At 66.5% G+C, this 55834-nt stretch carries 58 protein-coding genes (1 of these 58 cut by a window edge); 29 read left to right on the top strand and 29 right to left on the bottom strand.

Annotated elements, in window-relative coordinates:
* Positions 1–905, bottom strand: the 5' portion of a protein-coding gene (locus QOC76_RS18130; protein ID WP_526358844.1) for an acetaldehyde dehydrogenase (acetylating). 16 nt of this gene lie to the left of the window's left edge; the window shows 905 of its 921 coding nt (coding positions 1–905); it begins with the start codon at positions 903–905; its stop codon lies beyond the left edge, outside the window.
* A gap of 9 nt (positions 906–914) precedes the next feature.
* Positions 915–1700: a 2-keto-4-pentenoate hydratase gene (locus QOC76_RS18125; protein ID WP_526358842.1), complete on the bottom strand. Its 786-nt coding sequence runs from the start codon at positions 1698–1700 to the stop codon at positions 915–917.
* An 86-nt stretch (positions 1701–1786) separates the two neighbouring features.
* Between QOC76_RS18125 and kstD the strand changes: the two genes are divergently transcribed.
* On the top strand, positions 1787–3496 hold the full coding sequence (kstD, locus tag QOC76_RS18120; RefSeq protein WP_526358840.1) for a 3-oxosteroid 1-dehydrogenase: 1710 nt from the start codon (positions 1787–1789) through the stop codon (positions 3494–3496).
* A gap of 1 nt (position 3497) precedes the next feature.
* Complete coding sequence (gene chsH3 / locus QOC76_RS18115) at positions 3498–4358, top strand: enoyl-CoA hydratase ChsH3 (protein ID WP_526358838.1); 861 nt, start codon at positions 3498–3500, stop codon at positions 4356–4358.
* Position 4359: 1 nt separating this feature from the next.
* On the opposite strand, the gene QOC76_RS18110 is transcribed toward chsH3, so the two are convergent.
* From QOC76_RS18110 to QOC76_RS18080, 7 genes are all read right to left on the bottom strand, one after another.
* The gene (locus QOC76_RS18110) at positions 4360–4689 is read right to left on the bottom strand and encodes a GMC oxidoreductase (RefSeq protein WP_526358836.1); all 330 of its coding nucleotides are present in this window, start codon (positions 4687–4689) and stop codon (positions 4360–4362) included.
* A 360-nt stretch (positions 4690–5049) separates the two neighbouring features.
* Entirely contained in the window at positions 5050–6216 is a 1167-nt protein-coding gene (gene ltp2, locus QOC76_RS18105; protein WP_526358834.1) for a 17-hydroxy-3-oxo-4-pregnene-20-carboxyl-CoA lyase, read from the bottom strand.
* The gene (locus QOC76_RS18100) at positions 6216–6617 is read right to left on the bottom strand and encodes a MaoC family dehydratase (RefSeq protein ID WP_526358832.1); all 402 of its coding nucleotides are present in this window, start codon (positions 6615–6617) and stop codon (positions 6216–6218) included. The genes ltp2 and QOC76_RS18100 overlap by 1 nt, the downstream gene beginning before the upstream one ends.
* Positions 6614–7576, bottom strand: a complete 963-nt coding sequence (locus QOC76_RS18095; protein WP_526358830.1) for an OB-fold domain-containing protein — start codon at positions 7574–7576, stop codon at positions 6614–6616. The genes QOC76_RS18100 and QOC76_RS18095 overlap by 4 nt, the downstream gene beginning before the upstream one ends.
* The gene (gene fadE29, locus QOC76_RS18090) at positions 7573–8736 is read right to left on the bottom strand and encodes an acyl-CoA dehydrogenase FadE29 (protein ID WP_526358828.1); all 1164 of its coding nucleotides are present in this window, start codon (positions 8734–8736) and stop codon (positions 7573–7575) included. The genes QOC76_RS18095 and fadE29 overlap by 4 nt, the downstream gene beginning before the upstream one ends.
* Complete coding sequence (locus QOC76_RS18085; protein ID WP_526358826.1) at positions 8721–9737, bottom strand: acyl-CoA dehydrogenase family protein; 1017 nt, start codon at positions 9735–9737, stop codon at positions 8721–8723. The genes fadE29 and QOC76_RS18085 overlap by 16 nt, the downstream gene beginning before the upstream one ends.
* A 28-nt stretch (positions 9738–9765) precedes the next feature.
* Positions 9766–11025: a cytochrome P450 gene (locus tag QOC76_RS18080; RefSeq protein ID WP_526358824.1), complete on the bottom strand. Its 1260-nt coding sequence runs from the start codon at positions 11023–11025 to the stop codon at positions 9766–9768.
* A gap of 121 nt (positions 11026–11146) precedes the next feature.
* Here QOC76_RS18080 and QOC76_RS18075 point away from each other — a divergent pair, with 121 nt between their 5' ends.
* The 4 genes from QOC76_RS18075 to QOC76_RS18060 are packed head-to-tail and all read left to right on the top strand — an operon-like array spanning position 11147 to position 13931.
* Positions 11147–12310: a steroid 3-ketoacyl-CoA thiolase gene (locus QOC76_RS18075; protein WP_526358822.1), complete on the top strand. Its 1164-nt coding sequence runs from the start codon at positions 11147–11149 to the stop codon at positions 12308–12310.
* Positions 12310–12699 carry a DUF8021 domain-containing protein gene (locus QOC76_RS18070; protein WP_526358820.1) on the top strand — a complete coding sequence of 130 codons (390 nt, stop codon included), beginning with the start codon at positions 12310–12312 and terminating at the stop codon, positions 12697–12699. The genes QOC76_RS18075 and QOC76_RS18070 overlap by 1 nt, the downstream gene beginning before the upstream one ends.
* Positions 12700–12709: 10 nt before the next feature.
* Complete coding sequence (locus tag QOC76_RS18065) at positions 12710–13438, top strand: mycothiol-dependent nitroreductase Rv2466c family protein (protein WP_526358818.1); 729 nt, start codon at positions 12710–12712, stop codon at positions 13436–13438.
* Between the two features lie 34 nt (positions 13439–13472).
* Positions 13473–13931, top strand: coding sequence for a nitroreductase family deazaflavin-dependent oxidoreductase (locus tag QOC76_RS18060; RefSeq protein ID WP_526358816.1), 459 nt, complete (start codon positions 13473–13475; stop codon positions 13929–13931).
* On the opposite strand, the gene QOC76_RS18055 is transcribed toward QOC76_RS18060, so the two are convergent.
* The 4 genes from QOC76_RS18055 to QOC76_RS18040 all read right to left on the bottom strand — a co-directional run bounded on the left by QOC76_RS18055 (position 13919) and on the right by QOC76_RS18040 (position 18778).
* Positions 13919–15856, bottom strand: coding sequence for a TRAP transporter permease (locus QOC76_RS18055; protein ID WP_526358814.1), 1938 nt, complete (start codon positions 15854–15856; stop codon positions 13919–13921). The two genes, QOC76_RS18060 and QOC76_RS18055, sit on opposite strands and share 13 nt — an antisense overlap.
* A gap of 131 nt (positions 15857–15987) precedes the next feature.
* Entirely contained in the window at positions 15988–16959 is a 972-nt protein-coding gene (locus tag QOC76_RS18050; RefSeq protein WP_526358896.1) for a TAXI family TRAP transporter solute-binding subunit, read from the bottom strand.
* Positions 16960–17063: 104 nt separating this feature from the next.
* Positions 17064–17969, bottom strand: a complete 906-nt coding sequence (locus QOC76_RS18045) for an SDR family oxidoreductase (protein WP_526358812.1) — start codon at positions 17967–17969, stop codon at positions 17064–17066.
* A gap of 17 nt (positions 17970–17986) precedes the next feature.
* The gene (locus QOC76_RS18040) at positions 17987–18778 is read right to left on the bottom strand and encodes an SDR family oxidoreductase (RefSeq protein WP_526358810.1); all 792 of its coding nucleotides are present in this window, start codon (positions 18776–18778) and stop codon (positions 17987–17989) included.
* Positions 18779–18848: 70 nt separating this feature from the next.
* Between QOC76_RS18040 and echA20 the strand changes: the two genes are divergently transcribed.
* The 6 genes from echA20 to QOC76_RS18010 are packed head-to-tail and all read left to right on the top strand — an operon-like array spanning position 18849 to position 23796.
* On the top strand, positions 18849–19631 hold the full coding sequence (gene echA20 / locus QOC76_RS18035) for a (7aS)-7a-methyl-1,5-dioxo-2,3,5,6,7,7a-hexahydro-1H-indene-carboxyl-CoA hydrolase (RefSeq protein ID WP_526358808.1): 783 nt from the start codon (positions 18849–18851) through the stop codon (positions 19629–19631).
* A gap of 55 nt (positions 19632–19686) precedes the next feature.
* A complete protein-coding gene (gene ipdA / locus QOC76_RS18030; RefSeq protein ID WP_526358806.1) occupies positions 19687–20565 on the top strand; it encodes a cholesterol ring-cleaving hydrolase subunit IpdA in 879 nt (292 codons plus the stop codon).
* On the top strand, positions 20562–21311 hold the full coding sequence (ipdB, locus tag QOC76_RS18025; protein WP_526358804.1) for a cholesterol ring-cleaving hydrolase subunit IpdB: 750 nt from the start codon (positions 20562–20564) through the stop codon (positions 21309–21311). The genes ipdA and ipdB overlap by 4 nt, the downstream gene beginning before the upstream one ends.
* Positions 21311–22375: a (3aS,4S,5R,7aS)-5-hydroxy-7a-methyl-1-oxo-octahydro-1H-indene-4-carboxyl-CoA dehydrogenase gene (gene ipdC, locus QOC76_RS18020; RefSeq protein WP_526358894.1), complete on the top strand. Its 1065-nt coding sequence runs from the start codon at positions 21311–21313 to the stop codon at positions 22373–22375. The genes ipdB and ipdC overlap by 1 nt, the downstream gene beginning before the upstream one ends.
* A 36-nt stretch (positions 22376–22411) precedes the next feature.
* The gene (locus tag QOC76_RS18015; protein ID WP_526358802.1) at positions 22412–23065 is read left to right on the top strand and encodes a SatD family protein; all 654 of its coding nucleotides are present in this window, start codon (positions 22412–22414) and stop codon (positions 23063–23065) included.
* Positions 23062–23796 (top strand): hypothetical protein, encoded by a 735-nt coding sequence (locus tag QOC76_RS18010; protein WP_526358800.1) that lies wholly within the window; start codon positions 23062–23064, stop codon positions 23794–23796. Before QOC76_RS18015 ends, QOC76_RS18010 begins: the two co-directional genes overlap by 4 nt.
* A gap of 12 nt (positions 23797–23808) precedes the next feature.
* Here the strand turns inward: QOC76_RS18010 and fadA6 are convergent, their stop codons facing one another.
* The 4 genes from fadA6 to ipdE1 are packed head-to-tail and all read right to left on the bottom strand — an operon-like array spanning position 23809 to position 27556.
* Entirely contained in the window at positions 23809–24957 is a 1149-nt protein-coding gene (gene fadA6 / locus QOC76_RS18005; protein ID WP_526358798.1) for a steroid 3-ketoacyl-CoA thiolase FadA6, read from the bottom strand.
* A gap of 1 nt (position 24958) precedes the next feature.
* Complete coding sequence (gene kstR2 / locus QOC76_RS18000; protein ID WP_526358796.1) at positions 24959–25564, bottom strand: TetR family transcriptional regulator KstR2; 606 nt, start codon at positions 25562–25564, stop codon at positions 24959–24961.
* Positions 25561–26349 (bottom strand): (5R,7aS)-5-hydroxy-7a-methyl-1-oxo-2,3,5,6,7,7a-hexahydro-1H-indene-carboxyl-CoA reductase, encoded by a 789-nt coding sequence (gene ipdF, locus QOC76_RS17995; protein ID WP_526358794.1) that lies wholly within the window; start codon positions 26347–26349, stop codon positions 25561–25563. The genes kstR2 and ipdF overlap by 4 nt, the downstream gene beginning before the upstream one ends.
* A gap of 25 nt (positions 26350–26374) precedes the next feature.
* Positions 26375–27556, bottom strand: coding sequence for an acyl-CoA dehydrogenase IpdE1 (gene ipdE1, locus QOC76_RS17990; protein WP_526358792.1), 1182 nt, complete (start codon positions 27554–27556; stop codon positions 26375–26377).
* A 47-nt stretch (positions 27557–27603) separates the two neighbouring features.
* On the opposite strand from ipdE1, the gene fadD3 reads away from it, so the two are divergent.
* Genes fadD3 through QOC76_RS17965 form a run of 5 tightly spaced genes read left to right on the top strand, consistent with a single transcriptional unit; the run spans position 27604 to position 33388 of the window.
* Positions 27604–29166 carry a 3-((3aS,4S,7aS)-7a-methyl-1,5-dioxo-octahydro-1H-inden-4-yl)propanoate--CoA ligase FadD3 gene (fadD3, locus tag QOC76_RS17985; protein WP_526358790.1) on the top strand — a complete coding sequence of 521 codons (1563 nt, stop codon included), beginning with the start codon at positions 27604–27606 and terminating at the stop codon, positions 29164–29166.
* Positions 29166–30332: an acyl-CoA dehydrogenase family protein gene (locus QOC76_RS17980; protein WP_526358788.1), complete on the top strand. Its 1167-nt coding sequence runs from the start codon at positions 29166–29168 to the stop codon at positions 30330–30332. Before fadD3 ends, QOC76_RS17980 begins: the two co-directional genes overlap by 1 nt.
* A complete protein-coding gene (locus tag QOC76_RS17975) occupies positions 30329–31285 on the top strand; it encodes an acyl-CoA dehydrogenase family protein (protein ID WP_526358786.1) in 957 nt (318 codons plus the stop codon). Before QOC76_RS17980 ends, QOC76_RS17975 begins: the two co-directional genes overlap by 4 nt.
* Positions 31282–32223, top strand: coding sequence for an acyl-CoA dehydrogenase IpdE2 (gene ipdE2 / locus QOC76_RS17970; RefSeq protein ID WP_526358784.1), 942 nt, complete (start codon positions 31282–31284; stop codon positions 32221–32223). Before QOC76_RS17975 ends, ipdE2 begins: the two co-directional genes overlap by 4 nt.
* A 10-nt stretch (positions 32224–32233) precedes the next feature.
* A complete protein-coding gene (locus tag QOC76_RS17965; RefSeq protein ID WP_526358782.1) occupies positions 32234–33388 on the top strand; it encodes a pyridoxal phosphate-dependent aminotransferase in 1155 nt (384 codons plus the stop codon).
* Between the two features lie 81 nt (positions 33389–33469).
* Here QOC76_RS17965 and QOC76_RS17960 read toward each other — a convergent pair whose 3' ends face one another.
* Both QOC76_RS17960 and QOC76_RS17955 read right to left on the bottom strand, forming a co-directional pair.
* Entirely contained in the window at positions 33470–34216 is a 747-nt protein-coding gene (locus QOC76_RS17960) for a 3-hydroxybutyrate dehydrogenase (protein WP_526358780.1), read from the bottom strand.
* A gap of 95 nt (positions 34217–34311) precedes the next feature.
* A complete protein-coding gene (locus tag QOC76_RS17955; protein WP_526358778.1) occupies positions 34312–34485 on the bottom strand; it encodes a hypothetical protein in 174 nt (57 codons plus the stop codon).
* Positions 34486–34720: 235 nt separating this feature from the next.
* Between QOC76_RS17955 and QOC76_RS17950 the strand changes: the two genes are divergently transcribed.
* Positions 34721–35509, top strand: a complete 789-nt coding sequence (locus QOC76_RS17950) for an alpha/beta hydrolase (RefSeq protein WP_526358776.1) — start codon at positions 34721–34723, stop codon at positions 35507–35509.
* On the opposite strand, the gene hsaB is transcribed toward QOC76_RS17950, so the two are convergent.
* Genes hsaB through hsaA form a run of 4 tightly spaced genes read right to left on the bottom strand, consistent with a single transcriptional unit; the run spans position 35506 to position 39081 of the window.
* A complete protein-coding gene (gene hsaB, locus QOC76_RS17945; RefSeq protein WP_526358774.1) occupies positions 35506–36057 on the bottom strand; it encodes a 3-hydroxy-9,10-secoandrosta-1,3,5(10)-triene-9,17-dione monooxygenase reductase subunit in 552 nt (183 codons plus the stop codon). The genes QOC76_RS17950 and hsaB overlap by 4 nt on opposite strands.
* Before the next feature lie 44 nt (positions 36058–36101).
* A complete protein-coding gene (gene hsaC / locus QOC76_RS17940) occupies positions 36102–37001 on the bottom strand; it encodes an iron-dependent extradiol dioxygenase HsaC (RefSeq protein WP_526358772.1) in 900 nt (299 codons plus the stop codon).
* Complete coding sequence (gene hsaD / locus QOC76_RS17935; protein ID WP_526358770.1) at positions 36998–37897, bottom strand: 4,5:9,10-diseco-3-hydroxy-5,9,17-trioxoandrosta-1(10),2-diene-4-oate hydrolase; 900 nt, start codon at positions 37895–37897, stop codon at positions 36998–37000. The genes hsaC and hsaD overlap by 4 nt, the downstream gene beginning before the upstream one ends.
* The gene (hsaA, locus tag QOC76_RS17930; RefSeq protein ID WP_526358768.1) at positions 37897–39081 is read right to left on the bottom strand and encodes a 3-hydroxy-9,10-secoandrosta-1,3,5(10)-triene-9,17-dione monooxygenase oxygenase subunit; all 1185 of its coding nucleotides are present in this window, start codon (positions 39079–39081) and stop codon (positions 37897–37899) included. Before hsaA ends, hsaD begins: the two co-directional genes overlap by 1 nt.
* A gap of 190 nt (positions 39082–39271) precedes the next feature.
* Between hsaA and QOC76_RS17925 the strand changes: the two genes are divergently transcribed.
* On the top strand, positions 39272–40348 hold the full coding sequence (locus tag QOC76_RS17925; RefSeq protein ID WP_526358766.1) for a 2Fe-2S iron-sulfur cluster-binding protein: 1077 nt from the start codon (positions 39272–39274) through the stop codon (positions 40346–40348).
* 39 nt (positions 40349–40387) lie between these two features.
* The gene (locus QOC76_RS17920; protein ID WP_526358764.1) at positions 40388–40966 is read left to right on the top strand and encodes a hypothetical protein; all 579 of its coding nucleotides are present in this window, start codon (positions 40388–40390) and stop codon (positions 40964–40966) included.
* Here QOC76_RS17920 and QOC76_RS17915 read toward each other — a convergent pair.
* Positions 40959–41519, bottom strand: coding sequence for a TetR/AcrR family transcriptional regulator (locus tag QOC76_RS17915; protein ID WP_526358762.1), 561 nt, complete (start codon positions 41517–41519; stop codon positions 40959–40961). The genes QOC76_RS17920 and QOC76_RS17915 overlap by 8 nt on opposite strands.
* Positions 41520–41655: 136 nt before the next feature.
* The gene (locus QOC76_RS17910; protein ID WP_526358760.1) at positions 41656–43779 is read right to left on the bottom strand and encodes an acyl-CoA dehydrogenase family protein; all 2124 of its coding nucleotides are present in this window, start codon (positions 43777–43779) and stop codon (positions 41656–41658) included.
* 275 nt (positions 43780–44054) lie between these two features.
* On the opposite strand from QOC76_RS17910, the gene kstR reads away from it, so the two are divergent.
* Together kstR and otsB are read left to right on the top strand one after the other, a co-directional pair.
* Entirely contained in the window at positions 44055–44660 is a 606-nt protein-coding gene (gene kstR / locus QOC76_RS17905; RefSeq protein WP_199193627.1) for a cholesterol catabolism transcriptional regulator KstR, read from the top strand.
* A 3-nt stretch (positions 44661–44663) separates the two neighbouring features.
* Entirely contained in the window at positions 44664–45407 is a 744-nt protein-coding gene (gene otsB / locus QOC76_RS17900) for a trehalose-phosphatase (protein WP_526358757.1), read from the top strand.
* A 1-nt stretch (position 45408) separates the two neighbouring features.
* Here otsB and QOC76_RS17895 read toward each other — a convergent pair whose 3' ends face one another.
* The gene (locus QOC76_RS17895) at positions 45409–46509 is read right to left on the bottom strand and encodes an Rv3575c family transcriptional regulator (RefSeq protein WP_526358755.1); all 1101 of its coding nucleotides are present in this window, start codon (positions 46507–46509) and stop codon (positions 45409–45411) included.
* An 87-nt stretch (positions 46510–46596) separates the two neighbouring features.
* On the opposite strand from QOC76_RS17895, the gene QOC76_RS17890 reads away from it, so the two are divergent.
* From QOC76_RS17890 to QOC76_RS17880, 3 genes are read left to right on the top strand one after another with little or no spacing between them, the layout of a single operon-like run.
* Positions 46597–47508, top strand: a complete 912-nt coding sequence (locus QOC76_RS17890; protein ID WP_526358753.1) for a metal ABC transporter solute-binding protein, Zn/Mn family — start codon at positions 46597–46599, stop codon at positions 47506–47508.
* Positions 47509–47515: 7 nt separating this feature from the next.
* The gene (locus tag QOC76_RS17885; RefSeq protein WP_526358751.1) at positions 47516–48334 is read left to right on the top strand and encodes a metal ABC transporter ATP-binding protein; all 819 of its coding nucleotides are present in this window, start codon (positions 47516–47518) and stop codon (positions 48332–48334) included.
* Positions 48327–49193 (top strand): metal ABC transporter permease, encoded by an 867-nt coding sequence (locus QOC76_RS17880; RefSeq protein ID WP_526358749.1) that lies wholly within the window; start codon positions 48327–48329, stop codon positions 49191–49193. The genes QOC76_RS17885 and QOC76_RS17880 overlap by 8 nt, the downstream gene beginning before the upstream one ends.
* Here QOC76_RS17880 and QOC76_RS17875 read toward each other — a convergent pair.
* Positions 49190–50017: a sulfurtransferase gene (locus QOC76_RS17875; RefSeq protein ID WP_526358747.1), complete on the bottom strand. Its 828-nt coding sequence runs from the start codon at positions 50015–50017 to the stop codon at positions 49190–49192. The genes QOC76_RS17880 and QOC76_RS17875 overlap by 4 nt on opposite strands.
* A gap of 29 nt (positions 50018–50046) precedes the next feature.
* Here QOC76_RS17875 and QOC76_RS17870 point away from each other — a divergent pair, with 29 nt between their 5' ends.
* Genes QOC76_RS17870 through QOC76_RS17855 form a run of 4 tightly spaced genes read left to right on the top strand, consistent with a single transcriptional unit; the run spans position 50047 to position 53821 of the window.
* Positions 50047–50805 carry a LamB/YcsF family protein gene (locus QOC76_RS17870; protein WP_526358745.1) on the top strand — a complete coding sequence of 253 codons (759 nt, stop codon included), beginning with the start codon at positions 50047–50049 and terminating at the stop codon, positions 50803–50805.
* The gene (locus tag QOC76_RS17865) at positions 50805–51725 is read left to right on the top strand and encodes an MBL fold metallo-hydrolase (RefSeq protein ID WP_526358743.1); all 921 of its coding nucleotides are present in this window, start codon (positions 50805–50807) and stop codon (positions 51723–51725) included. The genes QOC76_RS17870 and QOC76_RS17865 overlap by 1 nt, the downstream gene beginning before the upstream one ends.
* Positions 51716–52957: an SLC13 family permease gene (locus tag QOC76_RS17860; RefSeq protein WP_526358741.1), complete on the top strand. Its 1242-nt coding sequence runs from the start codon at positions 51716–51718 to the stop codon at positions 52955–52957. Before QOC76_RS17865 ends, QOC76_RS17860 begins: the two co-directional genes overlap by 10 nt.
* 57 nt (positions 52958–53014) lie before the next feature.
* A complete protein-coding gene (locus QOC76_RS17855) occupies positions 53015–53821 on the top strand; it encodes an SGNH/GDSL hydrolase family protein (protein ID WP_526358739.1) in 807 nt (268 codons plus the stop codon).
* Here QOC76_RS17855 and rlmB read toward each other — a convergent pair.
* A complete protein-coding gene (gene rlmB, locus QOC76_RS17850) occupies positions 53818–54765 on the bottom strand; it encodes a 23S rRNA (guanosine(2251)-2'-O)-methyltransferase RlmB (RefSeq protein WP_526358737.1) in 948 nt (315 codons plus the stop codon). The genes QOC76_RS17855 and rlmB overlap by 4 nt on opposite strands.
* On the bottom strand, positions 54766–55834 hold a 1069-nt coding region (locus QOC76_RS17845; protein ID WP_526358735.1), incomplete at its 5' end, for a cysteine--tRNA ligase.

Below are 55834 nucleotides of genomic sequence, written 5' to 3'. Positions count from 1 at the left end.
CCAGCGGTCGCGGAAAGGCTCTCCTTGGCGATTTCCTCGCCGACCTTGGTCGCTGCCGCGGTCATGATGTCTAGGTTTCCAGCGTAGGGCGGCAGATAGTCGCCCGCACCCTCTACTTCGACGAACGTCGTCACCACCGCCTGGCCGCCGGAGTTGATCGACGGGTCGTCGAACTGTGGCTCGTTGAGCAACCGGTAGCCGGGCACATAGGTCTGCACCTCGGCGACGACGTCTTTGATCGACTGGGCGATCGCGTCGCGGTCGGCATCCTCGGGGATCGCGCAGAAGATGGTGTCGCGCATGATCATCGGCGGATCCGCCGGGTTGAGGATGATGATCGCCTTGCCGCGCTTGGCGCCGCCGATCGTCGAGACACCGTTGCTGGTGGTCTTGGTGAACTCGTCGATGTTCGCGCGGGTGCCGGGGCCCGCCGACACCGACGACACGCTGGCGACGATCTCGGCGTAGGGCACCTCCACGACCCGGGATACCGCGTAGACGATCGGGATGGTCGCCTGGCCGCCGCAGGTGATCATGTTGACGTTCGGCGCGTCCAGATGCTCACGCAGGTTCGCCGGCGGGATGACCGCGGGGCCGACGGCAGCCGGCGTCAGGTCGATGGCCCGGATGCCCGCCTCGGCGTATTTCGGCGCGGCGTCGCGGTGCACGTAGGCGCTGGTGGCCTCGAACAACAGGTCGGGCTTCTCGTCGAGGCCCAGCAGCCAGTCCGCGCCCTCGGCGCTGGTTTCCAGGCCGAGCTTGCGGGCCCGTGCCAGACCCTCGCTGTCGGGATCGATGCCGACCATCCAGCGCGGCTCCAACCACTCCGAGCGCAACAGCTTGTACAGCAGGTCGGTGCTGATGTTGCCGGATCCGACGATGGCGACGGATGCCTTGCTAGGCATGTGTGCTCCTTACTCGAACGACAGGTGGACCGAACCCAGCCCGTCGAAGTCGGCGACGAAATCATCTCCCGGCGTGGCGTCGAAGGCCTTCGTGCACGAACCGGGCAGCACGATGTCTCCAGCCTTCAACCGAACCCCGAAACTGTCCACCTTTCGGGCCAGCCACGCCACCGCGGTCACCGGATTGCCGAGCACCGCGTCGCTGCGGCCCTTGGCGACGACCTCACCGTTGCGGGTCAGCGCCGCGTCGATGTTGCAGATATCGATGTCCTTCGGCGACACCCGCGCCTCGCCGAGCACCCAGCCCGCCGAGGAGGCGTTGTCGGCGATGGTGTCGCACAGCTTGATCTTCCAGTCCTTGATGCGGGTGTCGATCAGCTCGATGGCGGGGGCGAAGGCGGCGGTGGCGGCCAGCACGTCGTCCTCGGTGCAGCCCTCCCCCGGCAGATCGTCGGCCAGCACGAATCCGACCTCGACCTCGACCCGCGGGTACAGATATCTGCCTGCCGGAACGGGACGGTCCTCGAACACCTGCATCTCATCGAGCAGGTGGCCGTAGTCGGGCTCGTCGACGCCCATCATCTCCTGCATCGCCTTGCTCGACAGCCCCACTTTGTGACCGACCACCCGCGCGCCCTCGGCGACCCGCTGGCGGATGTTGATCAACTGGATCTCGTAGGCGTCGACCACGTCGATGTCGAGGTTGGTGGCGGTCAGCGGGGAGATGGCGACCCGGCTGCGTTCGGCCTCCGCCAGCTCGGCGGCCAGCTCGTCACGCACCTGGACAGTGAGCATTTTTGGCTACTTCCCCTCGTAGTCCGCTCGGGTCTTCCGACCGGGGCGGTTGTTCCCAGGCCGGGCAATTCTATAACGTGTTCTACATGACAGGACAGGAGTTCGACGTCGTCGTGGTCGGGAGCGGCGCCGCCGGCATGGTCGCTGCCCTTACCGCCGCTCATCAGGGCCTTTCAACAGTAGTCGTAGAGAAGGCCCCGCACTATGGCGGATCGACCGCGCGATCGGGAGGTGGCGTCTGGATCCCGAACAACGAGGTCCTGCGGCGCGACGGCGTCACCGACACGGCCGAGGCGGCCCGGACGTATCTGCACGGCATCATCGGCGACGTCGTCGAACCCGAGCGCATCGACACCTATCTCGACCGTGGTCCCGAGATGTTGTCCTTCGTGTTGAAGCACACCCCGCTGAAGATGTGCTGGGTGCCCGGCTATTCGGACTACTACCCGGAATCCCCCGGCGGCAGGCCTGGCGGCCGTTCGATCGAGCCCAAGCCGTTCAACGCCAAAGAGCTCGGCGCCGACGAGGCGGGGCTGGAGCCTCCGTACGGCAAGGTTCCGCTCAACGTCGTTGTGATGCAGCAGGACTACGTCCGACTCAACATGCTCAAGCGTCATCCGCGCGGTGTGCTGCGCAGCCTGAAGGTCGGTGCCCGCACCATGTGGGCCAAGGCCACCGGCAAGAACCTCGTCGGCATGGGCCGCGCGCTGATCGCGCCGCTGCGGATCGGACTGCAGAAGGCCGGGGTGCCGGTGCGGCTGAACACGGCCTTCACCGACCTGTACGTCGAGGACGGCGTGGTGCGCGGAATTTATGTCCGCGACACCAATGCACCTGAATCGGCTGATTCCGAGGTGATTCGGGCCCGCCGTGGCGTGATCCTTGGCTCGGGCGGGTTCGAGCACAACGAACAGATGCGGGTGAAGTACCAGCGCGCTCCCATCACCACCGAGTGGACCGTCGGGGCAAAGGCCAACACCGGTGACGGCATCATTGCGGGCGAGAAACTCGGTGCCGCACTGGACATCATGGAGGACGCCTGGTGGGGCCCGACGGTGCCGCTGGTCGGCGCCCCCTGGTTCGCGCTGTCGGAACGCAACTCGCCGGGCTCGATCATCGTGAACATGACAGGCAAGCGGTTCATGAACGAGTCGATGCCGTATGTCGAGGCGTGCCATCACATGTACGGCGGCGAGTACGGCCAGGGTCCGGGGCCAGGCGAGAACATTCCGGCCTGGCTGGTCTTCGACCAGCAGTACCGCGACCGCTACATCTTCGCGGGACTGCAACCGGGACAGCGCATTCCGAAGAAGTGGCTGGAGTCGGGCGTGATCGTGTCGGCGGACACGCTGGAGGAACTGGCGGCGAAGGCGGGGTTGCCCGCGGATGCTTTGGCGGCGACGGTGGAGCGATTCAACGGGTTTGCGCGTACCGGTGTCGACGAGGATTTCAAGCGCGGCGAGAGCGCCTACGACCGCTACTACGGCGACCCGACGAACAAACCGAATCCGAACCTCGGTGAGATCAGCCACGCGCCGTACTACGCGGCCAAGTTGGTGCCGGGTGACCTCGGAACCAAGGGCGGCATCCGCACCGACGTGCACGCGCGGGCATTGCGGGACGACGGTTCGGTGATCGAGGGTCTGTATGCCGCGGGCAATGTCAGCGCACCGGTGATGGGCCACACGTATCCAGGACCCGGCGGCACGATCGGCCCGGCGATGGCCTTCGGCTACTTGGCCGCCCTGCACTTGGCGGGAGCCGCTGCGGCGACATCCCGTACCGAGAAGGCCTGACATGCCGATCAATCTCGACGAGGCGCTCGGCGCGGAACTCGACCCTGTCGAATTCTCCTGGAGCAGTAGCGATATCCAGCTTTACCACCTCGGTCTCGGCGCGGGCCAGGATCCGATGGACAAGCGCGAACTGCGCTATCTCGTCGACGACACCCCGCAGGTGCTGCCGACGTTCGGCAACGTGGCGGCGAGTTTCCATGACACGGCGCCGCCCACGGTCAAGTTTCCCGGGATCGACATCGAGCTGAGCAGGGTGCTGCACGCCAGCGAGGCGGTGTCCGCGCCAGCGCCGATCCCACCGTCAGGATCCGGACGTGCGGTCACCAGGTTCACCGATATCTGGGACAAGGGCAAGGCCGCGGTGATCTGGTCGGAGACGACGGTCAGCACGCCGGACGGCACACCGCTGTGGACGCAGAAGCGGTCGATCTTCGCGCGCGGCGAGGGCGGGTTCGGCGGCGAGCGCGGACCGTCGACGTCATCGGAGCCGCCGGAACGGGCGCCCGACTTCGAACTGTCGATCGCGGTATCACCGCAGCAGGCGCTGCTCTACCGGATGTGCGGGGACCGCAACCCGCTGCACTCCGATCCCGAATTCGCCTCTGCGGCGGGCTTTCCCAGGCCCATCCTGCACGGCCTGTGCACGTACGGCATGACATGCAAGGCGATGGTCGACGCGCTGCTCGACGGCGACACCTCACGCGTCGGCAGCTACGGGGCCCGCTTCGCAGGCGTCGTGTTCCCCGGCGAGACCCTCAAGGCCAGCGTCTGGAAGGACGGCGACGGGTTCCGAGCCGTCGTCACCGCGCCTGAGCGCGACGACGCCGTTGCACTGGCAGGCGTGGAGTTGACGCCGGCGTGACTCAACCGACTCCAACCTCCCCTTTGAGGTGATCGGCTAGTCGTGAGGTGAGTGCCAGCAGGGTCAGCGTCGGACTCGCGTATCCAATTCCTGTGGAAAACACCGAGCTTCCGGCGACGTAGACGTTGGCGAGCCCGTGTACCCGGGAGTTCTCGTCAACAACGCCGAACTGCGGGTCGGCGTGCATCCGCGTTCCGCCCATCGGATGGTGCAGGCCGTAGAACTGGGGCCGGAAGGACCGCTCCCAGTCGTACCAGGGACGAAGTCGGCCTATTCCTGCTGAATTGATCTGGTGTATGAAGATCTCGATCGACCGTCGAATGTTCTTCACCTGGGCAGATAGCTGCCGAGTCGAGCACGTCACGTCCTGAAAAGTATTGATATCAGCGTCAAGATTGACGCGACGATGTAACTTCAGCAATATAAATAGCTGTCATAGTCAAGCTTCGCGCCGTGCCCTTCCGACGAGACACCCATCGAGACCCATCGAGCCGTTGCGAATCGCGACATCGGACATGGCAAAGTCAAATCCCATGCCATGGTTCGCCGGGAGGCTCTGGTAAGAACCCGGCGCAGCGCGCGCGGCGAGTCGCCGATCTCAATGCCCGCTAAACCGTGCGCGGCCGTCACATGCCGACGTCTGTCCAATAAACGAAACACCGAGCGTCGGCCATCCTGCATGGCGGACCGGTCAGCCGAGGATGAGCCCCGAAGTCGGAACGCCGGTGCCCGCCGTCACCAGGACATGCTCGACATCGTCGATTTGGTTCACCGACGAACCACGCAGCTGCCGAACGCCTTCGGCGATCCCATTCATGCCGTGGATGTACGCCTCGCCGAGCTGACCGCCGTGGGTGTTGATCGGCAGCCGGCCACCGACTTCGATCGCACCATCGGCGATGAAGTCCTTGGCCTCGCCCTTTCCGCAGAAGCCCAACTCCTCCAGCTGAATCAGCGTGAACGGAGTGAAGTGGTCGTAGAGGACCGCGGTCTGGATATCGGTGGGCTTCAGCCCCGACTGCTCCCACAGCTGCCTGCCGACCAGCCCCATCTCGGGTAGCCCCAACTCGGTCCGGTAGTAACTGACCATCGAGTACTGATCCGGACTGGACCCCTGCGACGCGGCCTCGATGACGGCAGGCCGGTGCTTGAGATCCTTCGCCCGCTCCGCCGACGTTATGACGAGGGCGACTCCACCGTCGGTCTCTTGACAGCAGTCCAAAAGCCTCAGCGGCTCGGCGATCCACCGCGAGTTCTGGTGGTCCTCAATGGTTATCGGCTTCTCGTAAAAATACGCCTTCGGGTTCTTGGCCGCGTGCTTGCGGTCCGCCACCGAGACGACACCGAAATCCTTGCTCGTCGCCCCGGACAGGTGCATGTACCGCCTGGCGATCATCGCCACCTGCGCCGCCGGTGTGGACAAACCGTGCGGGTAGGAGAACGAGTTGTCCACACCCGTCGAGTCGGCGTTCTCCACCAACCGCATCTGCACCTGGCCGAACCGCTGTCCCGACCGCTCGTTGAAAGCGCGGTACGCGACAACGCAATCCGCGACTCCCGTTGCGACGGCGATCGCCGCCTGCTGGACCGTCGCGCACGCCGCACCGCCGCCGTGGTGAATCTTGGAGAAAAACTTCAGCTCGCCGATCCCCGTCGCTCGCGCGATGGCGACCTCGGTGTTCGAGTCCATTGTGAACGTGACCATGCCGTCCACGTCGTCAGGCGTCAGGCCCGCATCGTCGAGCGCGTCGAGAACGGCTTCGGAGGCCAACCGCAGCTCGCTGCGGCCCGAGTTCTTCGAGAAGTCGGTGGCGCCGATCCCGGCGATGGCCGCCTTACCGGACAACGGTCCCGGCATCAGGCGGCTCCGATCGTCAACGTCGAGGTGGCGACGACGTGGTCGCCCAGACTATTGCTGCCAACGACTTTCACCGTGACGATCCCGTCTTCGACACCCGTCACCTCACCCCTGAACGTCACCGTGTCGTACGCATACCAGGGCACTCCGAGTCGCAGCTTGATCGACTTGATCATCGCGGTCGGACCCGCCCAGTCCGTGACAAAACGCTGCACCAGACCGGTATCGGTGAGGATGTTGACGAAGATGTCCCTGGAGCCCTTCGCCTGCGCCTTGTCGCGGTCGTGGTGGACGTCCTGATAGTCACGGGTGGCGATCGCCGTCGACACGATGAACGTCGGGTCACCGTAGAGCGACAGCTCCGGCAGCTTCGTGCCGACCTCTACCGTTGGTGCGCTCATGAGTCGGGCTCCCACGCGTACAGCGTCCACGCCGGGCCACTGTTCCCCTCGGGGAAGTCGATATACGTTGCACGGACCGGCATTCCGACCTCCACGGTCGCGGGATCCGCGTTGCGGAGCTCACCGAGCATCCGGACCCCCTCCTCGAGTTCCACGAGCGCAATCACGAACGGCAGGGTGCGGCCGGGCACCTTCGGCGCATGGTGCACCACGAAGCTGAACACGGTGCCCTTCCCGCTCGCCACGACATAGTCGGCAGGTGCAGCTTTGTCGGCCCACAGCGCGGGCACCGGCGGATGCTGCAGCGTCCCGTCACCCCGCTTCTGAATACGAAGCTCGTGGGCGTTGACGCCGTCCCAGAAGAACTTGGTATCCCGCGACGACGCGGGCCGCATCATGGACTCCGCATCGAGATCGGCCGGAACCGCGGACGGCGCGGCCTCATTCTGCTCACGCGGGATGAACTTCAAGATGCGCCAGTCCATTTCGGCGACGTCCTCGTCACCGACCTGCCACGTGATCCGCTGGCTGATGAAGTAGCCCTCGCCCAGCGCCGTCTGTTTCGGGCCGACGACGTCGGTGAGTTCGGCGACGACACTGACGTCCTCGCCCGGCCGCAGGTACCGGTGATACGTCTGGTCGCAGTTGGTGGCGACAACTCCGACATAGCCTGCGCCGTCGAACAACTCCATGATCGGACCGATGGGGTCGTCGCCGGGGCGTTCGCCACCGAGACCCATCATCGTCCACACCTGGATCATCGCCGGTGGCGCGACGACCCCCGGATGACCCGCCGCCTTGGCCGCCGCCTCGTCGATGTAGATCTGGTTCTCGTCGCCGATGGCATCCACCCAGTGCCGGATCATCGGCTGGTTCACCTGGTCGCGGCCCACCCGCGCTTTGCTCGGTCCAGCCGCCTTGATGTCCTCGACGGTCCTGTGGATGACGTCCGGATTCACCTGGGAACCCTCGGAACCTTCAGCCCCGAAGCTGCGATCATCTCGCGCATCACCTCGTTCACTCCGCCACCGAACGTGATCACCAGGTTCCGCTTGGTCTGGCTGTCCAGCCACTCGAGAAGCTCGGCGGTTTGCGGGTCGGCCGGGTTCCCGTGCGCTCCTACGATCTCTTCAGCCAGGCGTCCCGCGTATTGAATGCGCTCGGTGCCAAAGACTTTGGTCGCCGCGGCGTCGGCGACGTCGATGGTCTCACCTGATGCGGCCACCTGCCAGTTCAACAGCTCGTTGATGCGCCACATCGCCTTGAGCTCGCCGAGTGAGCGCTTGACGTCGTCGTGGTCGAGCGGGGTGTCTCCGTTGCTGCCCGGCTTGGACGCCCACGCGTGGATGCGGTCATACAGTGACGCGAACCGGCCTGCCGGTCCGAGCATCACGCGCTCGTTGTTCAGTTGGGTGGTGATCAGCCGCCAGCCTCCGTTCTCCTCGCCGACCAGCATCTCGGCGGGCACCCGCACGTCGTTGTAGTAGGTGGCGTTGGTGTGGTGTGCGCCGTCGGACAGGATCATCGGCGTCCACGAATACCCGGGGTCCTTGGTGTCGACGATGAGCATCGAGATGCCCTTGTGCTTCGCGGCCTCCGGATCGGTACGGCACGCCAGCCAGACGTAGTCCGCGTCGTGGCCGCCGGTCGTGAAGACCTTCTGGCCGTTGACGATGTACTCGTCGCCGTGGCGGATCGCCGTCGTGCGCAGCGATGCCAGGTCGGTGCCCGCTTCAGGCTCGGTGTAGCCGATCGCGAAGTGCACCTCGCCGGCCAGGATGCCGGGCAGGAACTTCTTCTTCTGCAGTTCTGTTCCGTATGCCTGCAACGTCGGGCCGACAGTCTGCAACGTGACGGCGGGCAGGGGCACGTCGGCGCGGTGCGCCTCGTTGACGAAGATCGACTGCTCGATAGGCCCTAAACCGAGGCCACCGAACTCCTTTGGCCAGCCGACACCCAGCTTGCCGTCTGACCCCATTCGCTTGATCACCGCGCGGTAGGCCTTACCGTGCCGGTCGGCCTCCATCTCCGCGGCTTCCTGCGGGGAGATGAGATTCGAAAAATATTCGCGCAGTTCGGCTTGTAGCTGCTTCTGCTCGGGTGTCAGTTCGATGTACATTGCGCTCCCACCAGATCGAGACGGTGCGACGAGCCGCCCAGCAGGCGGGTCAGATCTTTGATCGTCGAGTAATAGCGGTCCATCGGGTACGCGATGTCCATGCCCATGCCGCCGTGCATGTGGTGACACAGCTGCATCACGGGCGGCGCCTGCGACGCGAGCCAGTAACCCAGAATGTCGAGGTCTTCGTCGGCGTCGCGTCCCTCCGATAACCGCCATACCACCGAAGTCGCCGCCAATGTCAGTGTGCGCGAAGCGATGTACACCTCGGCCAGCTGCGCGGCCACCGTCTGGAACGTCGAGAGCGGCTTGCCGAACTGCTCGCGGTTGGCGACGTAGTCGGCAGTCAGGCGCAACGCCCCGGCCACCAGCCCTGCCGCGAACGAGCCGATCGTCGCGAGCGCCAACTGGTTGACCCGCTTCGCCTGCGCGCCGTCCAGCACGTCGTCGTCGACGACCGTGACATCCGAGAACGTCACCACATACTCATCGGAGTGATTGGACGTCGGCGTCTTGGAGGCCTGCACACCATCGGCCTTCGCCGACACCACCGCGACACCGGTGTCGGCTGTCACGATGATCCAGTCCGCTTGTCCCGCATACGGAACGCCGATCTTCGTGCCGTTGAGCTTGCCGCCGGACAGCGTTACGGCCGGCTTGTCGGGTAGCGCGGCGCCGGGTTCGTTGAGTGCCAGCGTGACGATCGAGCCCTTCGCCACCCCGGCCAGGTACCGGTCCTGCTGCGGTTCGGACGCGACGTCGAGGAGCACGGCGGTGGCCCCGAGAACGCCCAGCGCAGGTCCGGTGGTGGCGTGCCGACCGATTTCGGTGAGAGCCGTCGTCAGCTCGGGCAGTCCCACGCCGTCACCGCCGAGGCGCTCCGGCAGGGCCAGCGCAGTCACGCCACCCCCGACCAGAGCGTCCCACGAGTTGTCGCGGTCCAGTACCGAGGTGACGACGTCGGCAACTGCCTGCTGCCCTTCGTCGGGACTGAAGTCCACCGGAATCCTCCTCGATTCGCCTGCGCGGTCAGTGGCTAGCCGGACACGTTCCCGTGTAGTCAACCTGCCAGTGCTTGATGCCGTTCAGCCACCCCGACATGAGCCGCTCGGGCTCGCCGATGGGCTTGAGATCCGGCATGTGGTCGGCGACGGCGCTGAAGATCAGGTTGATGGTCATCTTCGCGAGGTTGGCGCCGATGCAGTAGTGCGCGCCGGTGCCGCCGAACCCGACATGCGGGTTGGGGCTGCGCAGGATGTCGAAGGAATGCGGGTCATCGAACACCTCGTCATCGAAATTGGCTGAGCGGTAGGACATCACCACGCGCTCGCCCTTCTTGATCTTTACGCCGCCCAGTTCGACGTCCTCGAGCGTGGTGCGCTGGAACGCCGACACCGGCGTCGCCCAGCGGACGATCTCGTCGGCGGCGGTCTCGGGACGTTCCTTTTTGTACAGCTCCCACTGGTCGGGATTCTGCGAAAACGCGATCATGCCGTGGGTGATGGAGTTACGCGTGGTCTCGTTGCCCGCCACCGCGAGCATAACGACGAAGAAGCCGAACTCGTCGTCCGACAGCTTTTCACCGTCGACATCAGCCTCGATCAGCGTCGTGACGATGTCGTCGGTCGGGTTCTTCGACCGCTCCTCGGCCATCTTCATGGCATACGTGATGAGCTCGAACGACGACATCGCGGGGTCCACGTCGGCATACTCCGGGTCCTCACCGGCGGTCATCTCGTTGGACCAGCGGAAGAGCTTGTCCCGGTCCTCCTGGGGGACGCCGAGCAGTCCGGCAATGGCCTGCAGCGGCAGCTCGCACGAGACCTGTTCGACGAAGTCGCCCGACCCCTCGGCAGCGGCGGTCTCGGCGATCTTCCGGGCGCGGGTCCGTAGCTCCTCCTCGAGCCGTCCGACGGCTCGCGGGGTGAAGCCGCGGGAGATGATCTTGCGCAGGCGGGTGTGCTGCGGCGGGTCCATGTTCAGCAGGACGGCCTTCTGCAGATCGATCGCGTCGCGGGTCATCCCTTGCGGCCAGGTCGGAATGGCGCCGTCCGGCGAGCTGCCGAAGAGGTCGTTGCGCTTAGACACCTCTTTGACGTCGGCATGCTTAGTCACGAGCCAATAGCCTTTGTCGCCGAACCCTCCGGTACCGCCGGGCACGTCGACCCAATGGATGGGCTCGGACTTGCGGAGCTCGGCGAGCTCCTCGACAGGAAGACGCTCGAGGTTCAGGGTGGCGTCCAGGAAGTCGAAGTCGGGCGAAATGGGGCAAGGACCGCCAGGGGGCATCAGAAAGCTCTCCTCAATTGGAACGTGTTCTAGTGCCAGTAAAACATGCCCTCTGCGCAGATCAAAGGCTCGGCTGCAACGCCGCTTGTCAGAGTAATGAAACGTGTTCTAGCCTGGCGGAATGGGTAACCCTGTAATCGTTGAAGCCACCCGCAGCCCGATCGGCAAGCGGAACGGATGGTTGTCAGGCCTGCATCCGACCGAGCTTCTCGGCGCCACCCAGAAGGCACTTGTGCAGAAGGCCGGCATCGACGCCGGTGATGTGGAACAGCTGATCGGCGGCTGCGTGACGCAGTTCGCCGCGCAGTCGAACAACATCACCCGGGTCGGATGGCTGGTCGCGGGATTGCCCGAGCACGTCGGCGCAACCACGGTGGACTGCCAGTGCGGCAGCGGGCAGCAGGCCAACCATCTGATCGCCGGGCTCATCGCGACCGGCGCCATCGACGTCGGCATCGCGTGCGGCATCGAGGCGATGAGCGCTATCGGGCTGGGCGCCAACGCAGGACCCGACCGGTCGGTGCTGCGGCCGGAATCGTGGGACATCGACCTGCCGGACCAGTTCACCGCCGCCGAGCGGATCGCCAAGCGCCGGGGCATCACCCGTGAAGACATCGACCAGTGGGGTTTCGAGTCGCAACGCAAGGCCAAGCAGGCCTGGGCAGAAGGCCGGTTCGACCGTGAGATCAGCCCCATCGAGGCGCCGGTGCTCGACGACCAGAAGCAGCCGACGTCCGAACGCGCCTTCGTGACCCGCGACCAGGGACTGCGCGACACCACGCTGGAGGGTCTGGCGTCGCTCAAGCCGGTGCTCGACGGCGGCATCCACACCGCGGGCACCTCGTCGCAGATCTCCGACGGCGCCGCCGCGGTGCTGTGGATGGACGAGGACAAGGCCAAGGCGCTTGGCCTGCGTCCGCGTGCGCGGATCATCAGCCAGGCACTCGTCGGCGCGGAGCCCTACTACCACCTCGACGGCCCAGTGCAGTCCACCACGAAGGTGCTGGAGAAGGCGGGGATGAAGATGGGTGACATTGACATCACCGAGATCAACGAGGCCTTCGCCTCCGTCGTGCTGTCGTGGGCCCGAGTGCACAACCCGGACATGGACAAGGTCAATGTGAACGGCGGCGCGATCGCGCTCGGTCATCCCGTTGGCAGCACCGGCAGCCGGTTGATCACCACCGCGCTGCACGAGTTGGAGCGCACGGACCAGAGCACCGCGCTCGTCACGATGTGCGCGGGCGGCGCGCTTTCGACGGGCACGATCCTCGAGCGGATCTAGTGACCGAGACCCGTGTCCACACCGAAGCCGAGCGGATCGCGGCCGCCCAGGCCTACATCGACGCGCTCGTCCATCACGATGCGAGCAACGTGCCGTTCGCTGCGGGCTGTACACGCATCGAGGTCGGCCTGAAGACGGGGTTCTCGGGCGAGCACCTGCGGCGCAGCCTCAACGGCGGCCCGCAGTACCGGATCATCGCGACCACCACGGTTCCCGAGTTCAGCGTTGACGGCGAGCAGGTGCGAGCGAAGTTCGATCTGGTGACCAAACCGTCGCTGGCGGGCCGGCGCGTGGGCGCCCACATCGACGAGACCTTCGTCATCCCCGCCGCCGACGGACTCATCCACCACATCCGAGCAAGCATTCGCCCGTTTCTGATCACGTCCTAGGATGACCGCCATGGCGGCGGCATCCGATCTGCACTTCTATTTCGACCCGGTCTGTCCCTTCGCGTGGATCACCAGCAAGTGGGTCCGGATCGTCGCCGGACAGCGCGACTACAAGGTCGACTGGCGGTTCATTTCGCTGCGAATCCTCAACGCGCACATCGATTATGACGCGCACTTTCCGCCGGAATACGAGGCCGGACATACGGCAGGCCTGCGGCTGCTGCGGGTGGCAGCCCGGACAAGGGCCGAGCACGGTCGGGAAGCCGTCGGCCGGCTCTACGAGGCGATCGGCACCCGCATCTTCGACACATCACGTGAGGTCGACCCACTGTCCGGCGCCGATCAAGGCGCGCGGCGCGTGCTGGAACCGCTCCTGGAGAATGCCGGGCTGCCAAGGGGGCTGGCCGACGCGCTGGACGACACCTCGTGGGACGACTTGATCCGGACAGAGACCGACGAGGCACTTGCCTTGACGGGCCGTGACGTGGGCACCCCGATCCTGCACTTCAATCCCCCTGAGGGGACGGCATTCTTCGGACCGGTGATCAGTCGATTGCCGAGCGCCGACGATGCGGGGCAGTTGTGGGACCACGTGATCGGCTTGGCCGAGTTCGGCGGCTTCGCCGAGCTCAAGCGCAGCCTGCGCGAACGGCCTCAGCTGGCCAGTTTCGGTGTCGACACGGAAGCAGTTGGCAAGCAGGAGGATTGGCACGGCGGAAGCCGGCGCCAGAAGAAATAGTTTGCCCATGTGCGGTTGTGGCAAGAAATAGGTCATGGCAGAGCGGCGGTCGATCAGAAACTCGCGTGCGTTGGTCCTGTTGATGAAGTACTTCGCGCGCGCACACATCTGGGTCTACCAGCGCACGAACGGGCTTCTCGGCGCCAAGTTGCTCCGGTTCCCCGCAGCGCTGATCACGACGAAAGGCCGAAAAACCGGCGAACCGCGAATCACCCCCACGCTGTACCTGCGCGACGGGGACCTGGTCTTGTTGCCTGCATCGTTCGGCGGTCGGGACACCGACCCGGGGTGGTATCACAATTTGAAGGCGAACCCCAGCGTGCACATTCAGATTCGCGATGAGCACCTCGATCTGACCGCCCGCGATGCGACAGACGAAGAACGAAGCCGCTACTGGCCGAGGTTGATAGAGATGTACCCGCCGTACCGCGGCTACCGCGAGGCGGCCGATCGGGTGATACCTCTTGTGGTCTGTGAGCGTCAGGTGGGCTGAGGCGTCGGCGCTTCCCGGCGCAGCGCCAAGTTCAGCCCTACCGCGACCCCCAAGAGGACCGCACCGGCGACGATCGTCGTCGGATGCAGATACAGCAGCAGTGCGGCGGCCGGTGCGCACAGCACCCGCTCCGGCCAACCCGCGCGCCGGATCAGCCAGCCGCCGGTGACGACCGCGAGTGCAGCGACACCGAGCGCGGATACCGTTGCGGTCCAGGCCATGTCACCGATCGACCGAAGGCCGAGCAGGCCCTCGCCGTTATCGGTCAGCACGAACGCGAACGGCACGAGGAACGCGGGCAGCGTGTATTTCCACGTCTGCATCATCGTGGCCATCACCTTGCCGCCGGTGATCGCCGAGGCGGCGACGGACGCCAGCGCCGTCGGTGGCGTGACCTCCGACAGCACCGCGAAGTAGAAGACGAACATCGCCACCGCCGGAGCGGCGACGCCGAGGTCCTGTAGCGCCGGGCCGACGATCACCCAGCTGATCACGAACGAGGCCGTCACCGGCACGGCCAGACCGAGTACCGCCACCGCCAGCGCGGCGAACAGCGCGGTGAAAACGAGTACAAGAGCAGGGGTTTCGGTGATGCCCCGGGCTGCATTGACCAGAATCGAGTTCAGCTGCAGGCCGAGCCCGGTCCGAGTGATCATCGCGGCGATGACGCCGGCGGCGGCGCACACGGTGGCTACGGCGAGCACACCCCTGACGCCGGTGCCCAGCGCGCGGTAGAGCCTGATCGGCGTCAGGCGGTGTTCCCGATCCAGGAACGACAGCGCGATCTGGATGAAGGTTGCGAAGACGACTGCGCGCACCGCCGAGATGTCCATCGCAAGGAAGACCACGATCAGCAGCAGCGAGATCAGGTGGTATCCGAATCTGCCAAGGAGTCGCCAACCCGACTGCTCGCTGATTTCGACTTCGCGCGTGCCGTACCGCCTGGCGTCGATCTCGACGGCAAGCAGGATGCCCAGGTAGTACAGGATCGTCGGCACGATCGCCCAAAGCAGCACGGTCAGATACGGAACGCCGAGGTACTCCGCGATGATGAACGCGGCTGCGCCGAGCGTCGGCGGGGACAGGATCGCCCCGATGCCCGCGGCCGCCAGCATTCCGCCCGCGTTCTCCTTCGGGTAGCCGGCCCGGCGAAGGATAGGCCACGTCACGGAGCCCAGGCTGACGGTGGTCGCTGTGCCCGACCCCGATACGGAGCCCAGCAGGAATCCCGCCAGGGTGACCGTCCGGCCCGGCGCCGCGCGGGACCGCCGGAACGCCGCAAGGGAGAGGTCGATGAAGAACTTGCTGGCGCCCGACGCGTCCAGCACCGCTCCATAAATGGTGAACAAAACGATGTAGGTGGCCGCCACGTCGAGTGGCACACCGTAGAGGCCGGTCGACTGGATGAACGAGGCGCTGATGATCTGGTCCCAATTCACACCCGCATGCGCGATCGCCGCGCCCTGCGGCAGATAGCCGCCGTAGTAGGCGTAGGCCAGCGCGAGCAGGCAGACGATCGGCAGCGCGACACCGGTGGTACGACGGCAGGCCTCCAGCACCAGAAGCAGCACGACGGTCCCCACCACCACGTCGATCATCGCCGGGGTGCCCTGCCGGCTGAGGAACTCGTCGAAACCGCCTCCCCCGCCGGCGATTTCGAAGGGGAGCACCGGATACAGGCAGGCCAGAAGTGCGAGCGCGGCAAGCAGCCAGTCCACGGGCGTCGGGTTTCCGCTCGGCACCATGTGCTCGTCATGGTCGGGGTCCGCCGTCCTGCGACGCAGCCGTAACCCGGAGCGGTAGCACAGCAAGGTCAGCGGCAGTACGGCCGCCAGGAAGTAGATCAGCGAGACCTGGTTGCCCTGCGCCAGCGGGAAGAAGACCTGATACACCGCGAAGACACCGATCAGAACGCACACGGCCATCACCGCATGGGCCACCCAGCCGGTCAGCTCGCGGGCGGGTTTCTCCTCTTCGTACGCGGCGGCCGCCGTCGTCGTGGTGGCGGTGCCGCCGGCCGCGTCTGGCCGGAGGTCATCGTTGTCGCCGGGTTCCGTCAGTTCTTCGCGCCGAGTTCGTCCAACGCCTTCTTGGCCCCCGGGTGCAACGGCACCGGGTCGGTCTGGCGGGCCGTGTCCAGATTGATGTCCTTGGCCGCCTTGTTCACCTTGACCAGATCGGCCTTGTGATCGAACAGCGCCTTCGTCAGCACACATGCCGTATTGCCGTCCATATCTTTGTTCACCAGAAGAAGATTCGGCACGACGACCGTCGGCACGTCACCCGGAGTCTGATATGTCGACGCCGGGATGACGCCACGCTCGTAGATCGTGTTGATCTCCTTCAGCTTGTCCAGTGTGTTCGTCACGTCGATCAACTTGACGTTGCCGCGCTCGCTGGTGAACAGGTCCGTGATGCCACTCGTCGGCAGACCGCCCGACCAGAACATCGCGTCGATTGAACCGTCCTTCATGCCTTCGACCGTCTTGCCCAGCTCGGTCCGCTGCGCCTGGATGTCCTTGGCGGGGTCCAGACCGGCCGCGGTGAGCATCCGGTTCGCGATCACCTCGGTGCCCGAATTCGGCGCTCCGGTGGAGACGCGCTTGCCGCGCATATCGGCGATCGAGTTGATGCCGGAGTCGGCCCGCGCGACCACCTGTGTGTAGTTGGGGTACAGCCGGGTCAGAGCCGCGATCGGCTGCGGCGAGTCGAAGGACTCCTTACCCTCGGCTGCGTCAGCCGCGGTGTCGGCGAGCGAGAAGGCGACCTGGTGCGTACCCGCCACCAGCTGCTGGATGTTCTGCAGAGAGGCGGAAGTCTCGGCGGCGGTTGCCTTCAACTTCCCGGCGGTCTGCGCGCTGATCGCTTCTGCGTAGGCACCGCCGAGGCTGTAGTAGACGCCGGTGGTGTTACCCGTCGCGATGCTCAGGCGGGCGTCGGCACCGACGGTGCAGGTCGTCGGCTCGGAAGCCGCTTGTCCCCCGTCACCGCCCCTTTGGCCACCACACCCGGCGAGCACCAACAGCATCGCGCCGGCCAGCACCGGCAATGTGATCCGCCTCACGTGTTGATCATTGCCCGTTGAGGGTGTTTTCACACCTGGTTCACAGGAGCGACTTTGCCAAACGCCCCTCAGGCGCCGAATACCGGCACGGGCGGGCGCGCCTTCGCCAGCAGATCCTTGACGACCGGACCCAACTCCGCCGGATCCCACCGGGCGCCCTTGTCGATCTCGGGTCCGTGCGCCCATCCCTCGGCGGCACGGATGACGCCGCCCTCGACCTCGAACATCCTCCCGGTGACATCGCGTGACTCGACACTGCCCAGCCACACCACGAGCGGCGAAATGTTTTCAGGCGCCATGGAATCGAACTCGCTCTGCTGCGTCGACATCATGTCCGCGAAGACGGTCTCGGTCATCCGGGTGCGCGCCGACGGCGCGATCGCGTTGACGGTGACGCCGTAACGGCCCATCTCGGCGGCGGCGACCAACGTCATGGCCGCGATGCCGGCCTTGGCCGCGCTGTAGTTCGCCTGGCCGACGCTGCCCTGCAGCCCTGCACCCGAACTGGTGTTGATGATGCGGGCGTCGGGCGCATGTCCCGCCTTGGACTGCGCACGCCAGTACGCCGCCGCGTGGCGCATCGTCGCGAAGTGGCCCTTGAGGTGAACCGCGATCACCGCGTCGAACTCTTCTTCGCTGGTGTTGGCGAACATTCGGTCGCGGACGATGCCTGCGTTGTTCACCAGAACGTCGAAGCCGCCGAAGGCGTCGACGGCGGTCGCGATGAGGCCTTCGGCCTGCTCCCAGTCGGCGACGTTCGCGCCGCTGGTGACGGCTTCACCACCCGCGGCGGTGATTTCGTCGACAACGCCTTGGGCGGCACTGCCGCCGCCTGCAGTCGAACCGTCGAGACCGACGCCGATGTCGTTGACCACGACGCGCGCCCCTTCGGCGGCGAAGGCCAGCGCGTGCGCGCGTCCGATACCACCACCGGCCCCCGTCACGATGACCACACGGCCGTCGAGCAGTCCCATATTCGTTGTCTCCTTGCTTATTTGAGATCGGCGGTTGTGGTTTCCAGGTAGTGCGGCGGCTCGCCACCACCATGCACTTCCAGCGATGCACCGCTGATGTAGGACGCAGCGGCGGAGGCCAAAAACGCCGCGGCCCAGCCGACATCGGCCGGCTTCGCGAGCCTGCCGAGCGGCACGTTTCTCGAAATGGCCGCGATGGAGTCCGCGTCACCGTAGAACAGTTCGGACTGCTCGGTCTCCACCATTCCGACGACGACCGAGTTCACCCGCACCTTCGGGGCCCATTCGACCGCAAGCGTGTTCGTGATGTTCTCCAGGCCCGCCTTGGCAGCACCGTAGGCCACGGTGCCGGGTGTGGGCCGCCTGCCGCTGACGCTCGCGATGTTCACGATCGAGCCGCCGCCGTCCTGAGTCTGCATCACCGCGTTTGCGTGCGTCGAAACCGACAGCGGGCCAAGCAGGTTGAGCTCCAGGATCTTGCTGCTGAACTTGGCCGACGCCTCCGCGGCGGGCACGTAGGGTGACCCGCCGGCATTGTTGACCACCACGTCGAGACGGCCGTGGTTCGCGACGACCGCGTCGATGAGCGACTTGACCGACTCGTCATCGCGGACGTCGCAGGAGTGGAATTCGTACGGTGATCCGTCCACCGGTCGCCTCGCGCACGTCACGACCGTCGCACCCTGGTCGGCGAAGACGGCGCTGATACCTGCACCCACCCCTCGCACACCGCCTGTCACCAGCACGACTCGACCGTTCAGTTGCAGGTTGATGCCTGCCAAACCAGCCCTGTCAGCCGCGTCGGTCACTGTGCTAGCGTACCAAGCAAGTGCTTGCTTAGGTAGCCGACCCCGTGCAGGGGAGACCCAGGAGCTGTCGATGACGATCACCACCAAGTCGGTCGAACCAGGCGTCGTCTCGGTCACCGTCGACTACCCGCCCGTCAACGCGATCCCATCCCGCGGATGGTTCGAGCTCGCCGACGCGATCACCGCCGCGGGCCGCGACCAATCCACCCACGTGGTGATCCTGCGCGCCGAGGGTCGGGGGTTCAACGCGGGCGTCGACATCAAGGAGATGCAGAAAACCGCCGCGGACGCGAGGAGCAAGAACGCCCCAGCTTTCACCGCGTTGATCGATGCGAACCGCGGATGCTTCGAAGCCTTCCGCGCGGTGTACGAATGCGCGGTGCCGGTGGTTGCGGCCGTCAACGGGTTCTGCGTGGGCGGCGGCATCGGTCTCGTCGGCAACGCCGACGTGATCGTCGCCTCCGACGACGCGACCTTCGGCCTGCCCGAGGTGGAGCGCGGCGCTCTCGGCGCGGCCACTCATCTGTCACGCCTGGTGCCGCAGCACATGATGCGCCGGCTGTTCTTCACGGCGGCCACCGTCGACGCCGCGACCCTGCACCACTTCGGCTCGGTGCACGAGGTGGTGCCACGCACCGACCTCGACGAGGCGGCGCTGCGGGTAGCGCGCGACATCGCCTCGAAGGACACTCGGGTCATCCGGGCGGCGAAGGAAGCGCTGAACCTCATCGACGTGCAGAAGGTCAACTCGAGTTACCGGATGGAACAGGGCTTCACGTTCGAGCTGAACCTGTCCGGAGTGTCCGACGAGCATCGCGACGCATTCGCAGGGACTGACAAGGGATCCAAGTGATTCGGCGGGTAGCGATGGGCCCACGCGCGCAGCGCAGGGGATGACTGGGGGATCGATGACAGACAAGAGAACAACACTCGACGAGGCGGTCGCTGCTGTCGAGAGCGGCATGACCGTCGGGATCGGTGGCTGGGGGTCACGGCGCAAACCGATGGCATTCGTCCGGGCTCTGCTGCGCACCGAGGTCACCGACCTGACCGTGGTGACCTACGGCGGGCCCGACCTCGGGCTGCTATGTTCGGCCGGCAAGGTCAAGCGGGTCTACTACGGTTTCGTATCTCTGGACTCAGCGCCGTTCTACGACCCGTGGTTCGCGAAAGCCCGAACCAGCGGCTCAATCGAATCACGAGAGATGGACGAGGGCATGCTGCGGTGCGGCTTGCAGGCTGCGGCGCAACGACTTCCGTTCCTGCCCATCCGCGCGGGCCTCGGCAGCGACGTTCGCGCGTTCTGGGGCGACGAGCTCAAGACCGTCAAGTCGCCGTATCCCACCGGCGGCGGCTACGAAGAGCTCGTCGCGATGCCCGCGCTCAACCTCGACGTGGCGTTCGTGCACCTCAACATCGGCGACGAACAGGGCAACGCCGCCTATACGGGCATCGACCCCTACTTCGACGACCTGTATCTGATGGCCGCGCAGAAGCGGTTGCTGTCGGTCGAGAGAGTGGTGCCGACAGAGGAACTGGTGAAATCGGTTCCAGCGCAGGCACTGCTGATCAACCGGATGATGGTGGACAGCGTGGTCGAGGCCCCGAACGGCGCGCACTTCACCACCGCTGAACCCGACTACAGGCGCGACGAGAAGTTTCAGCGCCACTACGCCGAAGCGGCCGCGTCCGACGAGACGTGGCAGGAGTTCGTCGACACCTACCTGTCCGGCAGCGAGGCCGATTACCAGGCGGCCGTGCGCAGATTTCAGGAGGCGTCGAAGTGATCTCCGTGTCCCGCGCAGAGGTGTGCGCCGTCGCATGCGCCGAACTCTTCCGCGACGCAGGCGAAATCATGGTCAGCCCGATGGCGACCATGGTGGCGATCGGTGCCAGGCTGGCCCGCCTTACGTTCTCCCCCGACATTCTGCTCACCGACGGCGAGGCCCGACTGCTGGCCGACACCCCGGCAATCGGTGCCTCGGGCGCGATCGAGGGCTGGATGCCGTTCGGGCGGGTCTTCGAGACGCTGGCCTGGGGCCGACGGCACGTCGTGATGGGCGCGAACCAGGTGGACCGGTACGGCAACCAGAATCTGTCCGCGTTCGGGCCACTGCAGCACCCCACCCGGCAAATGTTCGGCGTGCGGGGGGCACCGGGAAACACGATCAACCACGCAACCAGTTACTGGGTCGGCAACCACTCCAAGCGGGTGTTCTGTGACAGCGTGGACATCGTGTCCGGGATCGGTTGGAACAAGGTAGATCCCGACAACCCGGCATACCGGTTCGTCAACGTCTTCCGCGTGGTGTCGAACCTCGGCGTGTTCGACTTCAACGGTCCCGACCACACCATGCGTGCGGTATCGCTGCATCCCGGCATCGAGGCCCAACAGGTCCGCGAGAACACCTCCTTCGAGATTCACGGGCTGGATGAAGCCGGGCAGACTAGGCTCGCCACCGAGGACGAGCTGAAGCTCCTGCGAGAGGTTGTCGACCCGAAGTCTCTGCGGGACAAGGAAGTACGCGGATGATCAAACTGCGCACGCCCCTGACCGAACTGATCGGCATCGAGCATCCGGTGGTGCAGACCGGAATGGGCTGGGTGGCCGGTTCCCGGTTGGTGGCCGCGACGTCGAACGCCGGCGGCCTCGGCATCCTCGCGTCGGCGACGATGACACTGGAGGAACTGCAGACCGCGGTCACCAAGGTGAAGTCCGCGACCGACAAGCCGTTCGGGATCAATATCCGCGCCGACGCCGGAGATGCCGTCGACCGTGTCGGCCTGCTGATCCGGGAAGGCGTCAGGGTGGCTTCCTTCGCGCTGGCGCCCAAACCGGATCTGATCGCCAAGCTCAAAGATGCAGGCGTCGTGGTGATCCCGTCGGTCGGCGCAGCCAAGCACGCCAAGAAGGTCGCGGGTTGGGGTGCCGACGCGGTGATCGTTCAGGGCGGCGAAGGCGGCGGTCACACCGGGCCGGTGGCCACCACGCTGCTGCTGCCGTCAGTACTGGACGCAGTCGACATCCCTGTGGTGGCCGCAGGAGGATTCTTCGACGGGCGCGGCCTCGCCGCCGCGCTGTCTTACGGCGCGGCGGGTGTCGCGATGGGAACGCGTTTCTTGCTGACGTCGGACTCCACGGTGCCCGACGCCGTCAAGCAGCGTTATCTGCAGGCCGGCCTCGACGGCACGGTCGTTTCCACCCGCGTCGACGGCATGCCGCACCGGGTGCTGCGCACCGGGCTGGTGGAAAAGCTCGAAGGTGGTTCGCGGCTGCGCGGTTTCGGCGCGGCGATCCGCAATGCGCAGAAGTTCAAGAAGATGTCGAAGATGACGTGGCGGTCGATGATCAGCGACGGCCTCGAGATGCGCCACGGCAAGGAACTCACCTGGTCTCAGGTCGTGATGGCGGCCAACACACCGATGCTGCTGAAGGCCGGCCTGGTCGAGGGCAACACCGATGCGGGTGTACTGGCGTCCGGGCAGGTTGCCGGCATCCTGGACGACCTGCCGTCATGCGCCGAACTGGTCGAATCGATCGTCAGTGACGCAGTCAAACACCTGCGGGCAGCTGCCGCCCTCGTGAATGAAGGTTAATGCTTAACTTTCAGTAATTGAAGCTATAGTCTTCATATGTCTAGGATGAAGATCGCAGCTTCATCAGGTGTGAAGGCGACCCTCATCGGTGACGTCGTCGGCTCACGATCGCTCGCCGACCGCGCGGGCGTACACCGACTGCTCAACCGTGCGCTTCGCGATCTCACCGACGTGGCGATCGACCCGCCCGCCTTCACGGTCGGCGACGAGTTCCAGGGCGCGTTCAGCAGTGTCGGGCTGGCGATCGACGCGGCGCTGTCGCTGCGGCTGGCCGTCGCGCCTGCGATCGACGTGCGCTTCGGTATCGGCTGGGGTGCGGTCACCATGCTCGACGAGACAGCGGGAATCCAGGACGGCCCCGGCTGGTGGGCCGCCCGCGAGGCCATCGAGTGGACGGCATCGGTTCAACGCCAGCCCGGACTTGCGCTGGTACGGACGTCCTTCCGGGTCGCTGAGGGGATCAGGACCGATCTCGACGCGATCAACGCGGCACTGATTTGTCGGGACCACCTGCTTGGATCGTTAGACGACCGATCGACACGGATTGTGAAGGCACTGTTGACGAACCAGACCAAAAAGGACATCGCCGCGGCTGAAGGCATCAGCCCGTCGGCGGTGTCGCAGCGCTCCGGCCGCGACGGTCTCGATTTGATCGTCGTCGCTTCGGAGTACCTGCGGAGCGTGCCGTGAGCGCGCTGGCGGTAATGCTCATCGCAATGGGCATCGCCGATGCGGTCCGGCGCCTGGTCCGCCGCGTATGGGTGCCTGCGATGGTCGCGCCCACCGTGGTGGTGGTCTGCGCGGCACTGTCCGGGCTGTGGCATCACGGCGACATCCCGCTGTTGATCATCGCGGCCGCCGCCGGCGCGAGCTGGGTCCTGTTGGGTGCCCGCGCGGAACGCGGCGACCACGAGGGCGCACCGCTGGCGGTGTTCGGGCTCACGCTCGCCGCCCTGATCCTGTTGTCGGGATGGGCTTCCGACGTCGGTGGTCTCGTTGCGCGATGGTCGTCGTGGGTCGAGGTGCAAGGTATCGGCGATGTCAGCCCGAACCGGCTGCTGATGGTCGTCGGCGCAGTACTGCTGCAGTTCGTCACCGGCAACCAGTTGGTGCGGCTGGTGCTCGGCTCGGTCGGCGCCGTGAAACCCGAGGGTCAGCCGCAGCCTTCGGACCGGCTCAAGGGCGGTCGCCTGCTCGGGCCGATGGAAAGAATCCTGATCTTCGGGCTCGGCCTGGCCGGTCAGCTCGCAGCGGCCACCGCCGTCGTCGCCGCGAAGAGCATCATCCGGTTCCCGGAGATCAACGCTGCCAAGGCCCGCGAGAACGGGAACATCGGCATCGACGCCGTCACCGAGTACTTTCTCGTCGGCAGTTTCGCCAGCTGGATCATCGCGCTGGGCGGCCTTGCGCTGGCCCAGTGACGATCTGCTCGTCTAGAGCCGTTCGATGATCGTCACGTTGGCCGTGCCGCCGCCCTCGCACATCGTCTGAAGTCCGTAGCGCCCACCGGTGCGCTCCAAGGTGTTCAGCATCGTCGCGAACAGCTTGGCCCCAGTCGCACCGAGGGGGTGGCCAAGCGCGATCGCGCCGCCGCTGGGGTTGACCTTCGTATGGTCCGCCTTGGTTTCCTTGAGCCAGGCCATCACCACGGGCGCGAACGCCTCGTTGATCTCGACGGTGTCGATGTCATCGATGGACAGGCCCGTCTTGTCCAGCGCGTAGCGCGTTGCCGGGATCGGGCCCGTCAGCATGAAAACCGGGTCGGCGCCGCGAGCGCTGATGTGGTGAATGCGGGCCCGCGGTTTGAGGCCGTGATCCTTGACGGCCTGCTCCGACGCCAGCAGCACGGCGCTGGCGCCGTCGGAGATCTGGCTGGCCATCGCGGCGGTCAACCGACCACCGTCGACCAGGGTCTTGAGGCCGGCCATCTTCCCCAGCGAGGTGTCGCGCGGACCTTCGTCGGTGACGAACCCATCGACCGGGATGATCTCGTTTTCGAAGTATCCGGCGCGGATCGCTTCCTGCGCACGCTGATGGCTGGTGAGCGAGTACTCCTCCATCTCCTCACGCGAGATGTTCCACTTCTCGGCGATCAACTCGGCACCGCGGAACTGGGAAATCTCCTGATCGCCGTAGCGCTGCAGCCAGCTCTTCGACTCGTTGGTGGGCGAGGTGAAGCCGAACTGCTCGGCGACCATCATTGCCGACGAGATCGGGATCTGGCTCATGTTCTGCACACCGCCGGCGACGATAAGGTCCGCGGTGCCGGACATGATCGCTTGAGCGCCAAAGGAAATCGCCTGCTGGCTGGAACCACACTGCCGGTCGACGGTGACACCCGGCACTTCTTCCGGGTATCCGGCGGCAAGCCATGACAGCCGCGCGATGTTCCCTGCCTGGGGCCCGATGGCATCGACACATCCGGCGATCACGTCGTCCACCGCGCCGGGATCGGCGTCGACCCGATCGAACAGTCCGCGCCACGCTGCGGCCCCCAGATCCAACGGGTGCACACCCGCCAGTGATCCGTTTCGCTTGCCGACCGCGGTGCGTACGGCTTCGACTACATATGCCTCAGGCATTTCAAGCTCCTTCTTTGGTGATGCCGCCAAGGACTATGGCCAGGTAATGCCGGCCGACCTGCTCCGCCGTCAACGGTCCGCCTGGCTGATACCAGCGAACTGAAACCCACGTGGTGTCGCGGATGAACCGGTAGACCAGATCGACGTCGAGATCCGGCCGCAGGCAGCCCTCCCCGACCCCCTGGTTGAGCACGTCCACCCACATCTTGCGTTGCTCTTTGTTGCGAGCTTCGACGAAGTCGAACTGCGGCAGCGCCGAAAGCCGTTTGGCCTCGTCCTGGTAAATGACGACCTGGGCGTGGCGGTGCTCGATGGCCTCGAAGGATGCCATGAACAATCCCTTGAGCCGCGCGAGCGGATCCGGCTCGGTGTCAACGATTTCCCGATACCGACCGAACAGCCAGTCGAGGAAGTCGCGCAGCACTTCCTCGACCATCTGCTCTTTGCTTTTGAAATGGTGGTAGAGGCTTCCGGACAGTATTCCCGCGGAGTCCGCGATGTCTCGCACCGTCGTCGCGCGCAGGCCGCGCTCGGCGAACATCGTCGCGGCGAGCTGGAGAAGCTCATCGCGTCTGCTCGCCGACTGCGGGCCCGGCTGCGCAGTCATGCTCGCTGGCTCGACACCGAAATGACTTCTCCGGTCAGGTAACTGGAGTAGTCACTGGCCAGGAACGCGATGGTGGCCGCGACCTCCCATGGTTCGGCCGCCCGGCCGAACGCCTCGCCCTCGGACAGTCGGTCGAGCAGATCGGCCGAACTCGTCTTCTCCAGGAACTTGTGCCGCGCGATACTCGGCGACACCGCGTTGATGCGCACGTCGTGCTCGACGGCTTCGATTGCGCTGCAACGGGTGAGCGCCATTACGCCTGCCTTGGCTGCGGCGTAGTGCGACTGCGAATGCTGGGCCCGCCAACCGAGCACGCTGGCGTTGTTGACGATCACGCCGCCGTGCTCGGCGTCGCGGAAGTACCGCAGTGCGGCACGCGTTGCCCGCATCACCGACGTCAGCGTGACGTTGAGGACCCGGTCCCATTCGTCGTCGGTCATGTCGATGACCGGAGTCTGACCGCCGAGCCCGGCGTTGTTGACGAGCACGTCGAGGCGGCCCATCCTTGCGGTCGTCGATGCGATCAGCGCGTCCACCTGAGCGGTCGACGTCACATCGCACACCACGCTCTCGACCCGACCGAGGCCGAGCCCGGCCAGCTGGTCCCTGGTCTCGCCCAACCGCCGTTCGTGGTGATCGGAGACGACCACGTCGGCGCCCTCGGCCAGCGCGCGGCGCGCGACCGCCGCCCCGATGCCGGTGCCGGCCGCCGCGGTCACCACCACGACCTTGCCCGTCAGAAGTCCGTGCCCGTCAATCTCTTTCGGAGCGTGTGCGAGACTCATACCAGTCTCCTCTTCGCGCGGGCGCTCATCGGCCCTTCACCTCACGCGGTAGGCCGAGCACGCGCTCGGCGATGATGTTGCGCTGGATTTCGTTGGACCCGCCGTAGATGGTGTCTGCACGGGTGAACAGGTAAAGATGTTGCCACTGATCGAATTTGCCGTCATCGGTTACCAGGCCGGCCTTCCCGACGACGTCCATCGCCAGTTCGCCGAGATCGCGATGCCAGTTGGCCCACAGCAGCTTGGACACATTGTCCTGACCCGGCCCGATGTCGCCGGCGGTGCGGCCCCCGCGCTGCTCCACGTCCATGGTCGCCAATGCGTAGGAACGCATCGTCTGCAGGCCGACCCATGATCGAGTCAGCCGCTCACGGATCAGCGGGTCGTCGACGCTGCCGGTCTGCTTGGCCACCTCTGCCAGATTGGAAAGCTCGCGCGCGTAACGGATCTGTTGGCCGAGCGTCGACACTCCGCGCTCGAATGTCAGTGTGCCCATTGCGACGCGCCAGCCGTCGCCCGGGGTGCCGACCACGAGGTCGGCGTCGGTGCGGGCGTCGTCGAAGAACACCTCGTTGAAATCCGCGGTGCCGGTCAACTGGACGATTGGGCGCACCTCGACGCCGGGCTGATCGAGCGGCACGAGTAGATAGGACAGTCCCGCATGGCGTTGGGAACCCTTCTCGCTGCGGGCGACCACAAAACACCACTGCGACAGGTGGGCCATCGACGTCCAGACCTTCTGGCCGTTGATCACCCACTGGTCGCCGTCGAGTTCGGCGGTGGTCGACACGTTCGCCAGATCGCTCCCGGCGCCGGGCTCCGAATAACCCTGACACCACAGTTCGGTGACATCGAGGATCTTCGGAAGGAACCGCTGCTGCTGCTCCGGGGTGCCGTAAGCGATCAGCGTCGGGCCGAGCAGTTCCTCGCCGAAATGGTTCACCTTGTCGGGTGCGTCGGCCTTGGCATACTCCTCGTAGAAGGCGACGCGGTGCGCGACCGAAAGGCCGCGGCCACCGTGCTCCTCGGGCCAACCCAGACACGTCAGGCCGGCAGCCGCGAGGTGCTTGTTCCACGCCAGCCGTGCCTCGAATGCCTCATCCTCGCGACCGGGTCCGCCCAGGCCCTTGAGCGCGGCGAATTCACCGACGAGATTGTCGGCGAGCCAGTCGCGGACCTCGGCCCGGAACTCCTGGACCTCTATCACCCCTGTAGGCTAACCTACCAAGCACTTGCTTTGTTAGAGGAGCATCGATGACGCCCGATCTGAGGACCATTCCGCAGGTCCTGGACCGGATTGCCGACCAATTCGCCGACCATGACGCGCTGGTCACCGACGCCGGCGGTGCCGGCAATCCAGCAGGAGCTCGGCGGCTGAGCTTCGCGCAATTGCGCCACGAGGTCCGAAAGGCCGCCGCCGCGATGATCGACATGGGCGTTGCCGCCGGGGACGGCGTCGCGATCTGGTCGCCGAACACTTGGCACTGGGTGGTCGCATGCCTGGCCACCCACTATGCGGGCGGCGTGGTCGTCCCCCTCAACACGCGCTACACCGCAGGAGAGGCCGCCGACGTGCTGGCCCGCACGGCAGCGTCACTGCTGGTTGCAGCCGGTGAATTCCTCGGCGCGGACAAGACCGCGGGCCTGGACAGGGCTGCGCTGCCCGATCTGCGGCACATCGTGCGCGTTCCGATCGATAAGGATGACGGCACCTGGGACGAGTTCGTCGCCCGCGGCTCGGATCTGGACGCTGTCGAGCGCCGCGCGGCCGCCGTGAAGCCGGACGACGCCTCGGACATCCTGTTCACCTCCGGCACCACAGGCCGCAGCAAGGGTGCGCTCTGTGCACACCGGCAATCGCTCGACGCATCCGCGGCGTGGGCCGCCTGCGGTCACGTCACCAGCGCCGACCGCTACCTCTGCATCAACCCGTTCTTCCACAACTTCGGCTACAAAGCGGGCATCCTTGCCTGTCTGCAGACCGGGGCCACGCTGATCCCCCAGCTGACGTTCGATCCGGAGAAGGCGATGGCCGCGGTGGCCGAACACCGGATCACCGTGCTCCCCGGACCACCGACGATCTACCAGACCCTGCTCGACCATCCCAGGCGCGGCGACTACGACCTGAGCTCACTGCGATTCGCGGTCACCGGCGCGGCGACGATCCCGGTGGTGCTGATCGAGCGCATGCAGTCGGAACTCGACATCGACATCGTGCTGACGGCATACGGGCTGACCGAGGCGAGCGGGTTCGGCACGATGTGCCGCGCCGACGACGACGCCGTCACCGTCGCCACCACATGCGGGCGCCCGATCGCCGACTTCGAGCTGCGCATCGACAACCCAGCCGAAGACGGGGCGGGCGAGGTGTTGTTGCGTGGACCCAACGTGATGCTCGGGTATCTCGACGATCCAGAGGCGACCGCCAACACCATCGACGCCGACGGCTGGCTGCACACCGGCGACGTCGGCTGCGTCGACGAGGCCGGGAATCTGAAGATCACCGACCGGCTCAAGGACATGTACATCTGCGGCGGATTCAATGTCTACCCCGCCGAGATCGAACAGGTGCTCGCACGGCTGGACGGTGTCGCAGAGGCCGCGGTGATCGGCGTGCCCGACGACCGGTTGGGCGAGGTCGGCAAGGCGTTCGTCGTCAAGCTGCCCGGCGCCGAGCTCGATGAGGCCACCGTGATCGCTTATACGCGTGAGCATCTGGCGAATTTCAAGGCACCGCGATCAGTGGCGTTTCTCGACGTCCTGCCGCGCAACCCGGGAGGCAAAGTGGTCAAGCCGCAACTACGGGAGACGATCTAGTGGATCTGGCTTTCGACAACGATACCGAGGAGTTCCGGGCCGAGGTCCGCGACTTCCTCGCCGCGAACACGGAGCACTTCCCGACCAAGTCCTACGACACGGCCGAGGGTTTCGAGCAGCATCGGCGTTGGGACAAAATCCTTTTCGACGCGGGGCTGTCGGTGATCGCGTGGCCGAAGCGCTACGGTGGCCGCGAGGCCACGCTGCTGCAGTGGATCGTGTACGAGGAGGAGTACTTCCGCGCAGGCGCACCGGGGCGCGCCAGCGCCAACGGCACCTCCATGCTGGCTCCGACGCTGTTCGCACACGGCACCGAGGAGCAACTCGACCGGGTGCTGCCGAAGATGGCCAGCGGCGAGGAGATCTGGGCCCAGGCCTGGTCCGAGCCGGAGTCGGGCAGCGACCTGGCGTCGCTGCGCTCCACGGCCACCAGGACCGACGGCGGCTGGAAGCTAAACGGGCAGAAGATCTGGAGTTCGCGGGCGCCGTTCGGGGACAGGGCGTTCGGGCTGTTCCGGTCCGACCCGGAAGCGCAGCGGCACAAGGGCCTGACGTACTTCATGTTCGACCTGAAGGCCGACGGGGTGACGGTGCGGCCGATCGCGCAACTCGGCGGCGACACCGGCTTCGGTGAGATCTTCCTCGACGACGTCTTCGTCGGTGACGAGGACGTGATCGGCGAACCCCACGACGGATGGCGCGCCGCGATGAGCACGTCGAGCAACGAACGCGGGATGTCGCTGCGCAGCCCGGCGCGGTTTCTGGCGCCCGCCGAGCGGCTGGTCCGGCAGTGGAAGGCCGATCCCGACCCGGCCTTCGCCGACCGGGTCGCCGACGCCTGGATCAAGGCGCAGGCCTACCGACTGCACACCTTCGGCACCGTCACCCGACTCGCCGACGGCGGCGAGCTGGGCGCCGAGTCGTCGATCACCAAGGTGTTCTGGTCGGATCTCGATGTGGCCATGCACCAGACCGCGCTTGACATGGCCGGCGCGGACGGCGAGCTGGTCGGCTCCTCCGGACGCGAGGAGGGAAAATACTCGTGGACCGACGGGCTGCTGTTCGCGCTCGGCGGCCCGATCTACGCGGGCACCAACGAGATCCAACGCAATATCATCGCCGAGCGGCTACTGGGTCTGCCCCGAGAGCCCAAGGGACAGAAATGAACTTCGAGATCGACGAACAGCAGCGCGACTTCGCCGCGAGCATCGATGCCGCGCTCGGCGCAGCAGGCGTTCCGGCGGCGGTGCGCGCATGGGCGGAGGGCGATACCGGACCGGGGCGCAAGATCTGGGCGACGTTGACGGACCTCGGCGTGACGGCGCTGCTGGTGCCGCAACGGTTCGACGGCATCGGGGCGCATCCCGTCGACCTCGTGGTCGCCACGCAGCGACTCGGATACTGGGGTGTGCCCGGACCGGTCACCGAATCCATCGCGGTCGCACCGGTTCTACTCGCCGACGACGAGCGCTGCGGTGCACTTGCGTCCGGCGAGTTGATCGCGACGGCCGCCCTCCCCCCGCACGTGCCACGCGCCGTCGACGCCGACTCCGCCGGCCTGATTCTCGTCGCGGGCGACGGTGAGGTGCGCAACGGCAGCGCGGGCCGTCAACACGAGTCCGTCGACCCCGCACGGAAGCTGTTCGATGCAACGGCAGCCGGCGACGCCCGAAAGGCAGACACCGCAAAGGCTTTCGAGTACGGCGTGCTCGCTAACGCAGCGCAACTGGTCGGTGCGGGCCAAGCCATGCTAGACGCGTCGGTGGACTACGCGAAGCAGCGCAGCCAGTTCGGCAGGACCATCGGGTCCTACCAGGCGATCAAGCACAAGCTTGCCGACGTGCACATCGCCGTCGAGTTGGCCAGGCCGCTGGTCTTCGGTGCGGCGCTGTCGCTGGCGGACGGATCCGGCGACACAGCACGCGATGTCAGCGCGGCGCTCGTGGCGGCCGCCGATGCCGCGCTGCTGTCCGCGCGCTCGTCGCTGCAGACCCACGGCGCCATCGGCTTCACCCAGGAGCACGACCTGTCGCTGCTGCTGTTGCGGGTACAGGCGCTGCGGTCGGCATGGGGTGACCCGACATGGCACCGCCGCCGGGTATTGGAGGGCTTGGGATGAGTGAAGAACGTGAGCTGCTGCGCCAAACCGTCGCGGCGCTCGTCGACAAGCACGCAACGCCCGCCGCGGTACGCCAGGCCATCGAGTCAGAAAGCGGCTACGACGAGTCGCTGTGGAAGTTGTTGTGCGAGCAGGTCGGAGCGGCCGCACTCGTGGTGCCAGAGGAGTTGGGCGGCGCGGGTGGCGGACTCGCCGATGCCGCCGTCGTTCTCGAAGAACTGGGTAAGGCGCTTGCGCCGACGCCACTGCTCGGCACGACGCTGGCCGAGATCGCGCTACTGTCCGCCGACGAACCAGATGCGGAGACGATCGAAAGACTCGCCGAAGGCTCTGCGATCGGGACAGTGGTCTTCGATCCCGAGTTCGTCATCAACGGCGGCGTGGCCGATGTCGTCGTCGCCGCCGACGGCACGACGCTCACCCGCTGGACCGAGTTCACGGCGACCCCCGTCGGCACCATGGACCCGACACGACCTTTGGCCCGGGTACAGCCTGCCGGCACAGCCGTCATCGGCGCCGACCCCGGGCTCGCCGACGCGGCCGCGATCCTGATGGCCGCCGAACAGATCGGTGCCGCGGGCAAGTGCCTCGACCTGACCGTCGAATACACCAAGGACCGAGTCCAGTTCGGCCGCCCGATCGGCAGCTTCCAGGCGCTCAAGCACCGGATGGCCGACCTGTACGTCGCGGTACAGTCGGCGCGCGCGGTGGTCGACGAGGCCGTCGCGGAACCGTCGGCCACGTCGGCGGCGCTGGCCCGATTCGCGGCCAGCGAAGCCTTCTCCAAGGTGGCCGCCGAGTCCGTGCAGATGCACGGCGGCATTGCGATCACCTGGGAGCACGACATCCAGCTGTACTTCAAACGCGCGCACGGCAGCGCACAGCTGCTCGGGCCACCGAGGGAGCATCTGCGGCGGCTCGAATCGAAATTGCTCTAACGTTTCGCATATGAGGACGTCTCTGCGTGCAGGCATCCCGCCGTTCTACGTGATGGACGTATGGCTGGCCGCTGCGGAACGCCAGCGCACGCACGGCGATCTGGTGAATCTGTCGGCAGGCCAACCGAGCGCGGGGGCACCCGCGGCGGTGCGCGCCGCGGCGAAAGCCGCCCTCGACGGCACAGTGCTCGGTTACAGCGTCGCGCTGGGTATCCCCGAACTGCGGGCGGCCATCGCGAGCGCTTATCAAGCCCGGCACGGATTGGCCGTCGATCCCAACGACGTGGTGATCACCACCGGCTCCTCGGGTGGATTCCTGCTGGCGTTCCTCGCCTGCTTCGACGTCGGCGACCGGGTCGCGATCGCCAGCCCCGGCTATCCCTGCTACCGCAACATTCTGTCGGCGCTCGGATGTGAGGTCGTCGAGATCCCGTGCGGACCCGAGACCAGGTTCCAGCCGACAGCGCGGATGCTCGCCGACCTCGATCTGCCCGTACAGGGCGTCATCGTGGCGAGCCCCGCCAATCCAACCGGCACCGTGATTCCGCCGGACGAGCTGGCGGCGATCGCGTCGTGGTGCGAAGCCTCGGGTGTTCGGCTGATCAGCGACGAGGTTTACCACGGGCTGGTCTACGAGGGTGCACCCGAAACCAGCTGTGCGTGGGAGACATCGCGGGAAGCCGTTGTGGTCAACAGCTTCTCGAAGTACTTCGCGATGACCGGGTGGCGGCTCGGATGGCTTCTGGTACCGCACGAACTGCTGCGCGCGGTCGACCGCCTGACCGGAAACTTCACGATTTGCCCGCCCGTACTGTCTCAGCTGGCGGCGGTTGCGGCGTTCACGCCGGAGTCGGTCGCCGAGGCGGACGCCCTGCTTGACCATTACGCCGCCAACCGCGGGTTGCTGCTCGACGGCATGCGCAAGATGGGGATCGATCGGCTCGCGCCGACCGACGGTGCGTTCTACGTGTATGCCGACGTGTCGCATCTGACGGACGACTCGTTCTCGTTCTGTTCGAAGCTGCTGGCCGACACCGGGGTTGCCATCGCGCCGGGCATCGATTTCGACACCCAGCGCGGCAGTTCCTTCGTCCGGCTGTCGTTCGCGGGCCCGACCGGCGACGTCGAGGAGGCGCTGCACCGCATCGGCGCCTGGCTCGGCTGATCGTCAGTGCAGCGCTCGACCGTGCGAATTCGGACGGAACTCGCCGGAAAAGTGTTCAAATCCGCACACCCGAACACACGGTCAGCGCGCGCTCCAGCCGCCGTCCATGCTGTAGGAAGCACCGGTCACCATGCCGGCGTCGAATGATGCGAGCCAAACCACAAGCGATGCAACCTCTTCGGGTTCGAGGAGACGTTTGATCGCGCTCTCCTTCAGGAACACCTCCTCGACGACCTGCTGCTCGGGGATGCCGTGGGTGCGGGCCTGATCGGCGATCTGCTTGGTCACCAAAGGCGTGCGGACGTACCCCGGGTTGACGCAGTTGCTCGTCACACCGTGAGGGCCGCCCTCGAGTGCCGTCACCTTGGACAGTCCCTCGAGCGCGTGCTTGGCGGTGACGTAGGCGACCTTGTACTCGGAGGCGCGCAGACCGTGCACCGACGAGATGTTGATGATGCGTCCGAAGGCGTTTTCGTACATGTGCGGCAGCGCAGCGCGGATCAGCAGAAATGGTGTCTCCACCATCAGCGTCTGGATGAATCGGAAGCGTTCGGGCGGAAACTCGGCGATCGCGCTCACGTGCTGTACGCCGGCGTTGTTGACCAGGATGTCGGTTTCCAGCTTCAGCGTCTCCAGCGGCCCGACATCGGAGAAGTCGACGATCCAGGCCGTCCCGCCGATCTCGTCAGACAGTGCTTCAGCTGCTGCTTCATCGATATCGGCGACGGTCACCACCGCTCCGCGGCGCGCCAATTCACGCGCGCAGGCTGCCCCAATACCGCTGGCTGCGCCGGTGACCAGCGCGGTGCGGCCATCCAAGTCGGTCACGTCGACGAAGGTACCCCCGTCTGCAATGGTCGAAAACGCGTCGAATACGAAGAAGGGGCACCCGCTATGGGGCGCCCCTTCGTGTGGCTAGTTGCTCAGCGGCTCTGCTGCACGCTGGTGCTCACCTGCGGCGCGTTGGCGTGCTGATGAATGTCGTTGAGCCAACCAAGATGATCGACACCTGCCGAAGCGGGAGCGGCGAGGCCGATGACGGCCGCAGTCAAACCGCTGGCTATGATGCTGGCAAACCCGAGCTTCTTCATTTTCATGCCTTCTTCTTTTTCCTGTGGTATCCGGTCCTCAGCGGTCCGAATTCCGTCTTGCCGGTCTTTGCGGATCTTTCTAACCGGTCTGACTTCATAAACAGGCAGGTCACATGTTTAATTCCGCTGGCAGCAATTGAACGGCAGTTGGCAGGAACAGACTGCCCGGCATGCGCGCACCGCGTTCGCAGGCGTCTTTTGCCATGGCCTTGTGCAGTGGGTCACAGCTAAACTCAGGCTTATGCCGTTCATCGATCATCCGAAGGGTAGGGCCTACTACCGGCACTGGCCGGCAGCGCAACCACGCGCCGTCGTCGTGTTCCTGCACGGCTTCGGTGAACACACCGGCGTCTATCACCGTTACGGGTTCGCGCTCAACGCCGCGGGCATCGACCTGTGGGCGGTCGACCAGTTCGGTCACGGGCTGAGCCCGGGGTCGCGCGGTGACTTCGGCTCCGTCGCCGACAGCGCGGACCTCGCGGAGGTGTTGACCGAGTTGGCCGAGGGGGAACGGCCCGGTCTGCCGCTGATCGCCCAGGGCCATTCGTTCGGTGCGGTGGTGACGCTGACGCGGCTGCTCGACCAGCCCGACCGCTACCGCGCAGGCATCATCTCCGGTGCTCCGCTGGTGCCGATCCCCGAGATGCTCGACGCGGACACCTCATTCGACCTTGACCCGCACACGCTGTCCCACGACCCGTTCTATCTGGACTCGCTCGAAAACGATCCGCTGGCCTTTGTGGACGCCGACGGGGCGCCGTTGGCGCGAGCGCTGGACACGGCATGGGACCGCTTCGGCAACGACTTGCCGCGGCTGAGGGTGCCGACGCTGGCGGTGCACGGTGTTGCCGACCCGATCGCTGACATCGGTGCGGTGCAGGCCTACGCCGAGCAGATCGAACCGCTGCAGCTCAAGCAATATCCGGGCGGACACCACGACATCCTGAACGACACCATGCACCGCGAGGTGGCGAGCGCGGTCATCGACTTCATTGCCGAGATGGGCGCACACACAGGCACGGGAAGCTAGAGCCAGGTGTCGTCGGTGGTGGCGGTGAGAAACGCCTCGAGGTCGTCGCGCCAGTGCGCGGGCGTGTTCTTGTCCGGTTCGATTCCCGTGTACTGGCCGCGGTAGAACAGCAGCGGCCGCGGCTTCTTGTGCGGCACATCGGTCAATGAGTGCACCGCACCGAAAACGACGAGGTGGTCGCCCCCGTCATGGACCGAATGCACCGTGCAGTCGATGTGCGCCAGCGCGCCCTTGATCACCGGAGAGCCCAATGTCGATGAGCCCCAATCGATTCCGGCGAACTTGTCGGGTTCCTTGGAACCGAATCGTGCCGAGACATCCGTCTGCTTCTCGTGCAACACGTTCACACAGAACTTGCCGGACGCTTCGATGGCCTTCCAGGACCGCGACACCTTGGTCGGGCAGAAGAGAACCAGCGGCGGCTCCAGCGACAGTGCCGCAAACGACTGGCAGGCGAAACCGACCGGTGCATCGTCGTGCATCGTGGTGATGACGGTGATGCCGGTGCAGAACTGCCCCAGCACATTTCGGAATGCGCGAGGGTCCATCGCTTCTTCGCTCCTCGCATGCACGGGCGGCTCCCCGGTCACGTCTAGGAGAAGCCGATGCTGAAGTCGTGACCCCATAGGCTGACCGCAGTGCTCTCCCGCGCGACCCAGCCGTGATCATCGACCTGCAAACCCTCACAACCGAATTCGACGTCGAACCCGCCGGGGGTCTTCATGTAGAACGACAGCATCTTGTCGTTCACGTGCCTGCCCATCGTGGCCGACATCGGCACCTTGCGGCGCAGCGCGCGGTCGAGGCACAGGCCGACGTCATCGGAGTCGCCCACCTCGACCATCAGGTGCACGATGCCGCTCGGCGTCTCCCCCGGCATGAAGGCCAGGCTGTGGTGGCGCGGATTGACGCCGAAGAACCGTAGCCACGCGGGCGCGCCGTCGGCGGGCCTGCCGACGAGCTGCGGTGGCAGTCGCATCGAGTCGCGCAGGTAGAAACCGAGCACATCGCGGTAGAAGTGCAGCGACTCAGCATCGTCCTTCGTGGTCAGCACCACGTGGCCGAGGCCTTGTTCTTCGGTGATGAACTTGTGGCCGTAGGGGCTGACGACCCGGCGGTGTTCGAGCGCCACGCCGTGGAACACCTCCAGGGTGTTGCCCGATGGGTCGTCGAACGTGATCATCTCGTCGACGCGGCGATCGGCCAGTTCGGCGGCCGTCGCCTCCTTGTATGGCGTGCCCTCTACGTCGAGCCGGTTACGGATGTCCTGCAGCGCGGCGGCGTTCGCCGTCTCCCAGCCGGATTGAAGCAGCCGGTCGTTCTCGCCGGGAACGATGACCAGCCGAGCCGGGAACTCGTCCATCCGGAGATAGAGCGCACCTTCGGTTGCCCCCGAGCCTTCCACCATGCCGAGGACCTTCAGCCCGTACTCGCGCCATGCCGCGATGTCGGTGGCCTCGATCCGCAGGTAGCCCAGAGATTTGATGCTCATGACCCACCTCCGAGGAAGTCAACAGTGAGCTTGTTGAACTCGTCGAACTTCTCCAGCTGTGCCCAGTGTCCGCACTGTCCGAAGACGTGCAACTGCACACGCGGAATCTGTTTGAGCGCGACGAGCGCGCCGTCGAGCGGGTTGACGCGATCCTCCCGACCCCAGATCAGAAGCACCCGCTGCCGCAACTTGTAGACCTCGCGCCACATCATGCCGAGTTCGAAATCGGGACCTGCGAACGACTTTCCCATTGCCCGAGCAGCCGCGAGCGACTCCGGCTGGCTGGCGATCGCGAACCTTTCGTCGATGAGCTCGGGCGTGACGAGCTTCTGGTCGAAGACCATGATGCGCAGGAACTTCTCCATGTTCTCGCGCGTCGGCTCGGCGGTGAACCTGCCCAGTAGCTTGACGCCCTCGGTCGGGTCGGGCGCGAACAGGTTGACCGACAGCCCGCCCGGCCCCATCAACACCAACCTGCCTGCCCGCTCGGGGTTGTCCAGCGCGAACCGGACAGCGGTACCGCCGCCCAACGAATTGCCTACCAGCGCAGCGCGATCGATCTGAAGGTGATCGAACAGATTGAGCACCGCGGTCGCGCTGTAGCGGTTGTACTGCTCATGTTCGGTGTGCTTGTCGGAGTGTCCGTAGCCCGGCTGGTCGACCGCGATCACGTGGAAGTGCTTGGCCAGCACGCCGATGTTGCGCCCGAAGTTCGACCAGCTCGACGCCCCGGGCCCGCCGCCGTGCAGCAGCACCACCGTGTCCTCGTTGCCGACACCGGCCTCGTGATAGTGCAGCCGCATGTCCAAAGACCCCGAGCGGACCTGCGCATACCGGGAGGTCGACTCGAACGTGATCTCTTGCTGTTGAGCGGCTTCGGCGGCGAATGACGTCATCAGACCATCGTGTCCTGGGGCGGCAGCCCGAACTCGTTGTTACCGAAGATCAGGTAGGCGCGTTCCGGGTCGTTGGCGGCGTGCACACGGCCCGCGTGCGCGTCGCGCCAGAACCGTTGCACCGGGGCGTCGTTGTTCAGCGCGGTGGCGCCCGACGCCTCGAACAGCCGGTCGACGGAGGCGATGGCCCGTCCGGTGGCGCGCACCTGGTCGCGACGGGCGCGGGCCCGCAGCTCGAACGGGATCTCCTTGCCCCCCTTCAGGAGCGCGAATTCGTCGCCGACGTTGCCGATCAACTGGCGCCACGCGGCGTCGATGTCGCTGGCCGCCTCGGCGATGCGGACCTTTGCGAACGGGTCGTCCTTGGCCTTCTCGCCTGCGAACGCGGCACGCACGCGCTTGCCCTGATGCTCGACGTGGGCGTCGTAGGCGCCGTACGCCATGCCGACGATCGGCGCCGAAATCGTAGTGGGATGAACTGTGCCCCAAGGCATCTTGTACACCGGCGCGGTGTTCGTCTGCAGCCCTCCCGCGGTGCGGTCGTTCATCGACTTGTACGACAGGAACCGGTGCCGAGGCACGAAGACGTCCTTGACGACGAGCGTGTTGCTGCCGGTTCCCCTCAAGCCGACCACGTGCCAGACGTCGTCGATGCGGTACTCGCTGCGTGGGATGAGGAAGCTGCCGAAGTCGACCGGCTTGCCGTCCTTGATCACCGGGCCGCCGACGAAAGTCCACGTCGCGTGGTCACATCCCGACGACCAGTTCCAGGAGCCGCTGACGAGGTAGCCGCCGTCGACCACGTGTCCCGCACCCATCGGTGCGTACGACGAGGAGATGCGCACGGTCGGGTCGGCGCCCCACACCTCTTCCTGCGCCTGCTGGTCGAACAGGGCCAGGTGCCAGTTGTGCACGCCGACGATCGAGCTGACCCACCCGGTCGATCCGCACGCCGTCGCGATGCGACGCACCGCTTCGTAGAACGCCGTCGGATCGCACTGAAGGCCGCCCCACTGCTCGGGCTGGAGCAGTTTGAAGAAGCCGACCTCGTCGAGCTCTGCGACCGTCTCGTCCGGCAGCCGTCGAAGGTCTTCCGTCGCCTGCGCTCGCTTGGCGATCAGCGGCAGCAGATCGTCGATGCCGGCTAGGACCGACTGCACGTCACGCTGTTCAATGGACGTCACTGATTTGCCTCCCGAGCTAAAGGACCTGGCGATGAGCGCTGGCGCGAAGAGCAGATCGCTTAGGAAAAGATTAGAACACGTTACGATTTGTGTCGAGCAGCGCATTCCTGTGGCGGCTGGACCTGCGCACATGCATTTCTGTAACCTGTTCTAGTTATGGCCCCCGGGCCGGAGTAGAAAGGGCAACCGCGTGACGGATGAGCCGCTCGGTAGCCACGTGCTGGAACTGCAGGTGGCCGAGGTCGTCGTCGAGACCGACGACGCGCGCTCGCTGGTGTTCTGTGTTCCGGATGGTCCCGACGCTCCCGAGATTCCCGCCGACCGGCTGCGTTATCAGCCGGGACAGTTCCTCACGCTGCGGGTGCCCAGCGAGCGCACCGGCTGTGTCGCCCGCTGCTACTCGCTGTGCAGTTCCCCGCACACCGGCGACCCGTTGACGGTCACAGTCAAACGGACCGACGGCGGATACGCCTCGCACTGGCTGTGCGACAACGCCCACCCCGGCATGCGCATCCACGCGCTGGCGCCGTCGGGAAACTTCGTGCCCAAGACGCTGGACACCGATTTCCTGCTACTGGCCGCGGGCAGCGGCATCACGCCGATGATGGCGATCTGCAAGTCGGCTCTTGCCGAGGGCAATGGCCGCGTCGTGCTGATCTACGCCAACCGCGACGAGAACTCCGTCATCTTCGGTGTCGCGCTGCGGGAACTCGCCGCGAAGTACCCTGACCGGCTGACGGTCGTGCACTGGCTGGAATCCGTGCAGGGACTGCCGAGTGCGGCCGCGCTGTCCGCTCTCGCCGCTCCGTACGCCGGCCACGACGCATACATCTGCGGGCCCGGGCCGTTCATGGCGGCGGCCGAAGAGGCGATGAAGAACGCGGGCGCCGCCGCCGACCGGATCCATATCGAGGTGTTCAAGTCGCTGGAGTCGGATCCGTTCGCCAGGGTGGTGATTGCGGCCGAAGATTCAGACGACAGCGACGAGGGGCCTGCGACAGCGATCGTCACGCTCGACGGTGAGAGGCACGAAATACGCTGGCCCCGCAGCGCGAAACTGCTCGACGTGCTGCTCGACAAGGGTCTCGACGCGCCGTTCTCCTGCCGCGAGGGCCACTGCGGCGCCTGCGCCGTTCTGAAGAAGAGCGGCGATGTCGAGATGGAGGTCAACGACGTGCTCGAGCAGCAGGATCTCGACGAGGGCCTGATCCTCGGCTGCCAGGCGCGACCACGCTCGGATTCCGTGGAAGTCACCTACGACGAATAAGCGCCGGGCTACCATTCGCCGCACTGGAGGGGAGCACAAATGAATCGGCTTGCAGCAGCAGGCGCGGCGGCAGCGCTGACCGCGGTGCTCACGCATCCCGCAACGGCGACGGCCGCGTCCAACACCGCAACCACCTCGATCCCGGTCGATCCGGCGACCAACATCGAGATGCACGTCACCGCCAACTGCGTGTCGGCGGAGAACAGATGCTATTTCGACACCACCGCCAACCTGACGACACCCGACGGGCCGACCGGTTTTCCCGGTGACACCTGGGCCCGGCAGACCATCACTGTTCGCGGTTCCGGGCGCGACGTATGGCAGGAAGCCTCCTACAGCGCCCCCTCGGGCAACCCGCGCGAGGTCAAGGGCGCGAACCACGAGAACGTGCTCTCGAAGATGTACAAGGCGACCAACAACGTCGAGATCTCGATCACCTACTTCGGCGGTGGACCGATCGAGCGCTTCAAGGCCGACGGCGATTCGGTGCCCACCGACTGGGCCACCGGGCGTCCGAACACCCAGGCCGCCTTCTTCGCGTGCTCGCAGATCCAGGTCGTCTACGGAGGAGTGAACCTCACCACGCCGACGGCCTGCGCGCAGACCACGTTCAGCTGAACTTCCCCGCCGTCGGCAACCGTCGGCGGACAGCCGCACGAGCGCGCTCGAACACCGCTGCGTCTCCTTGGAGAACGAAAGTCGTACTGGCGGACGCCAGAATCGCGTTGAGCTCGAAAGCGAGCTGGGCCGGATCCACGCCTGCCTCCAGTTGCCCGACTTCCATCGCCTTGCGGGCAAGCCGCTCCAACAGCCGGCTCCAGTCCCGTTGCTGCGCAGCGACCGCGTCACGCAACGGACCCGGACGGGTTCCGACGTCGGCGGCCGCCACTGCGAAGAAGCATCCGCCGGGGAAGACGCGCCGCTCGATGTGAGACAGGAACGCGTCGCATGCGGCGTACAGGCGCCCGGTGCCCTGTGGTGCGTCAAGGGCAGGCACGAACACCTCGGCGACGAAGGTCTCCCGCGCAGACGCGACGGTCGCCAGTTGGAGGTCTTCTTTCGAGCCGAAGTGAGCGTACAGACCGCTCTTGCTCATCCCGAGCGCTGTGGCGAGCGCGCCGATGGAGAGACCGTCCAGTCCATCGACTGTCGCGAGACGCGCGGCCTCCATGAGGATCGCGGCCCTGGTGCGCTCGCCCTACGACCGCTGTTTCACGGCATTGAGCATAAAGGAACGACCGTGCTATTACCGTATTCGCCAAAAGCACGCTCGTGCTTTTCGCCACTACGGCGAGGTAGCAGGACTGCTAGCGGGGCAGGCCGAGCAGCCGTTCGCCTGCCATCGTGAGCAGGATCTGCTCGGTGCCGCCCGCGATGGTCAGGCAGCGCGTGTTGAGGAAGTCGTGGACGGTGTTTCCGTCCTCGATCACGCCGGCTCCCTCGGTCAGCTCCATACGGAATTCCGACAGCGCCTGCCGATACCGCACGCCGATCAGCTTGCGGGCGCTGGCCTGCGGACCTGGGTCGGCGCCGCCGACCGCCAGCTGTGCGATGCGCTGGTCCAGCAGCGAGCCGACCTGGGCGGCAAGAATCAACCGGCCCAGCTGGCCGGCCACCACAGGGTCCAATTCGAGCGCGACCACCGAACGCAGCAGCTCTTCCATCGGGTTGCCGAGGGCCGTGCCGTGGGCCATCGCGACGCGCTCGTTGGCCAGCGTCGTACGCGCCAGCCGCCAGCCGTCGTTGACCTCGCCGACGACCATCTCGTCGGGCACGAACATGTCGTCGAAGAACACCTCGTTGAACAAGTTGTCGCCGGTGATCTCCCGCAACGGCCGGATGTCGATGCCAGGCGAGGACATGTCGACGAGGAAATACGTGATGCCCTTGTGCTTCGGCGCATCGGGGTCGGTGCGCGCCAGGCAGACACCCCACTGCGCCTTGTGCGCGGCAGATGTCCACACCTTCTGCCCGGTCAGCTTCCAACCGCCATCGGCGCGAACAGCTTTGGTGCGCAGCGAAGCCAAGTCCGAGCCGGCGCCGGGCTCACTGAAGAGCTGGCACCAGATCAGCTCGCCGCTCAGCGTTGGGGGCACGAACTGCTCGATCTGCTGCCGGCTGCCGTGCTCCAGGATGGTCGGTGCCGCCCACCAGCCGATCACCAGATCAGGACGCTCGACGCCCGCCTCGGCGAGTTCGCGATCGATCAACAGCTGCTCGGCGGGCGAGGCGTCCCTGCCGTACGGCGCCGGCCAGTGCGGTGCCTGCAGGCCGGCCTCGGCGAGCGCGATCTGCCGCTTCTCGGCGGGCTGGGCCGCGACATCGGCCACCGCGGCGGCGATCTCGGGTTGCAGGTGCTCGACGGATGCCAAGTCGATGTGCAGTTCGCGGCGCACGCCTTGCTGCGTCAGCGTCGCGACGCGTCGCAGCCAGCGTGACGAGCCGCCGAGGAACTGCGAAATGCCGTACGCCCGGCGCAGATACAGGTGTGCGTCGTGCTCCCAGGTGATGCCGATGCCGCCGAGCACCTGGATGCAGTCTTTGGCGTTGGCCTTGGCGAACTCGATGCCCGCGGCGGCCGCGACGGCGGCGGCGATCGACAGCTGTGATTCGTCGGAGCCGTTGGCGGCGCGCGCCGCATCGCCCGCGGCCACCGCGGCCTGCTCGGAACGCAGCAGCATCTCGGCGCACATGTGCTTGATCGCCTGGAAGCTACCGATCGGCTTACCGAACTGTTCGCGAACCTTCGCGTATTCGGTGGCGGTGTGCAGCGTCCACCTTGCCAACCCGGCGGCCTCGGCGGCCTGCACCGTCGCGGCGAGGTCCTCGACCCGTCGCTGTGAAACGGGCAGCGCCTCGGCGGGTGCGTCGGCGAGGATGACCCGGGCCAGTGGGCGGGAGAAGTCGGTCGGCGTCAGCGGTTCGACGGCCACGCCGTCGGCGGTGGCATCGACGAGGATGAACTTCTCGCCGGCCGGCAGCAGCAGCAGCCCGTCGGCGGTGGCACCCGACACGTATTCGGCGGTGCCGGAGGCCCGGCCGTCGTCGAATGTCACGTCGGCGCTCAGCGTGAGTCCTGCGGTGCGCCGGCCGCAGGCCAACGCCTCCAACAGGTCGGCCCGCGAACTCGGCACGACGAGGGTGGCAACGGCGGTGCCGGCGATCGGGCCGGGGACCAGCGCGGCGGCGGCCTCCTCGACCATCGCGCACAGGTCGTCGACCGTGCCGTCGGCCCCGCCGGATTCCTCGGGCACGGCCACGCCGAAGATCCCTAGTTGGGCCAGGCTCGTGTAGGGCGCACGCCACGATTCCGGATCGCCCTGCTCGATCTCGCGGGCCGCCTTGACGGCGGCGGACCCCGCGGCCCAGCTGCGGACCAGCTCACGCGCGGCGAACTGCTCGTCGGTGGCGGTCGCTGACGCCTGCGACATTTGGAGTCTCCTCAGCCTTCGCGTGGGAAGGGACTGACTTCTCACTAGAACGTGTTCTAATAGTGCCAGCCATCGAGCGTCAAGTCGAACGCCGTTACAGCAGGACACGTCGGTGGGCAATAGGCACTGAAGTGAGAAAACATGGATCGGCATGCGTATCGTTTCCTACGACACTGCATGATGAAGGAGCTGTCCGCCGGATGTCCGGGATGTCACAGCCAGCACAACCCAACCCGTCTTCGGGTTCAGAGTCCCGGCCACCCCAGGTGATGCCGGTGTCTGTGCTCGCCGAATCCGAACTCGGGTCGGAAGCCCAGCGCGAGCGCCGCAAGCGAATCCTCGACGCCACCCTCGCCATCGCCTCCAAGGGCGGTTACGAAGCCGTGCAGATGCGTGCGGTGGCAGAGCGCGCCGACGTCGCCGTCGGCACCCTCTACCGCTACTTCCCGTCCAAGGTGCACCTGCTGGTGTCCGCCCTCGGCCGCGAGTTCGAGCGCATCGACGCCAAGACCGACCGCGCTGCGCTGGCGGGCGGCACGCCGTATCAGCGGCTCAACCTCATGGTGGGCAAGCTGAACCGGGCGATGCAGCGCAACCCGCTGCTGACCGAGGCGATGACCCGGGCCTTCGTGTTCGCCGACGCATCGGCTGCCGGCGAGGTCGATCACGTCGGCAAGCTGATGGACTCGATGTTCGCGCGCGCCATGAGCGAGGGTGAGCCGACCGAGGACCAGTACCACATCGCCAGGGTGATCTCGGACGTCTGGCTGTCCAATCTGCTGGCCTGGCTGACGCGCCGGGCGTCGGCGACCGATGTGAGCAAGCGACTCGACCTTGCCGTTCGTCTGCTCATCGGCGACGGCGAGCACCCTAAGATTTGACGCGTGCTCCCGGTCGAATTGCAGCGCGCGCTCGATGCCCTTGCCGCAGTTCCTCGGCTGCTGGTCGCCTGTGACTTCGACGGGACCCTCGCCCCGATCGTCGACGATCCAGCCGACGCCCGACCATTACCCGCCGCCGCGGAATCCTTGGTCGAGCTCGCGAGGTTGCCATCGACACACGTCGCGCTGGTCTCCGGCCGTGCGCTCAGCGTGTTGAAGGAGCTCGCCCGCATGCCGCCGGAGGTTAATTTCGTGGGCAGCCACGGCGCCGAGTTCGACGCCGGATTCGCACACCAGGTCGATGAATCCCTTCTGGCTCGAATCACCAATGCGCTCAACGACATTGCTACCTACCGCCCAGGGGTCACGGTTGAGTCCAAACCGGCCAGCGTGGCGCTGCATGTGCGAAATGCCACCCAGGCGGACGGCGACGCGGCACTGCGCGAAGCGCGCGCGGCCGCGACATCCTGGGATGCTGAACTCACAGAGGGCAAGGCCGTGCTCGAATTCGCGGTCATCTCCACCGACAAGGGTGAGGCCGTCGACATCCTGCGCGAACGGTATGACGCGGCAGCGGTCGCGTTCATGGGCGACGACGTCACCGACGAGAAGGCGTTCCGCCGACTGCGCGATTCCGATGTCGGCGTCAAGGTCGGCGAAGGCGAGACGCTGGCCGAATACCGAGTCCGCTCGCCCGACGACGTCGCAGACGTGCTCGAGTACCTGCTTCGCGCGCGACGCGCCTGACTCAGCCCGGCGGCCCCGAGGTGCGACCGCGGATCAGCTCCGTGTCGAGCACGTCGATCGCCGGTAGCCCGGACCGCGGCGGGTTGTGCAGCAGTCGTCCTGCCCGCACGCCCTTTTCGAGGCTTGGCTGTTTCACCGTCGTCAGGCCGCGGCGCAGCGCTTCGGGCACGCCGTCGAATCCGGCCACCGTCATCTGGCCGGGCACATAGATTCCGCGCGCGCGCAGATAATCCATCGCCGAGAGGGCCAGCACGTCCGCGGTGCAGATCAACGCCGTGATACGCGAGTTGGCCTCGAGCGCAACCTCTGCCGCCACCCCGCCCGAAGTCGATTGATGCTCGTAGCTTTCCACTACGGTCAGCGACGCCGGATCCAGCCCCGCGTCGATCATGGCGTCGTAAACACCGTGGATCCGTTCCCGTTGCACGTGAAAGTTCGGTGTCCGCAGCCGATCCGGGTTTGCGACCGACGGCTTGCCGCCGCCCGGCGGGCGTTCCCTGCCCAGCCGCATGGTCAGCAGCCCGATCTCGCGGTGGCCCAGCTCCACAACGTATTTGGCCAGTCCGGCCATGCCCGCCCGATCGTCGATACAGATCCGGGAGGCTGCGGGCACATCCTTGGGCTGGTCGACGACGACCACCGGCAGATGCCGCTGCAGCACGACCTGTAAATACGGGTCGTCGTCGGATGCGGAGTACACCACGAAGCCGTCGACACCCGCAGCGAGCACGGCGGCCGATCCGTCGCTCACCGACCGGTTCGGCCCGACCGCGACCAGCAGCAGCCCCTGGCCCGCGTCCTCACACGACTCCGCCAGCCCGGCGACGAAGTCCAGCGCGGTGGGATCGCTGAACGAATAGTTCAGCGGTTCGGTCATCACCAGGCCGACAGCGCCGGCCCTGCGGGTGCGCAGCGAGCGGGCCACCGGGTCGGGCCCGGGATACCCGAGCCGTTTGGCCGTCGCCAACACCCGTTCGCGTAGATCTGCTGATAGTTGGTCGGGCCGGTTGTAGGCGTTGGAGATCGTGGTCCGCGAAACCTTGAGCTCGGCGGCAAGGGAAGCCAGGGTCGCCCGACGCCGCGGCGTGGGACCCCTGTTCATGGTGTGACGTTAGCTGACGTTCCTGTTCGCACAGCGGCACCGGTTGCGTTAGAGTTATTGGAAACGGTTTTCATTTGTATTAGGAGGATGTCGGTGCGCGCGACGGCGATCGGACTGGCAGTGGCGCTGGCGGCGGCCGTGTTCGCCGCGGCGGGTTGTGGCCAGAGCGCGTCAGGTCAGGATCACGGCGGCGTCGACGTCGTCGCAAGCACCGACGTGTGGGGCAGTGTGGCCGCCGCCGTGGCGGGCCCGCTTGCATCGGTGAAATCGATCGAGACCGGCGCGAACGCCGACCCGCACTCGTTCGAAGCGACTCCCGCCGATGTCGCCGAGATCACCGACGCGTCGCTGCTGGTCTACAACGGCGGCGGGTACGACCACTGGGTCGACGACGTGCTGGCGGGTAAGCCCGAGGCCAACGCCGTCGACGCCTACTCGCTGCGCGGCACACAGGGACCGGCGAATGAGCACGTCTTCTACGACGTCGGCATCGCCAAGGCCGTCGCCGACGAGATCGCGAAGCGGCTCGCCCAGATCGACTCTGCGCATGCAGACGAATACCACGCCAACGCAACCGCATTCGGACGGCAGGCCGACGACATCGCGGCCGCGGAGCGGGCCATCGGACAGGCGCACCCGTCGGGGTCGGTGGTGGCGACCGAACCGGTGGCGTTCTACCTGCTGCGCAATGCCGGCATAGCCGACCGCACCCCGCCCGGCTTCGCCAGTGCGGTGGAGGAGGGCGACGATCCGTCACCCGCCGACGTCGCCGCGATGCTCGACCTCATCAACAGCCACCAGGTATCGGTGCTGCTGTTCAACCCGCAGACCGAGACTGCGGCCACCAGACAGATCGAGGACGCGGCCCGGCGGGCGTCGCTGCCGGTGGTCACGGTGACCGAAACCCTTCCCCAAGGCGTCGACTATCTGACGTGGCAGCGCAATACCGTCGACAAGTTGGCGAGCCAATTCGACAAAGCGCCACAGACGAATCGATAGTGACCTGGTGGAGGCTTCAGACGTCGTCGACCTGAAGGGCGGCCGGCTCGCCTTCGGCGACCGGGTGTTGTGGGACGAACTGGACCTGTGTGTGCGGGCGGGCGAGTTCATCGCGGTGCTCGGGCCGAACGGGACTGGCAAGACCTCGCTGCTCAAGGTGCTCCTCGGTGAGCTGCCGCTGTCGGCAGGCACGGTCACGGTTGCGGGCAGGCCGGTGACCGAGGGCAGCGAGCTGATCGGCTATGTGCCGCAACACCGGGCCGTCGACCGCGGCCTGACGTTGCGCGGCAGGGACATGGTCAGGCTCGGCCTCGACGGTCATCGCTGGGGTGTGACGAGCATGCGGCCCGCCGAGCGGACCCGACGACGCGCAGCGGTGCAGACGGCTCTAAAGCAGGTGAACGCCGGCCGCCTGGCCGACGTGGCCGTCGGGGTGATGTCCGGTGGAGAGTTGCAACGTGTCCGGGTCGCGCAGGCGCTCGCCAGCGATCCCGTGCTCCTGCTGTGCGACGAACCGCTGCTCAACCTCGACCCGGCCAACGCGCGGCTGGTGTCCTCGCTCATCGATCAGCGAAGGCGCGACGCCGAAACTGCAGTGCTGTTCGTCACGCACGAGGTGAATCCCGTTCTGCCGTATATAGATCGGGTGCTCTACCTCGTCGACGGGCGGTTTCGCGTCGGCACCGTCGATGAGGTGATGACCTCGGACACGCTCTCCGCGCTCTACCGCGCCGACATTCAGGTGGTAAAGGTGCACGGCCGCTACGTCGTCGTCGGCGAACACATCGACCATTCCGGCCACACGAGCGGGCACACCCATGAATGACCGGCTCACCGATCTTCTCGCGCACCTGTTCGCATTCGACGTCACCGCCGATCTCCTTGGCCGCGACTTCGTGCAGAAGGCATTGCTGGCGGCCACCCTACTGGCGCTCGTCGCCGGCCTGATCGGGCCGTTCATCATCATGAGGCAGATGTCGTTCGCGGTGCACGGATCCAGCGAATTGTCCTTGACCGGAGCGGCTTTCGCGTTGCTGACCGGGTTGAACGTCGGCCTCGGTGCGCTCGTCGGCAGTGCGCTGGCCGCCGTGTTGTTCGGCATTCTCGGGCAGCGGGCCCGCGAGCGTGACTCCGCGATCGGGGTTGTGCTGGCGTTCGGGCTCGGCCTGGCCGTGCTGTTCATCCATCTGTACCCGGGCCGCACGGGTACCAGCTTCGCGCTGCTGACCGGTCAGATCGTCGGCGTCGGCTACTCGGGGCTGGCGCTGCTCGCCGTGGTCACCGTCGTCGTGACCGTCGTGCTTGCCGCCTGTTACCGACCGCTGCTGTTCTCCACCGTCGACCCGGAGGTGGCGGCCGCGCGCGGCGTGCCGGTCCGCGCGATGGGCATCGTGTTCGCAGCGCTGGTGGGGGTGGTGGCGGCGCAAGGCGTACAGATCGTCGGCGCGCTTCTGGTGATGTCGCTGTTGATCACGCCCGCCGCAGCGGCCGCGCGGGTTTTCGTCTCCCCCGCCGCCAACATCGCCGCCTCCGTGGTCTTCGCCGAGATATCCGCCGTCGGTGGCATCTTGCTGTCGCTGGCGCCCGGGGTGCCGGTGTCGGTCTTCGTCACCACGATCTCGTTCGCGATTTTCCTGTTGTGCTGGCTCGTCGGCAGGCGGCAGCGCACCGTGCCGGCGTACTAACCCGTTTCGACGGGACGTGCCCCGTCAGAAGACCATTCGGACCACGACCCGGGATACAGCGCAGCGTCGATGCCGAGCGTCGCGAGTGCGGCCACGACCACCGATGCGGTGACGCCGGAGCCGCAGTAGGCGCCCGCGCCCTCGATATCGCCGAACAGCCGCGCCAGATCCCTCTCCTCGAGGAACGTTCCGTCCCCGGCCAGAAAGCCGGTGCTCGGTGCGTTGCAGGCGCCGGGAATGTGCCCTGCGATGGGATCGATCGGTTCGACATGGCCGAGGAATCGCTCGGGTGCCCGCGCATCGAGAAGGGTGTCGGCGGCCATCACCGTTTCGGCCGTCAGGGTGGGAAGCGCACCGGCGTACAGGTCCTCGTGAGGCACCGAGACGTCGCCGGGCTCGGGCGTCACCGGTCCGCTCTCGAGCTCGCCGGTCCAGGCGGCCAATCCGCCGTCGAGGATCCGGACGTCCTCGATACCCGCGGCGGTGAGCACCCACCATGCCCGCGCCGACCCTGCCCTGTTCCAGTCGTCGTAGACGACGACGGGTACGTCCTTGCGAATACCCCACCGACGCCCGGCGGCCTCGACTGCGCGGCCCGAGGGCAGCGGGTGACGCCCGCGCCCGGCGACCGAGTGGTCGCTGAGCTCATCCTCCAGCGAGACGTACACCGCACCAGGGATGTGCCCGCGTTCGAAGGCGTCGCGCCCGTCCGGCTCGGTCAGCTGCCATCGCACGTCCAGGATCGCCACCGGATCGCCCGCCGCCCGCAGCGCGGCCAGTTCGGTTGTGGTGATCAATACCGCGTCACGCCGTCGTCGGTCCACGCGTCCAGCGTGCCATCTAGGCTGGCTGCATGGCCTCCGTCGACCTCAACGCCGACCTTGGGGAGAGCTTCGGGACATGGCAGCTCGGCGACGACGACGCGATGCTGGGCCTGGTCACCAGCGCCAACGTCGCATGCGGGTTCCACGCGGGTGACCCGACCACGCTTCGCCGCAGCTGCGAAGAAGCCGCGAAACAGGGCGTCCGGATCGGCGCCCAGGTCGGCTACCGCGACCTCGCCGGGTTCGGCAGACGCTTCATCGACATCAGCTCTGCCGACCTCACCGCCGACGTCATTTATCAGATCGGCGCGCTACAGGCGCTCGCACACGTGGCCGGGTCGTCGGTCACGTACGTGAAACCTCATGGCGCGCTGTACAACACGATCGTCAACAACCACGACCAGGCCCGCGCGGTTGCGCAGGCCGTGCACGCCGTCGACCCTGATCTGCCGGTGCTGGGATTGGCGGGTTCGGTGTTCTTCGCCGAAGCCGACCGGCTCGGCCTGCGCACCGTGCCCGAGGCGTTCGCCGACCGGTCCTACCGCCCCGACGGACAGCTCGTGTCGCGGCGGCAGCGCAACGCGGTGCTGCACGACCCCGCGGAGATCGCCGACCGGGTGGCATCGATGGTGCAGTCCGGACGCGTTGTGGCCGTCGACGGGTCGACGATATCCATCACCGTCGAATCCGTCTGTGTCCACGGTGATTCGCCGGGCGCCGTCCAGATCGCGACCGCGGTGAGGGACCGGCTGGCGAGCGAGGGCGTGGCTCTGGCGGCTTTCGTCTGATGAGAATCAAGCCGGGCCGGCCCGATCTGCGTGACTACACAGCGTATTTCGACGTACCGGGGGCGGCTGCCGACGCACCGCTGACAGTGACCTGGGCAGGGGTCACCACCCTCCTCGTCGACGACGGCTCGTCGGCGCTGATGACCGACGGCTTCTTCTCCCGGCCGGGGTTGGCCGCCGTCGGCCTCGGCCGCATCGCGCCGTCGGCAGCGCGGATCGACGGCAGCCTCGAACGGCTGGGGGTCGACCGGCTGGAGGCCGTGTTGCCGGTGCACACCCATTTCGACCACGCGATGGATTCCGCGGTCGTCGCGCAACGCACCGGCGCGCGCATCGTCGGCGGCGAGTCGGCCGCACAGGTCGGCATCGGCGGTGGGCTCGCCGAAGACCGGGTGGTCGTCGCGACTTCCGGACAAGCCATCGCGCTCGGCGACTACGACGTGACGCTGGTGGAAGCGCAACACTGCCCCCCGGACCGGTTTCCGGGTGTGATCACCACGCCCGTCAGGCCTCCGGTCAGGACGTCGGCCTACAAGTGTGGTGAGGCGTGGTCGACGTTGGTGCACCACCGACCGTCGGATCGACGGCTGCTGATCATCGGCAGTGCAGGCTTCGTTCCCGGCGCGTTGGCCGGATACCGCGCCGAGGTCCTCTATCTCGGCATCGGGCAGCTGGGTCTGCAACCGGAGCGCTACCTCGTCGACTACTGGGCCGAGACGGTGCGGACCGTCGGCGCACGCCGCGTGGTGCTGATCCACTGGGACGACTTCTTTCGGCCACTGACCAAGCCGCTGCGCGCCCTTCCCTATGCAGGCGACGACCTCGACGTCTCGATGCGGGTGCTCACTGCACTCGCCGACGACGACGGCATACCGCTGCATCTGCCCTCGCCGTGGCAGCGCGCTGACCCGTGGAGCTGACGCTCGCGCTGGTGGCGCTGGCGGTTGTGCTGGTGTTCGCGATGGTCAAGCCGCGAGGCTGGCCGGAAGCCGTAGTGGCCATTCCCGCCGCGGCGTTGCTGATCGCGGCCGGTGTGGTGCCGCTGCGCGATGCGGCCGACGAGGTCGGGCGGTTGCTGCCCGTTGTCGCGTTCCTCGCCACCGTGCTCGTGCTGGCGCGGTTGTGCGACGACGAGGGACTGTTCGTGGCGGCAGGCGCGGCGATGGCCCGCTCCGCCGGTGGGAACACCCGGCGACTGCTGCTGAGGGTGTTCGTCATCGCGGCCGTCACGACGGCGGTGCTCAGCCTTGACGCGACCGTCGTGCTGTTGACGCCCGTGGTGCTTGCGACGACGCGCGCGCTGTGGGTGCCTGCCGAACCACACGCATACGCCACCGCGCATCTGGCCAACACCGCGTCGCTGCTGCTGCCGGTGTCGAATCTGACCAACCTGCTGGCGTTCACCGCCGCGGGACTTTCGTTCGTCCACTTCACCGCGGTGATGGCGCCGTCGTGGTTGGCCGCCGTTGTCGCCGAATACTTCTTGCTGCGTTGGCTTTTCGCCAGGGACCTCGCCGTCAAGCCGCACCCCGAGCCGACCACCGATCCGGTGAAGGTCCCGGTGTTCGTACTGGTGGTGCTGGCACTGACGTTGGCCGGGTTCGCCGTCACATCGATGCTGGGGTTTTCGCCCGCCTGGGCCGCGCTGGCGGGTGCGGTGGTTCTCGGCGTGCGCGCGCTCGCCCGGCGCGAAACATCCGTCGCCCGTATCGCCGAAGCTGCCGACGTGCCGTTCCTGGTGTTCGTGCTCTGCCTCGGCGTTGTTGTCGACGCACTGATGTTGCACGGTCTCGAATCTGCGATGCGCGGCGTGCTGCCCGGCGGCACCACGTTGCTTGCGCTGCTCGGGACAGCGGCGGTCGCGGCGGTGCTCTCGAACATGGTCAACAATCTGCCCGCGGTGCTCGTGCTGCTGCCGCTGGTGAGCTCATCGGGACCGGCGGCAGTGCTGGCGATGTTGATCGGCGTCAACATCGGGCCCAACCTGACCTACGTCGGCTCACTGGCGAACCTGCTGTGGCGCAGCGTTGTCCGCCGCGACATTCCCGTCGGGTTCCGCGAATTCAGCCGGGTCGGGCTGATCACGACACCGGTCACCCTCATCGTCGCTGTGCTGGGGCTGTGGGCAGGCATCCGGTTGTTCGGCGTTTAGGTTACGGCGCCGCGAACAACGGTGAGACGGTTGACGTCCAGTCGTTGATCGACCGCGATGCGATTAGCGAATCGGCGGGTAATCCGCAAAATTGGAGCCGTGGCCGCCTTCACCCGCTACGTGGCGCTCGGCGACTCGTTCACCGAGGGTGTCGGCGACCCGCACCCCTCGAGCCCCAACGGCTTGCGTGGATGGGCGGATCACGTCGCGGTCGCGCTGGCACAGAGAAATCCCGACCTCCGCTACGCCAACCTGGCCGTCCGCGGCAGGAGGATGGACGAAATCCTCGACGAGCAGGTTCAGACCGCCGTCATGTTCGAGCCAGATCTCGTCACCATCTACGCGGGGATGAACAACCTGCTGCTGCTGCGCAACGACATCGATGACATGATGGCCAGATACGCCGAGGGCCTCAAGAAACTGCAGCAGACGGGTGCGACGGTGCTCGCATTCACCGCCGCGGACCTCGGCACGGTACCGCTGTTCCGGCGGCTGAGGGGCCGCGCCGCGATCTACAACGAACTGCTGCGCGGCATCGCCGACGATCTCGATCTTGGGCTGGTGGATTTCTGGCGGTTCGCCGAATTTCGCGACTCGCGGCTGTGGGACGGCGACCGCATCCACCTGTCACCGCTCGGCCACGAGCGCTTCGCCGCCAAAGTACTTGACGCGCTTGCTGTCTCCCACGAACTCACATCGCGGTCGGCTGCGTTGGTGTCGTCGACGGCGCCGGCGCGCGACTTTCGCTCGAACCTTCGCTGGACCGCGGCATTCGCCGCGCCGTGGATCGCCAAGCGGATGCGACTGGCCAAGCCGGGCGCGGGCATCGAGCCGAAGCGCACGACCCTGAGCAAGGTCGTTTAACCCCTTCGCTGGCGGGCAATTTCGGCCAGCACCACGCCCGCGGCCACCGACGCGTTGAGCGACTCGGTCGGCCCCGCCATCGGGATGGACACCACCGTGTCGCAGTTCTCCCGCACCAGCCGCGACAGGCCTTTGCCTTCGGAGCCGACCACCACGACCATCGGGTCTGTGCCGTCCAGTTCGTCGACCGTGATGTCGCTGTCCGCGTCCAAGCCGATCACTTGTAGCCCAGCGTCACGCCAACTCTTCAGTGTCCGAGTGAGATTCGTCGCCCTGGCCACCCTCAGCCTGGCGGCGGCGCCCGCGCTGGTGCGCCATGCCACCGCGGTGACCGACGCCGACCGGCGCTGCGGAATCAGCACCCCGTGGCCGCCGAATCCTGCCACCGAACGCACGATCGCTCCCAGGTTGCGCGGGTCGGAGATGTTGTCAAGGGCGACCAACAACGCGGGCGCACCGTCCGCGGATGCGGCCGCGAGCAGATCGTCGGGGTGTGCGTAGGAGTAGGGCGGCACCTGCAGCGCGATGCCCTGGTGCAGCCCGTTGGCACTGATGCGGTCCAGATCGTTGCGGGGTACCTCGAGGATCGAGATCCCGGCGTCGGCCGCGCGTCTCACCGATTCGGTCAGTCGCTCGTCGGCCTCGGCGCCCAGCGCCACCCAAAGCGCGGTGGCGGGCACACCGGCGCGCAGGCATTCCAACACGGGGTTGCGGCCGAGCACCACCTCGGTGTCATCGGTGCGCCTCTGCTGGCGGCGCTGTTGCTGCGTCTTCTGTTGCGTCTTCGCGCGCTTGGCGGCCGGGTGGTTCGGTCGCATGTGGGCGGGCGGGGTGGCGCCCCGGCCCTCCAGGCCGCGGCGGCGGACGCCGCCCGAGCCAACCTTGGGGCCCTTCTTGGTGCCCGCCTTGCGGATCGCGCCGCGGCGTTGCGAGTTTCCAGCCATCTACGTCGTGTACCCGTCCAGCAGCGTCCACTGCGGTCCGTCCGCGGTGTCGGTGACCTCGACGCCCGCCTTCTTGAGCCGGTCACGGATCGCGTCGGCCTCCGCCCAGTCCTTGCGCTCGCGTGCATCTTGGCGACGCTGCGTCTCCGCGTGCACCAGCACATCGATGGCAGCCAACGCCGCGGATGCCTCGTCGCGAGACTCCCACCGTTCGTCGAGCGGGTCACAGCCGAGGATGCCCATCATCGCGCGGATCGAGCGTGCGCGGGCCATCGCCGTATCGTGGTCGCCTGCCTCGAGCGCCCTGTTGCCTTCCGCACGTGCGGCGTGCACCTCCGCGAGCGCGATCGGCACCGACAGGTCATCGTCGAGAGCGGCGGCGAACGCGGGCGTCCACTCACCGGGCTCCACAGCACCGACCCGGTTGCGCACCCGATGCAGGAAGTCCTCGATACCGGTGTAGGCCTTCGCCGCATCCTGCAGTGCGGTCTCGGAGAACTCCAGCATCGACCGATAGTGCGCGCTGCCCAGGTAGTACCGCAGCTCGGTGGGCCGGACCCGTTGCAGCACAGCCGGGATAGCCAACACGTTGCCCAGCGACTTGCTCATCTTCTCGCCGCCCATGGTTACCCAGCCGTTGTGCAACCAGAACCGGGCGAATTGGTCGCCGACGGCCTCGGCCTGCGCGATCTCGTTCTCGTGGTGCGGGAAGATCAAATCCATTCCGCCCGCGTGGATGTCGAACTCGGCGCCGAGGTACGCCTCGCACATCGCGACGCATTCCGTGTGCCAGCCCGGCCTTCCGCGGCCCCACGGCGTCGGCCAGGACGGCTCGCCGGGCTTCTCGCCCTTCCACAGTGTGAAGTCGCGTTGGTCGCGCTTGCCGGATGTGGTGCCTTCGCCCTGATGGACGTCGTCGATCCGGTGGCCCGACAGCTTGCCGTAATCGGGCAGGCTCAACACATCGAAGTAGACGTCGCCGTCGGCTGCGTATGCGTGCTTGCCGTCGATCAACCGGGCGATCAACTCGATCATCTGGGTGATGTGCCCGGTCGCGCGCGGTTCGGCC

The organism is Mycobacterium sp. (assembly GCF_032159565.1).
Lineage (GTDB): Bacteria > Actinomycetota > Actinomycetes > Mycobacteriales > Mycobacteriaceae > Mycobacterium.
Note: the sequence above shows the minus strand (reverse complement) of the source record. Positions and strands in the feature narration are given on the sequence as shown.

Coding starts and splice junctions, on each gene's coding strand:
- kstR2 (WP_526358796.1), bottom strand. CDS start 25,564: ATGACTGCGCAGCCGGGCCCGCAGTCGGCGAGCAGACGCGATGAGCTT.
- QOC76_RS17855 (WP_526358739.1), top strand. CDS start 53,015: ATGCGATTAGCGAATCGGCGGGTAATCCGCAAAATTGGAGCCGTGGCC.
- hsaB (WP_526358774.1), bottom strand. CDS start 36,057: ATGGACCCTCGCGCATTCCGAAATGTGCTGGGGCAGTTCTGCACCGGC.
- hsaD (WP_526358770.1), bottom strand. CDS start 37,897: ATGACGTCATTCGCCGCCGAAGCCGCTCAACAGCAAGAGATCACGTTC.
- echA20 (WP_526358808.1), top strand. CDS start 18,849: ATGACGATCACCACCAAGTCGGTCGAACCAGGCGTCGTCTCGGTCACC.
- ipdA (WP_526358806.1), top strand. CDS start 19,687: ATGACAGACAAGAGAACAACACTCGACGAGGCGGTCGCTGCTGTCGAG.
- QOC76_RS17915 (WP_526358762.1), bottom strand. CDS start 41,519: ATGGAGGCCGCGCGTCTCGCGACAGTCGATGGACTGGACGGTCTCTCC.
- chsH3 (WP_526358838.1), top strand. CDS start 3,498: ATGCCGATCAATCTCGACGAGGCGCTCGGCGCGGAACTCGACCCTGTC.
- QOC76_RS17865 (WP_526358743.1), top strand. CDS start 50,805: ATGAGAATCAAGCCGGGCCGGCCCGATCTGCGTGACTACACAGCGTAT.
- QOC76_RS17975 (WP_526358786.1), top strand. CDS start 30,329: ATGAACTTCGAGATCGACGAACAGCAGCGCGACTTCGCCGCGAGCATC.
- hsaC (WP_526358772.1), bottom strand. CDS start 37,001: ATGAGCATCAAATCTCTGGGCTACCTGCGGATCGAGGCCACCGACATC.
- QOC76_RS17880 (WP_526358749.1), top strand. CDS start 48,327: ATGAATGACCGGCTCACCGATCTTCTCGCGCACCTGTTCGCATTCGAC.
- fadE29 (WP_526358828.1), bottom strand. CDS start 8,736: ATGTACATCGAACTGACACCCGAGCAGAAGCAGCTACAAGCCGAACTG.
- QOC76_RS17910 (WP_526358760.1), bottom strand. CDS start 43,779: ATGTCGCAGGCGTCAGCGACCGCCACCGACGAGCAGTTCGCCGCGCGT.
- QOC76_RS18015 (WP_526358802.1), top strand. CDS start 22,412: ATGTCTAGGATGAAGATCGCAGCTTCATCAGGTGTGAAGGCGACCCTC.
- QOC76_RS17955 (WP_526358778.1), bottom strand. CDS start 34,485: ATGAAAATGAAGAAGCTCGGGTTTGCCAGCATCATAGCCAGCGGTTTG.
- fadD3 (WP_526358790.1), top strand. CDS start 27,604: ATGACGCCCGATCTGAGGACCATTCCGCAGGTCCTGGACCGGATTGCC.
- QOC76_RS18125 (WP_526358842.1), bottom strand. CDS start 1,700: ATGCTCACTGTCCAGGTGCGTGACGAGCTGGCCGCCGAGCTGGCGGAG.
- QOC76_RS17895 (WP_526358755.1), bottom strand. CDS start 46,509: ATGAACAGGGGTCCCACGCCGCGGCGTCGGGCGACCCTGGCTTCCCTT.
- ipdE2 (WP_526358784.1), top strand. CDS start 31,282: ATGAGTGAAGAACGTGAGCTGCTGCGCCAAACCGTCGCGGCGCTCGTC.
- QOC76_RS18060 (WP_526358816.1), top strand. CDS start 13,473: ATGGCAGAGCGGCGGTCGATCAGAAACTCGCGTGCGTTGGTCCTGTTG.
- QOC76_RS17870 (WP_526358745.1), top strand. CDS start 50,047: ATGGCCTCCGTCGACCTCAACGCCGACCTTGGGGAGAGCTTCGGGACA.
- QOC76_RS17950 (WP_526358776.1), top strand. CDS start 34,721: ATGCCGTTCATCGATCATCCGAAGGGTAGGGCCTACTACCGGCACTGG.
- ipdF (WP_526358794.1), bottom strand. CDS start 26,349: ATGAGTCTCGCACACGCTCCGAAAGAGATTGACGGGCACGGACTTCTG.
- QOC76_RS17890 (WP_526358753.1), top strand. CDS start 46,597: ATGTCGGTGCGCGCGACGGCGATCGGACTGGCAGTGGCGCTGGCGGCG.
- QOC76_RS17920 (WP_526358764.1), top strand. CDS start 40,388: ATGAATCGGCTTGCAGCAGCAGGCGCGGCGGCAGCGCTGACCGCGGTG.
- QOC76_RS18080 (WP_526358824.1), bottom strand. CDS start 11,025: ATGCCCCCTGGCGGTCCTTGCCCCATTTCGCCCGACTTCGACTTCCTG.
- QOC76_RS18050 (WP_526358896.1), bottom strand. CDS start 16,959: ATGCTGTTGGTGCTCGCCGGGTGTGGTGGCCAAAGGGGCGGTGACGGG.
- QOC76_RS17965 (WP_526358782.1), top strand. CDS start 32,234: ATGAGGACGTCTCTGCGTGCAGGCATCCCGCCGTTCTACGTGATGGAC.
- QOC76_RS18055 (WP_526358814.1), bottom strand. CDS start 15,856: ATGGCCGTGTGCGTTCTGATCGGTGTCTTCGCGGTGTATCAGGTCTTC.
- kstD (WP_526358840.1), top strand. CDS start 1,787: ATGACAGGACAGGAGTTCGACGTCGTCGTGGTCGGGAGCGGCGCCGCC.
- ltp2 (WP_526358834.1), bottom strand. CDS start 6,216: ATGCCGGGACCGTTGTCCGGTAAGGCGGCCATCGCCGGGATCGGCGCC.
- QOC76_RS18045 (WP_526358812.1), bottom strand. CDS start 17,969: ATGGGACTGCTCGACGGCCGTGTGGTCATCGTGACGGGGGCCGGTGGT.
- QOC76_RS18075 (WP_526358822.1), top strand. CDS start 11,147: ATGGGTAACCCTGTAATCGTTGAAGCCACCCGCAGCCCGATCGGCAAG.
- fadA6 (WP_526358798.1), bottom strand. CDS start 24,957: ATGCCTGAGGCATATGTAGTCGAAGCCGTACGCACCGCGGTCGGCAAG.
- QOC76_RS18100 (WP_526358832.1), bottom strand. CDS start 6,617: ATGAGCGCACCAACGGTAGAGGTCGGCACGAAGCTGCCGGAGCTGTCG.
- QOC76_RS18065 (WP_526358818.1), top strand. CDS start 12,710: ATGGCGGCGGCATCCGATCTGCACTTCTATTTCGACCCGGTCTGTCCC.
- rlmB (WP_526358737.1), bottom strand. CDS start 54,765: ATGGCTGGAAACTCGCAACGCCGCGGCGCGATCCGCAAGGCGGGCACC.